General features: G+C 63.7%; 55 protein-coding genes, 2 tRNA genes and 2 pseudogenes (1 of these 59 running past the window's edge). 28 read left to right on the forward strand and 31 right to left on the reverse strand.

Going from position 1 to position 56689, the window contains the following annotated elements:
- The first annotated feature begins 31 nt into the window (after positions 1 to 31).
- The 4 genes from ACP8LP_RS08170 to ACP8LP_RS08185 all read left to right on the forward strand — a co-directional run bounded on the left by ACP8LP_RS08170 (position 32) and on the right by ACP8LP_RS08185 (position 3854).
- Positions 32 to 104 (forward strand) — tRNA-Lys (locus tag ACP8LP_RS08170).
- A gap of 401 nt (positions 105 to 505) precedes the next feature.
- Positions 506 to 1819, forward strand: coding sequence for an ABC transporter substrate-binding protein (locus ACP8LP_RS08175; protein ID WP_484483082.1), 1314 nt, complete (start codon positions 506 to 508; stop codon positions 1817 to 1819).
- A 113-nt stretch (positions 1820 to 1932) separates the two neighbouring features.
- Positions 1933 to 2979 (forward strand): carbohydrate ABC transporter permease, encoded by a 1047-nt coding sequence (locus tag ACP8LP_RS08180; protein WP_016665894.1) that lies wholly within the window; start codon positions 1933 to 1935, stop codon positions 2977 to 2979.
- On the forward strand, positions 2976 to 3854 hold the full coding sequence (locus ACP8LP_RS08185; RefSeq protein ID WP_484483083.1) for a carbohydrate ABC transporter permease: 879 nt from the start codon (positions 2976 to 2978) through the stop codon (positions 3852 to 3854). Before ACP8LP_RS08180 ends, ACP8LP_RS08185 begins: the two co-directional genes overlap by 4 nt.
- Positions 3855 to 3953: 99 nt before the next feature.
- Here ACP8LP_RS08185 and ACP8LP_RS08190 read toward each other — a convergent pair whose 3' ends face one another.
- Positions 3954 to 4520 (reverse strand): DUF3618 domain-containing protein, encoded by a 567-nt coding sequence (locus ACP8LP_RS08190; protein ID WP_484483084.1) that lies wholly within the window; start codon positions 4518 to 4520, stop codon positions 3954 to 3956.
- Positions 4521 to 4603: 83 nt separating this feature from the next.
- Between ACP8LP_RS08190 and bcp the strand changes: the two genes are divergently transcribed.
- The 4 genes and pseudogenes from bcp (at position 4604) to ACP8LP_RS08210 (ending at position 6976) form a co-directional block, all read left to right on the forward strand.
- Entirely contained in the window at positions 4604 to 5089 is a 486-nt protein-coding gene (gene bcp / locus ACP8LP_RS08195; RefSeq protein ID WP_202711630.1) for a thioredoxin-dependent thiol peroxidase, read from the forward strand.
- Between the two features lie 52 nt (positions 5090 to 5141).
- Positions 5142 to 5223 (forward strand) — tRNA-Leu (locus ACP8LP_RS08200).
- A 388-nt stretch (positions 5224 to 5611) separates the two neighbouring features.
- Positions 5612 to 5815, forward strand: a pseudogene (locus ACP8LP_RS08205) (lyase family protein); the annotation flags it as partial.
- The gene (locus ACP8LP_RS08210; protein WP_252906949.1) at positions 5816 to 6976 is read left to right on the forward strand and encodes a lyase family protein; all 1161 of its coding nucleotides are present in this window, start codon (positions 5816 to 5818) and stop codon (positions 6974 to 6976) included. It begins immediately after the preceding pseudogene.
- Here ACP8LP_RS08210 and ACP8LP_RS08215 read toward each other — a convergent pair.
- Both ACP8LP_RS08215 and dcuC read right to left on the reverse strand, forming a co-directional pair.
- Positions 6966 to 7841 carry a MurR/RpiR family transcriptional regulator gene (locus tag ACP8LP_RS08215; protein WP_484483085.1) on the reverse strand — a complete coding sequence of 292 codons (876 nt, stop codon included), beginning with the start codon at positions 7839 to 7841 and terminating at the stop codon, positions 6966 to 6968. The two genes, ACP8LP_RS08210 and ACP8LP_RS08215, sit on opposite strands and share 11 nt — an antisense overlap.
- A 75-nt stretch (positions 7842 to 7916) precedes the next feature.
- Positions 7917 to 9284 (reverse strand): C4-dicarboxylate transporter DcuC, encoded by a 1368-nt coding sequence (gene dcuC / locus ACP8LP_RS08220; protein ID WP_004808826.1) that lies wholly within the window; start codon positions 9282 to 9284, stop codon positions 7917 to 7919.
- A gap of 388 nt (positions 9285 to 9672) precedes the next feature.
- On the opposite strand from dcuC, the gene ACP8LP_RS08225 reads away from it, so the two are divergent.
- Positions 9673 to 11361 (forward strand): alpha/beta hydrolase family protein, encoded by a 1689-nt coding sequence (locus ACP8LP_RS08225; RefSeq protein ID WP_484483369.1) that lies wholly within the window; start codon positions 9673 to 9675, stop codon positions 11359 to 11361.
- An 852-nt stretch (positions 11362 to 12213) separates the two neighbouring features.
- Here ACP8LP_RS08225 and ACP8LP_RS08230 read toward each other — a convergent pair.
- Positions 12214 to 12516, reverse strand: a complete 303-nt coding sequence (locus tag ACP8LP_RS08230) for a CopG family transcriptional regulator (protein ID WP_484483086.1) — start codon at positions 12514 to 12516, stop codon at positions 12214 to 12216.
- A 401-nt stretch (positions 12517 to 12917) separates the two neighbouring features.
- Between ACP8LP_RS08230 and ACP8LP_RS08235 the strand changes: the two genes are divergently transcribed.
- The 5 genes and pseudogenes from ACP8LP_RS08235 (at position 12918) to ACP8LP_RS08255 (ending at position 16806) form a co-directional block, all read left to right on the forward strand.
- The gene (locus tag ACP8LP_RS08235) at positions 12918 to 13598 is read left to right on the forward strand and encodes a hypothetical protein (protein WP_484483087.1); all 681 of its coding nucleotides are present in this window, start codon (positions 12918 to 12920) and stop codon (positions 13596 to 13598) included.
- A 106-nt stretch (positions 13599 to 13704) separates the two neighbouring features.
- Positions 13705 to 14565 (forward strand): annotated as a pseudogene (locus ACP8LP_RS08240) (alpha/beta hydrolase); the annotation flags it as partial.
- Positions 14566 to 14634: 69 nt separating this feature from the next.
- A protein-coding gene (locus ACP8LP_RS08245; protein ID WP_147612108.1) for an IS3 family transposase occupies positions 14635 to 15869 on the forward strand; the annotation gives its coding sequence in 2 pieces (ribosomal slippage) (positions 14635 to 14944 and positions 14944 to 15869; 1236 coding nt in all).
- A gap of 68 nt (positions 15870 to 15937) precedes the next feature.
- A complete protein-coding gene (locus tag ACP8LP_RS08250) occupies positions 15938 to 16210 on the forward strand; it encodes a hypothetical protein (protein WP_484483088.1) in 273 nt (90 codons plus the stop codon).
- Entirely contained in the window at positions 16165 to 16806 is a 642-nt protein-coding gene (locus tag ACP8LP_RS08255) for a hypothetical protein (RefSeq protein WP_484483089.1), read from the forward strand. Before ACP8LP_RS08250 ends, ACP8LP_RS08255 begins: the two co-directional genes overlap by 46 nt.
- 33 nt (positions 16807 to 16839) lie before the next feature.
- On the opposite strand, the gene ACP8LP_RS08260 is transcribed toward ACP8LP_RS08255, so the two are convergent.
- Genes ACP8LP_RS08260 through murI form a run of 6 tightly spaced genes read right to left on the reverse strand, consistent with a single transcriptional unit; the run spans position 16840 to position 21839 of the window.
- On the reverse strand, positions 16840 to 18237 hold the full coding sequence (locus tag ACP8LP_RS08260; protein WP_484483090.1) for a DNA polymerase IV: 1398 nt from the start codon (positions 18235 to 18237) through the stop codon (positions 16840 to 16842).
- Entirely contained in the window at positions 18234 to 18704 is a 471-nt protein-coding gene (locus ACP8LP_RS08265; RefSeq protein WP_202726462.1) for a dihydrofolate reductase, read from the reverse strand. The genes ACP8LP_RS08260 and ACP8LP_RS08265 overlap by 4 nt, the downstream gene beginning before the upstream one ends.
- 40 nt (positions 18705 to 18744) lie before the next feature.
- Entirely contained in the window at positions 18745 to 19557 is an 813-nt protein-coding gene (locus ACP8LP_RS08270) for a thymidylate synthase (RefSeq protein ID WP_138237693.1), read from the reverse strand.
- Between the two features lies 1 nt (position 19558).
- Positions 19559 to 20173, reverse strand: a complete 615-nt coding sequence (gene rdgB / locus ACP8LP_RS08275; protein ID WP_004808845.1) for an RdgB/HAM1 family non-canonical purine NTP pyrophosphatase — start codon at positions 20171 to 20173, stop codon at positions 19559 to 19561.
- Positions 20170 to 20934 (reverse strand): ribonuclease PH, encoded by a 765-nt coding sequence (gene rph / locus ACP8LP_RS08280; protein WP_036901387.1) that lies wholly within the window; start codon positions 20932 to 20934, stop codon positions 20170 to 20172. Before rph ends, rdgB begins: the two co-directional genes overlap by 4 nt.
- A 50-nt stretch (positions 20935 to 20984) precedes the next feature.
- Positions 20985 to 21839, reverse strand: coding sequence for a glutamate racemase (gene murI, locus ACP8LP_RS08285; protein ID WP_063279491.1), 855 nt, complete (start codon positions 21837 to 21839; stop codon positions 20985 to 20987).
- Between the two features lie 179 nt (positions 21840 to 22018).
- Here murI and ACP8LP_RS08290 point away from each other — a divergent pair, with 179 nt between their 5' ends.
- Genes ACP8LP_RS08290 through ACP8LP_RS08300 form a run of 3 tightly spaced genes read left to right on the forward strand, consistent with a single transcriptional unit; the run spans position 22019 to position 24897 of the window.
- Positions 22019 to 22336: a FeoA family protein gene (locus ACP8LP_RS08290; RefSeq protein WP_196768540.1), complete on the forward strand. Its 318-nt coding sequence runs from the start codon at positions 22019 to 22021 to the stop codon at positions 22334 to 22336.
- A 54-nt stretch (positions 22337 to 22390) separates the two neighbouring features.
- Positions 22391 to 24355, forward strand: coding sequence for a ferrous iron transporter B (gene feoB / locus ACP8LP_RS08295; protein ID WP_484483370.1), 1965 nt, complete (start codon positions 22391 to 22393; stop codon positions 24353 to 24355).
- A complete protein-coding gene (locus tag ACP8LP_RS08300) occupies positions 24355 to 24897 on the forward strand; it encodes a NifU family protein (protein WP_016665925.1) in 543 nt (180 codons plus the stop codon). Before feoB ends, ACP8LP_RS08300 begins: the two co-directional genes overlap by 1 nt.
- 3 nt (positions 24898 to 24900) lie before the next feature.
- On the opposite strand, the gene ACP8LP_RS08305 is transcribed toward ACP8LP_RS08300, so the two are convergent.
- Both ACP8LP_RS08305 and clpS read right to left on the reverse strand, forming a co-directional pair.
- Entirely contained in the window at positions 24901 to 25461 is a 561-nt protein-coding gene (locus ACP8LP_RS08305; protein ID WP_016665926.1) for a DUF2017 family protein, read from the reverse strand.
- Complete coding sequence (clpS, locus tag ACP8LP_RS08310; RefSeq protein WP_036975426.1) at positions 25458 to 25751, reverse strand: ATP-dependent Clp protease adapter ClpS; 294 nt, start codon at positions 25749 to 25751, stop codon at positions 25458 to 25460. Before clpS ends, ACP8LP_RS08305 begins: the two co-directional genes overlap by 4 nt.
- A 74-nt stretch (positions 25752 to 25825) precedes the next feature.
- Here clpS and ACP8LP_RS08315 point away from each other — a divergent pair, with 74 nt between their 5' ends.
- Positions 25826 to 27166: a nicotinate phosphoribosyltransferase gene (locus tag ACP8LP_RS08315; protein ID WP_484483091.1), complete on the forward strand. Its 1341-nt coding sequence runs from the start codon at positions 25826 to 25828 to the stop codon at positions 27164 to 27166.
- A gap of 196 nt (positions 27167 to 27362) precedes the next feature.
- On the forward strand, positions 27363 to 27638 hold the full coding sequence (locus tag ACP8LP_RS08320; protein WP_063279495.1) for an HU family DNA-binding protein: 276 nt from the start codon (positions 27363 to 27365) through the stop codon (positions 27636 to 27638).
- A gap of 101 nt (positions 27639 to 27739) precedes the next feature.
- On the opposite strand, the gene malQ is transcribed toward ACP8LP_RS08320, so the two are convergent.
- A complete protein-coding gene (malQ, locus tag ACP8LP_RS08325; RefSeq protein ID WP_484483371.1) occupies positions 27740 to 29848 on the reverse strand; it encodes a 4-alpha-glucanotransferase in 2109 nt (702 codons plus the stop codon).
- An 85-nt stretch (positions 29849 to 29933) separates the two neighbouring features.
- Positions 29934 to 30743 (reverse strand): RDD family protein, encoded by an 810-nt coding sequence (locus ACP8LP_RS08330; protein ID WP_036976169.1) that lies wholly within the window; start codon positions 30741 to 30743, stop codon positions 29934 to 29936.
- A 108-nt stretch (positions 30744 to 30851) separates the two neighbouring features.
- Here ACP8LP_RS08330 and ACP8LP_RS08335 point away from each other — a divergent pair, with 108 nt between their 5' ends.
- Complete coding sequence (locus ACP8LP_RS08335; RefSeq protein WP_202725685.1) at positions 30852 to 31094, forward strand: DUF3039 domain-containing protein; 243 nt, start codon at positions 30852 to 30854, stop codon at positions 31092 to 31094.
- Positions 31095 to 31150: 56 nt separating this feature from the next.
- Here ACP8LP_RS08335 and aroQ read toward each other — a convergent pair whose 3' ends face one another.
- From aroQ to ACP8LP_RS08360, 5 genes are read right to left on the reverse strand one after another with little or no spacing between them, the layout of a single operon-like run.
- Positions 31151 to 31582: a type II 3-dehydroquinate dehydratase gene (gene aroQ / locus ACP8LP_RS08340; RefSeq protein WP_016665933.1), complete on the reverse strand. Its 432-nt coding sequence runs from the start codon at positions 31580 to 31582 to the stop codon at positions 31151 to 31153.
- Positions 31579 to 32607: a cation diffusion facilitator family transporter gene (locus ACP8LP_RS08345; protein WP_016665934.1), complete on the reverse strand. Its 1029-nt coding sequence runs from the start codon at positions 32605 to 32607 to the stop codon at positions 31579 to 31581. Before ACP8LP_RS08345 ends, aroQ begins: the two co-directional genes overlap by 4 nt.
- Positions 32604 to 33623 (reverse strand): phosphoheptose isomerase family protein, encoded by a 1020-nt coding sequence (locus tag ACP8LP_RS08350; protein WP_021107748.1) that lies wholly within the window; start codon positions 33621 to 33623, stop codon positions 32604 to 32606. Before ACP8LP_RS08350 ends, ACP8LP_RS08345 begins: the two co-directional genes overlap by 4 nt.
- Positions 33620 to 33898 carry a Trm112 family protein gene (locus ACP8LP_RS08355; protein ID WP_016665936.1) on the reverse strand — a complete coding sequence of 93 codons (279 nt, stop codon included), beginning with the start codon at positions 33896 to 33898 and terminating at the stop codon, positions 33620 to 33622. The genes ACP8LP_RS08350 and ACP8LP_RS08355 overlap by 4 nt, the downstream gene beginning before the upstream one ends.
- Positions 33899 to 33908: 10 nt before the next feature.
- A complete protein-coding gene (locus ACP8LP_RS08360; protein ID WP_169311828.1) occupies positions 33909 to 34283 on the reverse strand; it encodes a DUF3499 domain-containing protein in 375 nt (124 codons plus the stop codon).
- Positions 34284 to 34452: 169 nt separating this feature from the next.
- Between ACP8LP_RS08360 and ACP8LP_RS08365 the strand changes: the two genes are divergently transcribed.
- A complete protein-coding gene (locus ACP8LP_RS08365; protein WP_016665937.1) occupies positions 34453 to 34872 on the forward strand; it encodes a metallopeptidase family protein in 420 nt (139 codons plus the stop codon).
- A 12-nt stretch (positions 34873 to 34884) separates the two neighbouring features.
- On the opposite strand, the gene ACP8LP_RS08370 is transcribed toward ACP8LP_RS08365, so the two are convergent.
- The 5 genes from ACP8LP_RS08370 to ACP8LP_RS08390 form a co-directional block, all read right to left on the reverse strand.
- Entirely contained in the window at positions 34885 to 36423 is a 1539-nt protein-coding gene (locus tag ACP8LP_RS08370) for a DUF5719 family protein (RefSeq protein WP_016665938.1), read from the reverse strand.
- On the reverse strand, positions 36420 to 39809 hold the full coding sequence (locus tag ACP8LP_RS08375; RefSeq protein ID WP_484483381.1) for a glycosyltransferase family 2 protein: 3390 nt from the start codon (positions 39807 to 39809) through the stop codon (positions 36420 to 36422). Before ACP8LP_RS08375 ends, ACP8LP_RS08370 begins: the two co-directional genes overlap by 4 nt.
- Positions 39810 to 39921: 112 nt before the next feature.
- Positions 39922 to 40179 carry a WhiB family transcriptional regulator gene (locus ACP8LP_RS08380; protein WP_002528575.1) on the reverse strand — a complete coding sequence of 86 codons (258 nt, stop codon included), beginning with the start codon at positions 40177 to 40179 and terminating at the stop codon, positions 39922 to 39924.
- Positions 40180 to 40327: 148 nt separating this feature from the next.
- Positions 40328 to 41062: a hypothetical protein gene (locus ACP8LP_RS08385; protein WP_016665940.1), complete on the reverse strand. Its 735-nt coding sequence runs from the start codon at positions 41060 to 41062 to the stop codon at positions 40328 to 40330.
- Positions 41059 to 42135 carry a mannose-1-phosphate guanylyltransferase gene (locus ACP8LP_RS08390; protein WP_016665941.1) on the reverse strand — a complete coding sequence of 359 codons (1077 nt, stop codon included), beginning with the start codon at positions 42133 to 42135 and terminating at the stop codon, positions 41059 to 41061. The genes ACP8LP_RS08385 and ACP8LP_RS08390 overlap by 4 nt, the downstream gene beginning before the upstream one ends.
- A gap of 67 nt (positions 42136 to 42202) precedes the next feature.
- On the opposite strand from ACP8LP_RS08390, the gene ACP8LP_RS08395 reads away from it, so the two are divergent.
- Positions 42203 to 42934 (forward strand): TIGR03089 family protein, encoded by a 732-nt coding sequence (locus tag ACP8LP_RS08395; RefSeq protein WP_016665942.1) that lies wholly within the window; start codon positions 42203 to 42205, stop codon positions 42932 to 42934.
- Positions 42935 to 42936: 2 nt separating this feature from the next.
- Here ACP8LP_RS08395 and ACP8LP_RS08400 read toward each other — a convergent pair whose 3' ends face one another.
- Complete coding sequence (locus ACP8LP_RS08400) at positions 42937 to 43962, reverse strand: glycosyltransferase family 2 protein (protein WP_016665943.1); 1026 nt, start codon at positions 43960 to 43962, stop codon at positions 42937 to 42939.
- A gap of 30 nt (positions 43963 to 43992) precedes the next feature.
- Between ACP8LP_RS08400 and ACP8LP_RS08405 the strand changes: the two genes are divergently transcribed.
- Both ACP8LP_RS08405 and ACP8LP_RS08410 read left to right on the forward strand, forming a co-directional pair.
- Positions 43993 to 45372 (forward strand): LCP family protein, encoded by a 1380-nt coding sequence (locus tag ACP8LP_RS08405; RefSeq protein ID WP_435374085.1) that lies wholly within the window; start codon positions 43993 to 43995, stop codon positions 45370 to 45372.
- A gap of 284 nt (positions 45373 to 45656) precedes the next feature.
- Complete coding sequence (locus tag ACP8LP_RS08410; protein WP_484483092.1) at positions 45657 to 48617, forward strand: glycoside hydrolase family 2 TIM barrel-domain containing protein; 2961 nt, start codon at positions 45657 to 45659, stop codon at positions 48615 to 48617.
- A gap of 72 nt (positions 48618 to 48689) precedes the next feature.
- Here the strand turns inward: ACP8LP_RS08410 and purE are convergent, their stop codons facing one another.
- Positions 48690 to 49280 carry a 5-(carboxyamino)imidazole ribonucleotide mutase gene (gene purE / locus ACP8LP_RS08415; RefSeq protein WP_021107758.1) on the reverse strand — a complete coding sequence of 197 codons (591 nt, stop codon included), beginning with the start codon at positions 49278 to 49280 and terminating at the stop codon, positions 48690 to 48692.
- The gene (locus tag ACP8LP_RS08420; RefSeq protein ID WP_063279502.1) at positions 49273 to 50445 is read right to left on the reverse strand and encodes a 5-(carboxyamino)imidazole ribonucleotide synthase; all 1173 of its coding nucleotides are present in this window, start codon (positions 50443 to 50445) and stop codon (positions 49273 to 49275) included. The genes purE and ACP8LP_RS08420 overlap by 8 nt, the downstream gene beginning before the upstream one ends.
- 434 nt (positions 50446 to 50879) lie before the next feature.
- Here ACP8LP_RS08420 and ACP8LP_RS08425 point away from each other — a divergent pair, with 434 nt between their 5' ends.
- Complete coding sequence (locus ACP8LP_RS08425) at positions 50880 to 51419, forward strand: PH domain-containing protein (protein ID WP_021107760.1); 540 nt, start codon at positions 50880 to 50882, stop codon at positions 51417 to 51419.
- On the opposite strand, the gene ACP8LP_RS08430 is transcribed toward ACP8LP_RS08425, so the two are convergent.
- Positions 51406 to 52122 carry a Type 1 glutamine amidotransferase-like domain-containing protein gene (locus ACP8LP_RS08430; protein WP_063279504.1) on the reverse strand — a complete coding sequence of 239 codons (717 nt, stop codon included), beginning with the start codon at positions 52120 to 52122 and terminating at the stop codon, positions 51406 to 51408. The genes ACP8LP_RS08425 and ACP8LP_RS08430 overlap by 14 nt on opposite strands.
- Before the next feature lie 47 nt (positions 52123 to 52169).
- Entirely contained in the window at positions 52170 to 53009 is an 840-nt protein-coding gene (locus ACP8LP_RS08435; protein ID WP_036975428.1) for a biotin--[acetyl-CoA-carboxylase] ligase, read from the reverse strand.
- Between the two features lie 192 nt (positions 53010 to 53201).
- Between ACP8LP_RS08435 and ACP8LP_RS08440 the strand changes: the two genes are divergently transcribed.
- Genes ACP8LP_RS08440 through ACP8LP_RS08450 form a run of 3 tightly spaced genes read left to right on the forward strand, consistent with a single transcriptional unit; the run spans position 53202 to position 55649 of the window.
- Positions 53202 to 54776, forward strand: coding sequence for an acyl-CoA carboxylase subunit beta (locus ACP8LP_RS08440; RefSeq protein WP_016665951.1), 1575 nt, complete (start codon positions 53202 to 53204; stop codon positions 54774 to 54776).
- Between the two features lie 11 nt (positions 54777 to 54787).
- Positions 54788 to 55006, forward strand: coding sequence for an acyl-CoA carboxylase subunit epsilon (locus ACP8LP_RS08445; RefSeq protein WP_015582265.1), 219 nt, complete (start codon positions 54788 to 54790; stop codon positions 55004 to 55006).
- A 1-nt stretch (position 55007) separates the two neighbouring features.
- The gene (locus tag ACP8LP_RS08450) at positions 55008 to 55649 is read left to right on the forward strand and encodes a Maf family protein (protein ID WP_138237687.1); all 642 of its coding nucleotides are present in this window, start codon (positions 55008 to 55010) and stop codon (positions 55647 to 55649) included.
- A gap of 40 nt (positions 55650 to 55689) precedes the next feature.
- Here ACP8LP_RS08450 and ACP8LP_RS08455 read toward each other — a convergent pair whose 3' ends face one another.
- Positions 55690 to 56109: a hypothetical protein gene (locus ACP8LP_RS08455; RefSeq protein WP_063279507.1), complete on the reverse strand. Its 420-nt coding sequence runs from the start codon at positions 56107 to 56109 to the stop codon at positions 55690 to 55692.
- 27 nt (positions 56110 to 56136) lie between these two features.
- Positions 56137 to 56689 carry the 3' portion of an arginine deiminase gene (locus ACP8LP_RS08460; RefSeq protein ID WP_063279508.1) on the reverse strand. 659 nt of this gene lie beyond the right edge of the window, so 553 of the gene's 1212 nt are visible here — the last part of the coding sequence; the start codon falls outside the window, past its right edge; its stop codon occupies positions 56137 to 56139.

A 56689-nucleotide genomic window follows, 5' to 3' on the forward strand; every position in this document is an offset into this window, starting at 1 on the left:
GGCCGAAGTCCGCTAATGTTTTTTCTCGCCGGCGCTGCTAGCTCAATTGGCAGAGCAGCTGACTCTTAATCAGCGGGTTCAGGGTTCGAGTCCCTGGCGGCGCACCGAAACGGAAGCCGTTCCATCCTGGAAACAGGATGGAACGGCTTCCTTCATGTTCGCATCCTGTACTCCTAATTTACCTTCTCCCGAGGCCAGAGATTGTCCAGTCACCAGCAGACGGCAATCCCAGGACACCGCTCGGAGCAATACCCTCCTTCCACAACGATTCAGACTGATCCAGTCATCTACCAACACCGCTCTGACCACCCCGGTGGGGGGAACGCCCCTCAATCCCACTTGTCGTGCACAATCATTCAGGTTCATCGCAAACCGACGTGCACACATGCCGGACAGTCGGTGTAATATCCTGCCTGAGGTTGTGCCCTATCGCACCCGCAGGAAATCGCTGATGCGTACGTGATGTCGCTGTCGACATCGCCCAGTTCAAGGAGGAAGAAGTCACATGACGCACTACACACACTCCCGCCGGGCCTTCATCCAGGGCTCCGTCGGAGCACTGGCGCTCGGTGCCTTGGCAGCTTGTTCCAACGGAGACTCGAAGGACTCCGGATCCAATAAGCCCGCAGCCAAGGGCGCAGACTTCACTGGTGAGGGCCCCATCAGCTGGGTGCAGGGCAAGGACTTCTCCGGTGGAATGGTCCAGAAGCGCATCGATGAGTGGAACAAGAAGTACCCCAAGGAGAAGGTCACTCTCATCGAGCTGTCCTCGGAGGCCGACCAGCAGCGTCAGTCCTTCATCAACGCCGCTCAGACGAACTCTGCCGCCTACGACGTCATTGGCCTCGATCTGGTGTGGGTTGCCGAGTTCGCGGCTAACCGCTGGATCGCGGAGATCCCGCAGGACATGAAGCCCGAAGGCGTCATTGACTCGGTGTGGGAGACCGGTTCGTACCGCGGCAAGCAGTTCGCCGTTCCGTATGCCACTGACGCCTCGATCATGTACTACCGCAAGGACTTCCTCGAGAAGGCCAAGGTCGAGGTTCCCAAGACCTGGGAAGACGTCAAGAAGGCCACCGAGGCCGTCCGCAAGCTCCCCGGCATGCAGGACATCGGTGGGTTCGGTGGCCAGTGGGCCAAATATGAGGGCCTCACCTGCAACATCTCTGAATTCATCAACACCTGTGGTGGTGCGATCGTCGACGACTCCGGGAAGGTGACCGTCGACTCCCCCGAGTCCATCAAGGGCATCCAGACCGCCGTCGACGCCTTCAAGTCCAAGCTCATCCCGACCGCAGCCCTGGAATGGAAGGAGGAGGACAGTCGTAACGGCTTCGAGTCCGGCAAGGTCCTCTTCCTGCGCAACTGGCCTTACCAGTACGGCAACGACATGAAGGAACTCGGACCCGACAAGTTCGGCGTCGCCCCGCTGCCCTCCATCGACGGCAAGGACTACATGCCGACCCTGGGCGGCCACAACTGCGCCATCACCTCCAACTGCAAGAACAAGGCCACGGCCCTCAAGTTCGTCAAGTGGTGGACCAACCAGGAGTCCGAGCAGTACAACCTCGAGAAGCAGTCCAACGCACCGATCTACGGCGAGTTGTACACCAAGGACGAGAACGTCAAGAGGCTCCCGTACCTGCCGACCCTGAAGGCCTCTCTGGACAGCGCCAAGGGCCGTCCGCATGCCGTCGCCTACGGTGACGTCACCGCGGCCATCCAGGACGCCATCTACCCAGCTCTCCAGGGCAAGACGGACGCCGAAAGCGCTGCCAAACAGCTGGCCGACAAGCTGAAGACGATCATCAAGAATTGATCGTCACGCAGAACTAACCACATGGATACGGTGGGGCGGGTCACTCGCCCCGCCGTATCCATGACATCGCTCGCACCACCCGGCGGACAACGCCGGGGACAAGGAGCTTCATCATGACCACTGCAACAGTGGAGAAGACCAACAAACGGTCTTCTCGGGCCAGGACTCAGGAACGCCTGGCCTTAGCTCTCATCACGCCAACCCTCATCGCCCTGACGATCGTCATCGTCATCCCAGTCATCCAATCGGTGAAGCAGGCCCTCTATGGCCAGCCCGGTCTGGATCCCGAAACTGGATTCGTCAACGACACCGAGCCGTTCGTCGGAATGAAGAACTTCACCGACATCTTCACCGGCTCCGGAGATCGATTCTGGAACGCGTTCTGGAACACCACGCTCTTCGGCGTCGTCACGGTCGTTCTCGAGACCATCCTGGGCGTCATCATGGCGCTCATCATGCATCGGGCGATCGCTGGACGAGGCGTCGTCCGAGCCGCCATCCTCGTTCCCTGGGCCATCCCTACAGCGGTCTCCGCCATTTTGTGGGGATGGATCTTCAACCAGAACGGTGTCGCCAACGCCATCCTCGGTCAGCACATCATGTGGGCCTCGGGCAACTGGACGGCCAAGTGGTCGATCATCATCGCCGACGTCTGGAAGACCGCCCCGTACATCGGTCTGTTGACGCTGGCAGGTCTCCAGGTAATTCCCACCGAGGTCTACGAGGCCGCCAAGGTCGATGGCGCCAATGCCTGGAAGAGATTTGTCTCGATCACCTTGCCATTGGTCAAACCGGCCTTGGTCGTCGCCGTGCTGTTCCGGACCCTCGATGCCCTGCGCATGTTCGACCTGCCGTTCATCCTCGTCGGCCCGCGCAGGAAGTCGGTCGAGACGCTGTCGATGCTGGTCCAGGACGAGGCCTCGAACCTGAGGTACGGCGCGGCCGCAGCCTACGCGATCATCCTGTTCCTCTACGTGTTCATCATCGCATTTGCCTTCATCAAGATCCTCGGCGCCGATCTCGTCGGTGACGAGCACAGGCGCAAGAAGATGAAGGCCACCACCTTCGTCAATGGCGGACGCCCTGGTGGACGTCGTGCCCGAGAGAAGGCCAACGCAGCACAAGCCGCAGCTTCGAGTGGCAAGGAGGTGTCGTCATGAGCACCGCTACTGCAACTGCACCGGGAGCCATCGACCAGGAGACCCACCACAAGAACGCCTGGGTCAAGGTACTGCCGGTCATCGGCATCGCCCTCATCGTCGTCTACTGCCTGGCGCCCTTCTACTGGATGGTCGTGTCCTCGCTGCGTCCTGACAACGAGATTTTCGACAACACGTGGTGGCCAGCTCACCCGTCGCTGGAGAACTACCAGGCCGTCTTCCAGCCAAACAACAACTTCCTGCGCGGGCTGGGGAACTCGCTCATCGTCTCGATCTCGGTGACGATCATTGCCCTGCTCATCGCCACCTTCGCCTCCTACGCCCTCGCACGGCTGGATTTTCGTGGCAAGGGCGGATTCCTCATCCTCATCATTGCGACGTCGATGTTCCCACTGGTGGCCATCATCGTCCCGTTGCTGAAGAACTTCTCGGCATGGCACTGGATCAACACCTACCAAGCCATGATCATCCCCGATCTGTCCTTCTCACTGCCTCTGGCCGTGTGGAACCTGACGACGTTCTTCAAGCAGATGCCCGACGAGCTGGAGCAGGCCGCGATGATCGATGGTTGCTCCCCCGCCCAAGCATTCCGCAAGATCATCCTGCCGCTGGCTGCCCCCGGCATCTTCACCACGGCGATCATCGTCTTCATCGGTGCGTGGAACGAGTTCCTCGTCGCCGTCACGATGATCAACGACCCGAAGATGGAACCTGCCACGGTGCTGCTGTCGAAGTTCACCGGTGCTTCCCAGTTCAACACCCCGTTCGGTTCCCAGATGGCCGCCGGTGTCATCATGACGGTGCCGCTGGTCATCATGGTGCTGGTCTTCCAGCGCCGGATCGTCGCCGGGCTGGCTGCCGGTGGTCTCAAGTGATGCCTGCTGGACAACATAGTTCGGCCCCGGTCCACGACGGACCGGGGCCGAATTGATACTGGGTCGGTGCGGTCGATCAGCTCATGCCGAACCGATCGGTCAAGCAGCACCCTCCTCGTGCTCAGCAGCGGCCTGTGCACGCAGCACGGCAGCCTGCTTCAGCATCTTCTCCGCAAGGTTGCTCACCGACGAGTCATCGGTGTCGAGCTTGCCGTACTTCTTGGCATTCTTCTTACCGAGCTTGGCGTTCCTCTTGGCAGCCTTGGCATCGTCCTTGCGACGCTGCTTAGCCTCCTTGCGAACCCGCTTGGCCTCGGAGAGCTGCAGCTTCTCGAGCTTGCGGCGAGCAGTGGTTCCGGTGGCGCGGCCGACGATCGCGCGCAGCACGATGATGCCGACGATGCCGGCAGCGAGCGCACCCCCGGCAATGCCGATACGATCCATCCGCCAGCCGTGCTCGCCCTTGACCTGGCCCTTCACCTGCTCGAACTCACCCTGCACGTAGTCACGGGCGCGATCGGTGGCCTCGCGCTTGAGGGTGGCCGGATGCACCTCCTCCACGAGGCTCTCCACCCCGGCCGCCAGACGAGCACGAGTCGCTGCAATGTCCCGCCTGATCTCATCAGCGGAGCGCTCGTCCTTCGCCTTCGACTTGCTATCAGCCATGTGACCCCTCCTGGTGCCGTGTCTGCGCTTTGCGCCGGCGTAGGCGCGGCGCTGGTCTAGCAACAGCCTATATCGTTGAGGTCATGAGCACCCGTCTTGAGCCCGGTAATGCGGCCCCTGATTTCACTCTGCCCGCCGCTGACGGCAATCAGATCACCCTTTCCGACTTCGCTGGCAAGCAAGTCATCGTGTACTTCTACCCCGCAGCCATGACGCCTGGGTGTACCACTCAGGCCGTCGATTTCACGACTCATCTGGACGACTTCGAGGGCGCCGGCTACGAGATACTGGGCATCTCGCCCGACCCGGTTGCCAAGCTCCAGAAATTCGTCGCCAAGGAGTCCTTGACGTTGACCCTGCTCTCCGACGAGGACAAGGAGGTCATGAAGGCATACGGTGCCTACGGACCCAAGAACGTCTACGGCAAGGAAATCGTCGGTGTCATCCGCTCCACCTTCATCGTCGATGTCGGTGCGGACGGTTCGTGCAGGATCGTTGAAGCCCAGTACAATGTTCGGGCCAAGGGCCATGTCGACAAGCTCTGCAGGGAGCTCAAGATCGACTGCTGATTCGGGAACACCGAGGGCCTATTGGTGGCCCGGGGGCCGCTACGACCCCTATGCCGGAGTGGTGGAATTGGTAGACACGCAGGATTTAGGTTCCTGTGCCTTGTGGTGTGAGGGTTCGAGTCCCTTCTCCGGCACCGTGTGACGAACATCGTCGTCACCACGTCAGGGAACCTCCCCATGGGTATACCCAGCTGTAGGGCCGAGCGTCTCGGCCCCAGGGTCATCCCCTCTTCCCTCAGTCTGTCAAGACCAATGACCTCACTGATGAGGAAAAGGGGATGATCGCCAGGGGCCGGATGGTCCAGGCTGTCTCCGCCTACCCGAGACGTACCGGCGTCTCGTCAGTAGAGGCGAAAGCAACCATCGATTCATTCCAACCAGGGCCGAGACAGCCCATGGGCCTCCCACGCGACTCCCACATCGGCCAGCGCAACGCACCAATGACGACGAACCGCATACCCCCATCCCGTCATCGTTGTAACATAACTTTCACCCTCAGCTAGTTATTAAAGGTGGCAAACAATGGCGTTCGGAGCCTTCGACAACCAGATCACCCGCCGTGGCTACGTCACAGCCCAGATGGACGAGATCTGGTCAGAACGATCGACAGTGCAGAGCTGGTATGACGTCGAGGCTGCACTGGCTCGAGTCCAAACCGCGATCGGCATGATCCCGGAAGGAACCGGGGCTCGAATCACCGAGCAAGCTCAGGCCACCGATGCCGTCATGGAGCAGATCTTCGGCGGGGGGACGGGCAATCCCTTCGCTCTTGGCCTCGACGCGCTGCGCTCCGCCCTTGACGACGACCGCCGTCCCTGGGTCCACTACGGCGCCACCACCCAGGACATCCTTGACACTGCCCGCGGCCTCCAGATCCGGGATTCCCTGGGCCTCATCGACGACTGCACTGACAAGCTCCTGGCGCGTATCCGTGACCTTGCCGGTGCCCATGCCAAGACCCTCATGGTGGCACGCACTAATGGTCAGCATGCCGTCCCCACCACCCTCGGAATGCGGTTCGCCCGCTGGGCCGCCGATCTCGAACGTTCCCGTGATCGTCTCACCGAAACCCGGCAACGTTGTCTCCTGGTGCAGTTCTCGGGAGCTGCTGGAACCTATGCCTCGATGGGGGAACACGGCACCACCGTCGCCATGGGAGTCGCAAAGGAGCTGGGTCTGGTGTGCGAGCTCATCGCCTGGCACGCTTCCCGCGACGGACTCACCGAGCTGGCATGTAACCTTGCCATCCACGCCCAGACCCTCGCGAAGATCGCCGAGGACCTCTACGACATGCAGCGCACCGACTTCCAGGAAGCCGCTGAGGCCCTCGACCCCCATCTGTCCGGGTCGAGCACCATGCCGCAGAAGCGCAACCCTTTCTCCACGATGAAAATCACGGCAGCCGCTCGTATGGCTGCTGGTGCCGCCGCGACCGTCCTCACCAACCCCCCTGGCGACTTTGAGCGAGACCATCGTCAGCTCGAGGTCGAACGCGACGCCATCCCCCGCATCCTCGCGGCGGTCGACGGAGCAGGACAGAAGCTCCTCGAACTCCTCGACGTGCTCGAGTTCAACGCCGGCCAGCTCGACGTCAATGCCCGTCGCGAAGGAGTTCTGCTCGTCAGCGAGGGAATCATGATGGAGCTTGCATCGCGGTTGGGTCACGAAGGAGCACACGACCTCCTCCAGGAATTCTCAGCCGCTTATCGAGCTGCCGGAACCAGCCTGCGCGAGTTCGTCGATGCCCGACCGGAGATCGCCGAAAAACTTGATGGCATCGACCTTGACGAGTTGTCCGACCCGTCGTCGTACACCGGTCTGTCTGCGGAACTGTCACGGCGTGTTGCTGCTGGTCAGCCGCACACTGGAACCGGTGTCACGGAGTGATGAAGACTCCCAGCTCGTCGAAGAGCTCCTGCATCCTCTCGACCCGCGAGCGTTCCATCTCTGGGTCTGCAGGGGCCAAGGCGGCCACCAGCGACTCCAACAGGATGAGATAGCAGGCCCGGGAGCGGAAAGCCGTCGAGGATTCCGATGCGACCAGCAGGACATGATCTGCGTAACGACGCATCGGGGTCGACGAACGGTTCGTCAGCAGGATCGTCGTCATGTCACGCTGATGGAACATCCGCAGGACCGACTCAACCATCCGCGAATGCCGGTCAAATACCGAGGCCAGCAGGATGGCGTCGTCGGGAAGATCGATGAGCTGATGGGCCATCCGATCCGTCGATTCCAACAGGACGACCTCGCGACGGTAGTAACGCACCAACATCTGGAAGTAATCGAGCAGCGGATGGCCGCTGGCAGCCGCAACGAGGTAGAGCGGGCGTGAATCGTCGCGAAGTACCTCGACGACGCGGTCGAAAGCTTCCCCGTCCATGGAATTGAGGCCGACGTCGATGCTGCGACGAGCAGCATCCATCTTGGAGCGCCACATCGCCCCGGGCTCATTGGTGGTGGGGCCATTCGTGGTGCGATCGCTGGGAAGATCGAAATTGACGGCCACTTCGTCGCGGAGGCTGCGTGAGAAGTCACGGAAACTGGCGTACCCGAGTTTGCGAACAAAACGGGTCACGGACGCAGTTGACGCACCTGTCGCAGCACTGATCTCGTCGAGGTTCTCCAGAGCCAGATGGGGAAATGAATCTTCAAAATACTGAGCAATGACAGCATCAGTCGGCGTCATCGCCTGCAACTCCCCCAACCGGGCGTACAGGCCGTCGCACGCCGAGCCCGTCGACTCAGCCATCGTCATCTCCTCCGCGGTTGAGAGCATGCTAGGACCGCCGACGCAGCCCTAGCAGCCATGAATATTACCCGTGGATCAGATGAGGATGAGACTTGAGGCCATCATGACGATGAAACCGACGAGCGTCGGGAGCGCAGTCCGCCTCACGACGGCCATCGGGGAGATCCCGGCAGCTCCAGCCACCGTGATGACCACACCCGAGATGGGCGACACCGAGCGGAACAAGCCACCGGCGAACTGCATCGGTGTCACGAGGTTCGTCGCGTTGCCTGACAAGCCGCTGGCGATACCGGAAGCCAGCGATGCGAAGGACGTGAAGGACCCGACGCCAGAACCCGTCAGGAAGGTCACCAGACCGACGACCAGGGTGAACAAGATCGCCATTCCCCACAACGGCAGACCGATCCCCTCGGCCCCACTGACGAGCAACTTGATGACGCCGGCCTGCTTGAGGCCCTCGGCGAAGAGCTGCGCCGTGATGATGAGGGACACCACCTTGGCGAACATGTTGCCCATGCCGACGAACATGGTGTTCGCGTCGGTCAGCACTGCAGAACGGTCATGGTTACGAATGAGCTCGACGATGACGGCAAGCACCCACACCAGCAGGAACGCTGACACCGTCGAGAGCTGGATGGATTTGACAGCAAGCGGACTGAAGACGACCAACAGGATGATCGGCAGGAGCAGGAAGAGGGCGTACCACGTCGGCGCCACGCGGCCCGAGGACTTGTGCTCATCACTGCGTTCTCCGGCCTCGTCCTCACCCTTGCGATCCAGACGGCGCTGGACGAAGAAATGGGTGATGGCAACCGCGATGATTGTCGGAATTGCCACGGGCAGCTGATGCTTGACGAAGTACACCGCAGGAGAGAGACCGACTGTGTGGGCGGCCAGGATCTCGGTTCCAGTGGCCGGTCCGATGGGCATGGCACTCGTCGTCGCAATGACGGCGGCACCGGCCGCCGGGCTCACGCCAGCCGCAACAATGATCGGCATCATGACGACAACCAGCAGCATGGCCAGACCGGCGGCGCTCGGAATGACCATGAACAAGAGCTGTCCGATGACGTAGGCCAGCACGAGGATGAGGTAGGGCTGCTTCAGCTTGGTGATCGGGGTGATGACGAGTCGGACAAGCGCTTCCGTAGCCCCCACCCGATTCATGTATGCCGAGAAACCACCGGCAGCCATGATGATGAGTCCAACGCCAGTGAGCTGATCCTTCGCGATGGATTCGATCATCCCGACGATGTCGAACCAGACGCTGCCAGAACTCTCCTTGCCTTCCAGCAGCGGAACCGAAGGCCTGAGAATCACCCTGATGAGCAGCAGCAACAGTCCGGCTCCAAGCAAAACCAGCACTGGCTTGTATCTCTTGACCAGCAACCAACCGGCCGCAACCGTCACGAGCAGTGCACACACCGCCAGCACAGCTGTCATGATGACTCCTTCGTCAACCCATCACCGTTATGAAACTTTAACTACGTCATCGACGTTGACAGAAACAATACTAACATTGCCTCAGCTGGCGACGCCGCTTTCGATGGCACTGCCGCCTCCTGTGCAGTCCGTGCCCACAGGAACCAACAACAAGGAGCAATGATGCACTCAGTAACCGCGATGCGACGATCACGATCAGCGGTACATGTCCTTATCTGTCTCCTACTCATCGTGGTTGGAGCTGTCGGATCAAGCCTCGTCCAGACTGGCGGCGGCCACATCAGTGTCCAAGGCCTCATGATCCCCCGGTAAGGACGGAGCAGTGGCCAGTGCCGATCTTTTCCGACCCGACACCGCAACAGCAGAGCGCAAGGCCCCTCTCATCATCGTGACACCAGGGTTCCAGCGCACCAAGGAAACCCAGATCTCCTACTCCTTGGAGCTGGCACGACGGGGATACGTCACCCTTGTTGTCGACCCCTACAACCAAGGCGAATCGACGTCCCAACCTCCTCACAGTGATGACCCCAGCATCCAGCCGGCCATTGATTACGTCTCGCGAACCGACACCCTCAACTACGTCGACAAGACCAAGATCGGTATCACCGGCCACTCTGCTGGCGGTTCCCAGGTGCGTCGCATGGCTGCCGAATACGGCGCCAAGGAGGTCAAGGCCCTCAAGAAAGCGAAGTCTCCGGACTCCCCCGGTGGCACCACGATCACGAAGGAGGAGCGAGAGAAGGCCGAGAAGCTCAACCCGATTCGTTCAGTGTTCATCTCCGGCTGGTTGCAAAAGCTGAACGCCAAGAAGTTCAAGAACGTTCGGTCCAATGTCGGTATTGGATACGCCCTGTACGACGAGGGCGGCTACCGCAACAAGAACCACAACGGCGACCTGCGCAATGCCCCGGAAGCCATCGCGGTCATCAACTCGGGCCTGCCGAAGTCACAGCACGTCAATCATGTGGTCATCGGGAAAGGCTATGGGTCAGCTGCCGATCGAACCTACCGCGTGGCATACAACGACCACACCATCCACCCCTTCCAGCCGCTGACCTCCAGTGCCATAGGGTCGATGATCCAGTTCTTCGACGACACGATTGGCGCTCCGCACCAGATGAGTACCACCAACCAGACCTGGTGGCTCAAGGAACTCTTCAACGGCCTCTCCCTCATCGCGGCCCTGGTCATGCTCGTCCCGTTGACGAAGTTGCTGTTGACGATCCCGTGGTTCGCCGGAGCCAGGACCGAGGTATCGCCTGCCCCACCGAAGCCCAAGGGCAGGGGAGCCGTGAAGTTCTGGACGATCTTCGTCATCTCGGCCGCCGTGGCGTGCGTGACCTTCATCCCGTTGTCCGTGGCCAGCCAGCACATCCTCTCGGCTGTTGCCAACAAACAGAACGGCTGGTTCTTCCCCGGTCGCATGGTCAACGGGGTCGTGCTGTGGTCCCTCGTCAACGGATTGCTGGGGCTCATCCTGCTGTGGATCAGTCACTCCATCTCGAAGAAGCACGGTATCGAGGAGGCCAAGAGCTGGGGAGTTCGGATGAACTGGGCCCAGACCGGACGCACCTTGGCGCTGGCCCTGTTCGTCATTGTCATCTTCTACACGATCCTGGCCGCCGTCTACGGCTTCTTCCATATTGACTATCGACTCTTCGTGGTGGCTGCCCGCCCCCTGACGAAGCGCTGGTTCCTCATCGGACTGGCCTACGTGCCCGCCCTGTTCCTGTTCTTCTTCTCGAACTCGTTGCGAGTCAACACCTCAATGCGATTCAACAACCAACGCCGCTGGGTCAACTGGCTCATCATTGCGCTGGCCAATTCCATCGGCTTGGCGGCCATCTTCGTCATCCAGTACGTCACCTTCTTCTCGACCGGGACGGTGTTCTGGACGACGAACTGGCTCTACGTCAATATGCTGCAGTCCCTGCTCCCCATGATGGTGGTGCTGCCGCTGTTCAATCGGGCCTTCTACCACGCCACGGGTAGGGTGTGGCTCGGACCGATCGTCACCACCACGATCTTCGCCCTCATGGCCTTGGGCGGATCTGTGGCGTACATCCCGATGTTCTGACCGGCAGACTCTGACGAAAAACCTTGTCAGGCTGACATGACGACGATGGGCCGGGGAGCGACCCCCGGCCCATCGTCGTACCGTGCGGCGCGTGGTGCGGCTGTGAGATCCGCTTCCCCCGCTGTGGCAGGTGGTTCGCTCACTCGAAACCAATCGGAATCGCGTCGTCGCCCAGGAACTCCCGGCACCGAGCCACGAGCTTCTCGTGCTCCTTCTCCTTGTTGGCCATTTTCTCCTGTGCGTCGTACTTCGTCCGATCAGTGACCAGTACAGGTCGTACATGTCCTCGTCCTCCTCCGGGTCGGGTTCTTCCTCGATCCACGGCAGGAGGTAGTAGTTGACCCCCGTCGACCACGATTCCGCTGCCTCGCGATCGTCCATCAGGTCGTCGCTGTCTTCCTCCATCAGGTCCGCCGGGGGCCGACACATTCCGACGATCACTTGCTCGCGAGCGGCGTTCATCGCCTGCTGAATCCGTCCGGCTTTGGCTATCGTCGATTCCCCTAGCTTGTCCGGACCCTGCATCGCCGCCGCCAGCCGAGTCTCCTCTTCCTGAGCCCGCTCCCCCAAGCTTGAAAAGAACGTCCTGGGATCCTTGATCATTCCGAACGCTGTCGGTGCATATTCCTCCCACTCTTCCCATGCGATCCGGGCCAGCTGAGTCAGCCCTGCCATCTCGCCGGGACTCCCCTCCCAGCCCTGGGCCTCAACCTCGGTCATAAGACATTCCTTCCGCTGCGGCGGGTTCTGGTTCCGAAGCCCACCAATCTTCGAATGGTGACTGCCAAATACTGTCATCCCGACTAGGTCATCCATGGCCTCATCCTAAAAACGACCGGAATGCAAACAATGTCAATTTGCGGCATCGAGATAATCAACAAGGACAGTGCTCCTGACGCCGGAGGGGCTGCGCCCGGTCTCAGCCGCCATGACATCGAGACGCGCGCTCGTCTTAGCATCCAGACGGAGCTGGCGGCGTGGCGAGCTGCCTTGCCGGGTGGCATGGCGTTCACCAGTGTTGGGCCGTCCAGCCCAGCTGATCGCGCGACGACCAACAGCGGCAGCAGCCTCACCGTGGCAAGTCTGGCCTGGTGCACTGATAGACGCATCCGATTCAGCCCAAGCCGCCAGCCGTCCATCAAGATTGTCAGTCATAGTCATCCCTCCTGGCCCATAAGCACTCGGCGCTTCGGCCGCAACTCCATGACATGAAAGATCACCAATGTGCATGGGGCCGCCGGTAAAACCATGACCTCAATAGTCAGGCCAGACTGAGCCGGTCCGACATATAGATGCGGCGCAACCCCCGGGGACCCACGACGTGTCAAATGATGTCTTTGCAAACATGGCGTTCGTGATCACAGAGACAGCGGCACGTTCAGTAAACCCGTGTTTCACGGCACTCTCAGTAAAAATGATGGCAATACAGATGTTGTACGACAACATTGAAGTGTCAACAAGATCCCACCACAGAAGCCCGAACTAACCACCGACATTCCGGTTTCTGGCCCCAATGCGGCCACTTGGACCACTAACCCGCCCTAGGAGACCATCTCATGCTGGAAAAAATTTTCTATTGGCTTCGTGACGGAGTCCTCGATTCTCTCTACTCGATTCTGGGCTCCTTCGTCGGAGTCCTCTCTGTGTTCGCCATCTTCACCCACGTGCGACCACTCGACACCCTGCACGGCTGGCTGGAGGCTCTCGTCATCCCCGACGGCTGGTTGAACTCTGTGGACACTGTTCTCGCTAGCGGCACTCCATGGGGCTGGATGGGTGTTACCCTCGCGTTCGTTGGTGCGCTGGGAATGGCAACCCATGACGTATGTCGGGGCCGTTCCGGGCCGACCTTCTGGTTTGGCGCGAGTCTCATGGTCACGGCTGACATGAACTGGCTGTGGCTGATCCTGCTCCTTATCGCCGGATTCATCGTCTCTATGGTGGACTTGAGCAAGGACTCCTCGATCACGGACTCCTTGAAGGAGGCTCTGTGGCGGCTCGGGGGGACTGTCGTTGTAACGCTGTCCTACGGTCCGCTCGAAGTCTTCGGATGGTTCATCGACGAGACGCCTAGTGCAACCAGGCAGCAGATCATCACTCCTGATGGACGCCCACTCAAGATCGAACTTGTCGGGCCCAAGCCGGGAGCAACCGAGGCCCGCCGCAAAAACCAGCCTGACATCACCACGGATGCCCTCCAGTTCCACAACCTTGGAGGGACGATCGGCCCTCATTGAGACTGGTGCGATGGCCTTCTACAATCCCTAGCGTCACTTGGTTTTAGCCTGTGACGATGATGCTTTCGGTCCAGATGACCCACGCACTCACGGATGAGGAGCACCCATGCCAGCCGAAACCACGACACGACGACCTCCAGCAACGATGCACCTGCTCACCTGTCTGCTTCTGGTCATCGTGGGCGCGGTTAGCGCCAGCACCGTCCAGACCGGAGGAGGCCACATCAGCGTCCAAGGACTGGTGATCCCAGGGACGGATGGATCCAGGGTCAGCGCCGATCTCTACCGCCCCGACACCGCCACTGCCGAGCATCGAGCACCGCTCGTCGTCGTCACCCCAGGATTCAACCAGACCAAGGAGACGGTGGTGTCCTACGCCTTGGAGTTGGCCCGCCGCGGATTCGTCACCATCACGGTTGACCCCTACAACCAGGGGAATTCCAGCAAGCAGCCTGCCCACAGCAAGGCCCCTGCCATCAAGCTAGTCATCGACTACGCCACCCGAACTCACACCCTGAATTATGTCGACACGTCCAGGGTCGGCATCATCGGACACTCGGCTGGCGGGTCTCGGGTCCGGAGGACCGCCGCGATATACGGCGCCAAGGAGAGCAAGGCCCTGGAAAAGGCCAAGACTCCTGACTCCCCCGGTGGCACCGCGATCACCACGGAGGAACGGAGGACGGCCGAGAAACTCAACCCTATTCACGCTGTCTACATCGCAGGGTGGTTGCGCCATCTGGACGCTGACAAGTTCACGAACATCCATTCCAATGTCGGCCTGGGGTATGCCCTCCACGACGAGGGCGGTTTCCGGAACAAGAACCATGACGGTGACCTGCGCCGCTCCCCTGAGGCGCTGGCCGTCATCAAATCCGGTCTGCCGACGTCAGAGCAGGTCGATCACGTCTCCGTCGGGAAGGGCTACGGCTCCCCGTCCAACCGCAGCTACCGGATCGTCAACAACGGGCCTTGACCCTTGGTTGTGGACACGTGGAATCCAGCATGGGCTGGAGGAAGCGAGATGATCATCACCATGGCCAGGAAGAACTACTCGATGGAGTTTCGTCAGCAGGCCGTTGACTTGTACGAGACCACGCCCGGTGCGACGTTGAAGCAGATCGCTGGGGAGTTGGGGGTCTCCCGTGGGACCCTGTCGTTGTGGGTCAAGGACTTGGGCAACGGTGTCCGCACCAGCGACGGACCGACCCCAGCCACGCCCCCTTCCGGTGAGTCACCAGTAGCGAGGATCGCCCGGCTGGAGGCCGAGAATGCCCGGTTGCGGGCGGACAAGGCCAGGGTGGAGACCGAACGGGACATCCTGCGCAAGGCGGCCAAGTATTTCGCCGGGGAGACGAGCTGGTGAACCGCTTCCAGTTCGTCGCCGACCACCAGACCACCTACCAGGTGAAGCGGTTGTGCCAGGTGTTGGAGCTGTCCCGCTCCTCGTTCTATGCCTGGCAGAAAGCCGGCCCGGCCCGTCAGCAGCGCGCTGAGGACGACGCTGTCCTGGCTGCACGGATCCGACGGGTCCAGGACCCGAAAGCTGGTGGGGACCCGGCCTACGGGGCACCGCGGGTGACCGTCGAACTGAACGACGGCGCCGCCCGCGAGGATCGTGTCAACCACAAGCGCGTCGCCAGGGTGATGCGTGCCCACCAGCTGGCGGGGACCCGGCTGCGTCGCAGGGTTCGCACCACGGTCCCGGAACCGGCTGATGAGAAGTTCGGTGACCTGCTGCAGCGGGACTTCACCTCCGAGAAGCCGAACCAGCGTTACGTCGGTGACATCACCTACCTTCCGCTGGCCGGTGGCGGGAACCTCTATCTGGCCACCGTGATCGACTGCTACTCCCGAAAACTGGCCGGCTGGGCGGTCGCGGACCACATGCGCACCGAACTGGTCGAAGACGCGCTGAAAGCCGCCTGCGCGCAGCGCGGCAGTCTCCGGGGTGCGATCTTCCACAGTGACCATGGGTCGGTCTACACCTCGAAGGCCTACGCCAAACTCTGCAAGGGTCTCGGGGTGACCCAGTCGATGGGGGCCGTGGGGACCAGCGCCGACAACAGTCTGGCCGAGTCGTTCAACGCCACCCTCAAACGCGAACTCCTTGCCGGGCAGGCCACGTTCGCTGGGCCTGAATTGTGTCGCCGTCAGGTCTTTCGCTGGGTCACCCGCTACAACACTCGCCGTCGCCATTCCTGGTGCGGCTACCTGTCCCCGAACACCTATGAGGCCCGCCGGGCCGCTACGCTGCCAACCGCAGCGTAATCAACCACCACCGTGTCCACGATCCGGAGCGAAGGCCCAACGACCACACCCTGCACTTCATCCAACCCATGACGCCGAGCGCCATCCAGCCGGTGCTGCAGTTCTTCGACCACACTCTTGGCACCCCACATCCCGTGACCAACCAGATCTGGTGGCTCAAGGAACTGTTCAACGGACTCTGTCTCGTCGCGGCTCTCATCATGCTGCTCCCGCTGACGAGATTGCTCCTCACGATTCCCTGGTTCTCGGGGGCTCGTAGCGAGCTCTCCCCCACCACGTCGGCCCCAGTACCGCGATGTTCTGGGGAGCTCTCGTCTTGCAGGCCGCCGTGGCCGCAGTGACCTATGTTTCTATGCCGATCGCGCTGTGGCTCGTCGTCAACGGCGTCCTCGGACTGGTGATCGCCTGGATCCTTTTGCGTCATGGCCAGGCAGGCGCGTCGGGAGTACGGATGTCATGGCCCCAAACCGTGCGCACCATTGCCCTCGCCCTGGTTGCCATGACGGTTTTTCACGTCATCCTGGGGATCGTCCACGGGTTCTTCCACGTTGACTATCGACTCTTCGTCCTCGCGATACGACCACTGACATCACACGGGTTCCTGACGGCCTTGACGGTGGTGCCGGTGCTCTTCCTCTTCCTGCTGGCGAATTCCCTACTCGTCGCAGCGCCGTCCGACAGCTGCCGACGCAGCGGAATCCTCCTCGGTCTGGCCGCCCCCGTCGGCCTGACGGTGATTCTCGTCACCCAGTACACGACCCTCTTCTCAACCGGAACGGTCTTCTGGAGGACCAAGTGGATGCAGGTCATGACCCTCTGGTCCCTGCTACCGGCGTTGATCGGCATCCCGTTGTTTCACCGCGCATTCCATCGGGCGACAGGAAGGGTGTGGCTCGGGCCGATCCTCATGGCAGCGGTTCTCGCCCTCATGGTGTGAGCCTTCCGACCATTCCACGGGATCAGGGCGGTATTACTCCGAGGCCGTCTCCTCCCGGGGCGGCTGCCATGCCAACGGCAGCGGATGGGCCGGATGTAGGGCCTCGTCATTCTGGCTGACTGACTTCACCCGACCAATCTCACTGCCACGATGTTCAAAGCGGCAGGTGACAATTCCGTGCCCCGATCCCCATACCCAGCCCCGACCGTACTCATCGTGAACCACGTCGGCGCCTGGCGGCCAACGCCTGCCGTCGAAGGATCGCCGCCGGCCGAAGGGCCCGGGTTGGACAGGCGTGACATCCTCGGTCACCTCGGGTTCATCGAGCAGATGTCCGTCGTCGTCGACGATGAAGAGTTCTTCCTGGGCTGAGGTCGTGAAATTGGAGACGCCAACTCCCAGCAACCGAACCCCCTCACGCAGATCGAGGGAATCGAGCATCCGCACCGCCAGATGGGTAATCCTCTCGGGCGAGTCAGTGGCGCCAGTCAGGGTCACCGACCGTGACCACACCTGGAAGTCCGCCATCTTGGCCTTGAGAGTGACGGTGCGGGCGAAATGCCCGGACTTCTTGAGTCGCCCGCACACCAGGACGGCATGGCGCTCGACGATATGGCGACACTCCTCACGATTGGTGAGATCGTGCTCGAAGGTGTCCTCGACCGAGATCGACTTGGCGATCCGGCTCGCGACCACCGGGCGGTCATCCCAGGCCCGTGACAAGGCGACAAGGCTCGTCCCCGACGCATGGCCCAATTCATGGACGAGCTCCGACTCCCGAGCAGCACGGACATCAGCGATGGTGCGCAGGCCGAGCTTCTCCAGCCTTTCCGCAGTGACTGGTCCGACTCCGGGAATCGCCCGTGCCGGTAGGGGTGCGATGGTCTCGGCCTCGGTTCCGGGGGCGACCAGGGCGACCTGATCGGCATGGCCTCGCGACGGTTTGGCCATCTCGGAGGCCACCTTGGCCATGAACTTGCTCGAGCCGATCCCCACCGAGCAGCTCAATCCCTCGGTACGCTCGAAGACTCGGGCACGGAGATCGGCGGCGACCTGGTGCAGCACGTCGAGATCCTCGACGTCAATCCCTCCCGACTCCAGATCGACGAAGGCCTCGTCGAGGCTCAGCGGCTCGACGAGGGGCGACAGTTCTCGCAGGGTTGCCATGACGACCTTGGAGGACTCCCGGTATGCCTGGAATCGTCCCGAGAGAAAGGCGGCATGGGGAGCCAGACGTCGAGCCTGTGACCCTGCCATAGCGGAGTGGACGCCGAATTTACGGGCCTCGTAGGAGGCCGTCGCCACGACTCCCCTACCGCCGACCCCACCGACGATGACGGCCTTGCCGACCAGGGAGGGCTTGTCCCGTTGCTCCACCGAGGCGAAGAAGGCATCCATGTCCAGGTGGAGGATCGACGCCGTCGATCTCATGCCCGGCGCCGATACCCGACGAAGTCGAACCCGTCGCGGGGCTCACGTCGGATCTCGCCCCACACCCGCCGATCGATGTGGGGGAATCGTGCCGAACCCTCCGGTCTCTGGTGGACCTCGGTGATGTCGAGTTCGTCGCACAGGTCGAGGGCATCAGCGTAGATCTGCCCTCCCCCGGCAATGAAGCAAATCTCCTCGCCAGCGTCACGAGCCATCCCGATGGCTTCACGCGGGCTGGCTGCGACGTCGACGCCATCGGCAGACCACTGCTGGTCACGAGTGCAGATGATGTGACGCCGTCCCGGGAGCTTGCCGATCTGGTCAAAGGTGCGCCTGCCGAACACCAGGGTGTGGCCCATCGTCACCCTCTTGAAGCGGCGGAAGTCCTCGCTGATGTGCCAGAGCATGTCCTGACCGGACCCAATGACGCCGTTGTCGGCGACCGCTGCGATGGCGACGACCTTCATCATCCCTCCTGGTACTTCGAATCCTGCAATCCGGCCGTGCTCAGACGGCAATCGGGGCGGGAAGGGCCGGACAGGGGTCGTACCCGGTCAAGGTGATGTCCGACAGCTCGAACCCGTCGATGTCACGAATCTCCGGATTGACGGTCAGCTGAGGAAGCTGTCGCGGCTCACGCTCGAGCTGCTCGTGCACCTGATCGAGGTGATTGAGATAGAGGTGGGCGTCACCCAAGGTGTGGACGAACTTCAGCGGCTTCAATCCCGTCACCGAGGCCACCAGACGGGTGAGCAGTGCGTAGGACGCAATGTTGAACGGCACACCGAGGAAGGTGTCACCGGAACGCTGATACAGCTGGCAGCTCAGCCATTCCGGATCCCCGTTCTCGTCAGGAGTGACATAGAACTGGAACAAGGTGTGACAGGGCGGCAGGGCCATCTCGTCGACCTCGGCCACATTCCACGCCGAGACGATGTGCCGACGCGACCACGGGTTGGTGCGGATCTGCTCGATGACCCGGGCGATCTGGTCGATCGCGCCGCCGTCGGCGTCGGGCCAGGAACGCCACTGGTGACCGTAAACCGGTCCCAGGTCGCCATTCTCGTCGGCCCATTCATCCCAGATATGGATGTTGTTCTCGTGCAGCCAGCCGATATTGGTGTCCCCGCGCAGGAACCACAACAGCTCCCCGAACACGCTACGGGTGTAGATCTTCTTCGTCGTCACCAGCGGGAAACCCTCACGCAGGTCGAAGGCCATCTGATGGCCGAAGACACTCAGGGTCCCGGTGCCGGTACGGTCCTCACGACGCACGCCCTCGTCGAGGATCCGTCGCAACAAGTCGAGGTAAACCTGCACGTCAGCGCCCTTCCAGGTGAGTGACGATGGCCGGGACGATCGCGCGAACGGCCTGTCCACGGTGACTGATGGCGTCCTTGACCTCAGCGGACATCTCAGCGCTGGTGAGGTCACCGGGCTGAGCATCAGGCACGAACATCGGATCGTAACCGAACCCGTTCTCCCCGCGCGCCTCGGAGATGATCCGCCCCTCCATCGTGGCGACCTTGGTGATCTCGGTGCCATCAGGGTCCACGAACGCCATCGCGCACACGAACCGACCACGACGACGCTCGTGGGGAAGGTCGAAGGTCTGGTCGAGCAGCAACTGGAGATTGCGCTCGTCGGTCGCCTCGCGTCCCGACCAGCGCGCCGAACGGATGCCCGGCATCCGGTTGAGGGCATCCACCTCGAGACCCGAGTCATCGGCGAGAGCTGGCAGACCGGTGTCACGGGCAGCAGCTCGGGCCTTGATGAGGGCGTTCTCGACGAAGGTGGCGCCGGTCTCCTCGGGAGCCGCAGCATCACTGACCTCCGACAGACCGACGATCTCGACGTCAGTCCCGGCCGCCTCGAAGGTACGCCGCAGTTCGACCAGTTTCTTGGCGTTGTTGGACGCCAGCACAACCCTGCTCACAGCGTCACCCCGAGGGCCTCAGACTGTGCAGCCTTGAGCGAGGCGCAGCCGCCGGCAGCCAGATCAAGCAGCTCATTGAGGAGGCCACGGTTGAAGGGGGCTCCCTCCGCGGTTCCCTGGATCTCGACGAAGTCCCCGTCGCCGCTCATGACGACGTTCATGTCGGTGTCGGCCCGGGAATCCTCCTCGTAGGCCAGGTCGAGCATCGGGGTGCCACCGACGACGCCAACCGAGATGGCCTGCACCGAACCTGTGATGGGCTCCCCGACGAGGCCGCCACGCTCACGCAGCCAGTTGACGGCGTCGACGAGGGCGACGTAGGCACCGGTGATGGAGGCAGTGCGCGTACCTCCGTCGGCCTGCAGCACGTCACAGTCGAGGATGATGGTGTTCTCCCCCAGCGCCTTGTCGTCGACGACAGCGCGCAGAGACCGTCCGACCAAACGGGAGATCTCGTGGGTACGCCCGCCGATCTTGCCCTTGCGGGACTCACGGCCAGAGCGCTCATTGGTGGCACGAGGCAGCATCTCGTACTCAGCGGTCACCCAGCCGAGCCCGGATCCCTTGCGCCAGCGCGGCACCCCTTCGGTGACCGAGGCATTGCACAGCACAGTGGTGCGTCCGAAACTCACCAACACCGATCCCTCGGCCTGGGTCAACCAGCCGCGTTCGATCCTGACGTCCCGCAACTGGTCCAGGCGGCGTCCATCAATTCGAGAAGTCTCACTCACGCTGCCAAGGGTAGTGGGAGGGACTGACACGAATCAGGGCTACGACACGGTACGCTCCCCAGGTCACTCAGCGGCGTCACTCAGTCGCGCACGACCGCACGGTCCCCGAGAGGATGCCGGTCATCGTGCACCGACTGCACGTCGTGGACGAAACCCTCCATGAGCCGCCGTCCCAATCTCTCGAAGCGCTCTGCATTGCCCGTCGTCAGGAAGTAGCGGATGGACTCGCGTGGCTCGGAGTGCAGCAACCCCGAGTCAGCCATCAAGGAATAGGAAGCCCGCGCACACTGGTGGGAGGAGGAGATGAGGGTGACGTCGTCGCCCAGGACATAGGAAATGAGCCCCGCCAGCAGCGGGTAGTGGGTACAGCCCAGGATGAGGGTGTCGCAACCGGCCTCCCGGATCGGCTCCAGGTAGTCCAGCGCGATGGCTTCCAACTCCCGTCCGCTGGTGATTCCCTCCTCGACGTAGGGGACGAATTTCGGACAGGCCTGGGTCGTCAGGGTGATGCCAGGCACCGCCGCCAGCGCGTCCTCGTAGGACAAGGAGCGAGCCGTGGCCTCGGTACAGATGACGCCGATGCGACCGTTCCGGGTGGCCGAACTGGCTCGGCGAGCAGCCGGCATGATGACGTCAATGACCGGGACGTCATAGCGCTCTCTGGCATCCCTCAACACTGCTGATGACGCCGTGTTACAGGCGATGAGCAGGGCTTTCACGCCGTGGGCGACGAGTCGATCGAGGCACTGCAGGGCGTAGCGACGCACCTCGGCAATCGTCTTCTCGCCATAGGGTGCGCGGGCCGTGTCGCCCAGATAGATGATGTCCTCGTTGGGCATGAGGTCGACGACGGATCGGGCCACCGTCAGCCCTCCGAATCCAGAGTCGAAGATGCCGATCGGTGAGTCGACAACGTCGGAATCAGGTTCGGTCACGGCTGGCAAGACTACCCCGCCCTCGCCGCCAACCGGCCATCCACAGGGTTTTCATGACGTCCACATGCCGAAAAACACCCCCGGTAATGACAATGAGGTAAGGCTTGACTATCCTTTGGGCTGCACCGGGAGTTCCGACGCCGTCATGGAATCACGAAGGAGACGAGATGAGGAAGCAGATACACCGCGGCACCGCAGATGAGGAGACCATCGTGCCGCTCAGCCGCCTGGCCGCTGGCCAGAGCGCGACCATCGAGTCCATTGCACCCGAGTGTGTTGACCACATTTGTCACCGGCTCCACATGCTCGGGTTCGGACAGGGCCGCGACATCACCAAGATTCGCCAGGCACCCTTCGGTGGCCCGATGGTCTTCCACGTCTGCGACGTCCAGATGTGTCTGCGTCGAGCCCAAGCTGACATGATCATGGTCCGCCCTGTTCCACAGACCGCATCGCGCCCTGTTGTCGAGGCTCAGCTGTCCGTCGCAGCCGCCTGACAGTCCACTTCCCTTCCAACCCTTCCTGCGCGATGACACGCGCCCATTCGAGGACTGCCCATGCCCACAACCGTCACGTGCCACACCGATCCCACCGTCGAGCTGTCGACGGGATCACCCAAACTGACTCTGGTCGGCTCTCCCAACGGTGGCAAGACGTCGATCTTCAACCACCTCACGGGTCTGCACGCCAAGACCGGCAACTACCCCGGCGTCACCGTCTCCCGCAGCACCGGTGTGTGCCACATCGGCGGTGACGAGTACGGCATCGAGGATCTTCCCGGGACGTATTCACTGACCCCCATCTCCCCCGACGAGGCCATTGTCGCCGAGGCTCTGGATGGGACGATCAAGGGCGTCCAGGCACCTGACGCCGTTCTGGTGGTCGCCGATGCGACGGCCCTGCGCCGATCCCTGCTGCTACTCGCAGAAACCCTGGAGCGAGACCTCCCCACAGCGGTCGTCGTCACCATGGCTGACGAGTTGCGACGCCGCGGCGGCAGCCTCGACACCGCAGCCTTGTCCCAGGCACTGGGCATACCAGTGGTCTCCGTGGTCGCCAACCGTGGCATCGGCATCGGGGAACTACGTCACCTCATCAGCGAGTGGCAGACCTGGAGCCGTCCCCCCATTCCGCCGCCCACCGCAGCAGAGGAGCTGACCGGATGGGTCGACTCGACCCTTGCCAGCGCGGGGTACCAGGATCCCCAGCCCGACTCTCGCACCGAGCGCATTGACAAGGTCCTGTTGCACCCGGTGTGGGGAACGATCGTCTTCTTCCTAGTGATGTTCCTATTCTTCCAGGCACTGTTCACGTGGGCAGCGCCCTTCCAGGACGCCATCGATGGCTTCTTCGGTTGGCTCGGCGGCTGGGTTGACGACCACGTCTCCAACCCGATCCTCGCCGGTCTGCTGGGCGATGGCATCATCGGCGGCGTCGGAGCCGTACTCGTCTTCGTCCCACAGATCCTGCTGATGTACCTACTGCTGGCCCTGCTGGACGCCGTGGGCTACATGTCTCGGGCAGCATTCCTCATGGACAAGGTGATGAGCCGTGCCGGGCTGGAGGGACGAGCATTCGTGGCCATGCTGTCCTCCTTCGCCTGCGCCATCCCCGGGGTCATGGCCACGAGAACCATCCCCTCGGCCAAGGACCGCATCGCGACGATGCTCGGCGTCCCGCTGGCTACCTGCTCGGCCCGACTGCCCGTTTACGTGCTGCTGGTCGGCATGCTCATCCCCGACGCCACCCGCATCGGCCCGTTCTCCGGGCGAGGTGTGGCGATGTTCCTGCTCTACCTGCTCGGCGCGGTGTCGGCGATGACGGCGGCCTGGGTCGTCAAGAAGATCACCGATCGCTCCGGCATACTCCTGCCCTTCTACATGGAAATGCCGCCATATCGGATTCCCACACTGCGCTCGGTGGGCATCGCGATGTGGGAGCCCACCAAGGCCTTCCTGCACAAGGCTGGCACCATCATCATGCTGACGACCATCGTCATCTGGGCCCTGACGACCTTCCCGATGCAGTCTGACTCCGAGCTGTCAAAAGCGGGTGTCGACCCGCGCGATGACGTCGCCGTGGCGGCCTACACCATGGATCACTCCATCGCTGCTGGTGTCGGCAAGGCCGTCGAGCCGGTCTTCGAACCGCTGGGATTCGACTGGCGCATTGACGTCTCCCTCATCGGATCACTGGCTGCTCGAGAGGTGGCCGTCTCCACCCTGGGCCAGATGGCTTCAGCCACCGACCCAGAGGACGATGCCGAGGTGGCCCAACAGCTGGACCGTTGGACGTGGACGCACGGCGACCACGAGGGCGAAAAGATCTTCACCCCGGCAACCATCGTTGCCCTCATCCTCTTCTTCGCCTATGCCCTGCAGTGCATGTCCACCATTGCCATCATGAAACGAGAGACCGGCGGGTGGAAGTGGCCGGCGGTCGCCTTCGGCTACATGTTCGCGCTGGCGTGGATCATGGCCCTCATCGGTCGTCTCGTGACGAATCTGGTGATCTGATGAAGCTTGCCTCGCGTCCTTCCACGGCCATTCACCCGGAGGCGACGGCTGACCCCGCGACCCTGCGTTGGGTGGTGTCGGGGGTGAGCCTACCCTTCGCCGGTGAATTGGTGAGCGCGCCTGGTCTCGACGAGTTCCTGGGACGGGTGCACGTCGAGGTGACGGTTGGTGCCGTCATCGCCACCGTCCTCGAGGACAGCTGGGAGCGTATCGGTGGCGACTTCCGGACCGCTCTGACGATGGCTCTCGAAAGGACCGACGACTGGAGCGGTGGACCCGATGCCCAGATCCTCGACGAAGCCGAGACCCTGAGATGGTGCGCCGACGAACTCATCGCTGGCCCTGTCGGTGCCGTGGCTGCCATGCATGGTGGGTCGATCGAACTGGTCGACGTCACGGTCGACAACGGGCAACGCACCGTCGCCGTGGCCATGAAAGGTGCCTGCCGGGGGTGCCCGGCAGCTCTCATCACCTTGCACCAGCGGCTGGAACACCAGCTCAGCCTGAGGCTGCGCGAGCCGGTGACTGTCCACGAGATCTGAGCCCTACTCCGACAACTCCACCTCGACGAGCACCTCGACGACAAAACCGAGCCACTCGTAGACACACTCCTCCTCGGCCTCCAGCTCCTCCTGGGCGACCCGGGCGACCTCGTCAGCGGTGATCTGGTCAGTGACACCCAACCTGGCCGCCATCATTCCCCGCAGCGCATTGACGGTACGAAGCCACCGCTGAGTCGTCACCGGATTCATGGGGACACGGCCAGTTCGGTGCAATGCCTCCAGATCAGTTCGCAAGGCCTCGGCATCCTCACAGCGCGCGGCGACCTCCTCGGCGTCATGACTGGCATGAAACTGAGCGTCGGCAGCGTCGTCGTCGCGGTAGGCGCTCGGCAGGATGGCGCGACGCACCTCGTCGTCCTCCTGAGGGCCGCAAAACTGGCTCTCCCAGAAGGCGAACGGGTCTGCCCCCGAACTGTCACGAGCGGTGGTGGTGCGCAACCGCGACAAGGCCTCGACGTAGTGCCCCAGGGCGATCTCGATGCCGATGGTCTCGCGGCGCTCCAGGTACCAGACCCACTGATTCCGGGTACCCTCAATCCTCATTCCTGCCCGCCCTTTTCGACCGAGGCCTGCAATCCGTAGCCATGCATGGCGTGCGCCGCGATCTCCATCTCCTCCTTGGACCCCTCGGCCACCGTCGCCCGGCCCTGGTTGTGGACCTGGATCATGAGCTGCACGGCTTTCTCGCGCGGGTAGCCGAAATACCTCATGAACACCATCGTCACGTAGTCCATGAGATTCACCGGGTCGTCCCAGACGACGGTCGTCCACGTCGATTCCTCATCGGTGAGACGGTCGGTCCGTGCCATGGGTTCCACGGTGGTTGCAGACATGTGCCCATTCTGTCACCACCGGGGGCACCTGAACCCCGCCAACGGGGACGCCCCATCCCCCTAAACTGTGGCCCATGTCGACCGCACTGTTCACCGACCATTACGAGCTGACTATGATCGAGGCTGCCATGGCGTCAGGAACCGCCGACCGCCGCTGCGTCTTCGAGTTGTTCCCACGTCGTCTCCCCGAAGGCCGCCGTTACGGCGTTGTCGCCGGCACTGGACGTGTCCTCGATGCGGTGGAGGACTTTCATTTCACCGACGAGGAGGTCTCCTTCCTGGAGAAGACCGGGGTCGTCGGCCCGCACATGGCTGAGTGGCTGTCGAACTACCGTTTCACCGGATCCATCCATGGTTACGCTGAGGGCGATCTTTACTTCCCAGGATCGCCGCTCCTCACCGTCGAGGGCACCTTTGCCGAGGCCTGCGTTCTCGAGACCCTGCTGCTGAGCATCTACAACCATGACTCCGCGATCGCCTCGGCGGCCTCCCGCATGGTCATGATGGCCGAGGGCCGCTCCATCATCGAGATGGGCTCTCGTCGTACCCATGAGGAATCCGCCGTCGCCGCTGCTCGCGCCGCCTGGATCGCTGGATTCGGCCCGACCTCGAACCTCGCTGCCGGCATCCGCTACGGCGTCCCCACCTCCGGCACCGCTGCCCACGCCTTCACCCTCCTCCACGACACCGAGGAGGATGCCTTCCGTGCCCAGCTCGCCGCCTATGGGGAGAAGACCACCCTGCTGGTGGACACCTATGACATCGACAACGCCGTGCGGACGGCCATCCGCCTCACCCAGGGACGCCTCGGCGCAGTCCGTATCGACTCCGGCGACCTGTCCATCGTCGCCCGGCAAGTCCGCGACCTGCTCGATGACCTCGGTGCCACGAACACCCGCGTCATCGTCACCAGCGACCTCGACGAGTGGCAAATTGCCGCCTTGCGTGGCGCTCCCGTCGATGGCTTCGGAGTCGGAACCTCCCTCGTGACAGGCTCGGGAGCGCCGACCTGCTCCTTCGTCTACAAGCTGGTCGCCCGCGCAACCTCGAACGACCCGGACGCCGAGCTGTTGCCGGTGGCCAAGAAGTCGTCTCACAAGAACACCGTGGGAGGACGCAAGTACGCGGTGCGACGCATCGGTTCAGGTGGAACAGCCACCGCCGAGGTCGTCGGGGTGGGCCAGCAGCCGACCGCCGACGCTGACGACCGCAACCTCATCGTCCCCCTCGTCGTGAATGGCGAAGTCGTGGGCCGTGAGCCTCTGGAGGCCGCACGTAAGCGTCACCAGGCTGCCATAGCCGAGCTACCGATCTCCGGACGACGTATCTCCCGCGGCGACCAGGCCATTCCGACCATCATGGTGAAGCAGGGAAATGACGGCGCTGATACCGTACTCGGCGCCTCGTTGTCCTGAGTATTCCGGCACTGGCTCAACCGGCCGCTCCGACTACTCGAAGTGTGACAACCGGGTAAACACTGGCCCGAAATGGGTGGAAAGCCCGCTGTTGAAGCGCATCTGGGCTTGACTGAGGACCGACACCCGCTAATCTCCTTGAGTAGGGAAACGGCAAGAAGCCGAAAACCGCACACAGTCCATCTGAGGAGACCCCATGACCAAGTCCGAGCTCATCAAGGCCGTTGCCAAGCAGGCCTCGCTCACCGAGACCCAGACCAACGAGGCCGTCAAGGCTCTCACCGACGTCATCACCAGTGCCCTGGCCAAGGGCGAGAAGGTGCAGCTTCCCGGTCTGTTCACCGCCGAGGCCGTCGAGCGTCCCGCTCGCAATGGTCGCAACCCCCGCACCGGCGAGTCCATGACCATCCCCGCTCACAAGGCCGTCAAGATCTCGGCCTCCAGCACCCTCAAGAAGGCCGTTGCCGACTGAGCGACTGACACGGGTTGTTGACCCGTGATCAAGCATTCGGGGTCCGATGCCATCAGGCGTCGGACCCCGGTTTCACATCTCCTACGACCAAAGTCAGCCGATCACTTCTCGTTCATGACCCCGGACAGTCGCGCGGCCCTCTCATCGGTGAAGACCTCCTCGAGCCACATCGGCGAGCCGTCCGGATGGCTGAGAGGCACCCGCCAGTTCGGGTACTCATTGGTGGTGCCAGGAAGGTTCTGGGTACGTCGATCCCCCACGGCATCGGTGAGGGTGACGTTGAGGACCTTAGCCGGCGTCTGGGTGAGCATGCGGTGCATCGCCAACACGATCTCTTCCTCCGAGGGGTCGTCCCCCTCCAGCACTCCACGCGCCCGCAGGATGCCGATCCAGGTCTCGGTCTGACGGGCTGCCTCGGCCCGCTCGTGCTCCAAGGACTCTGTGAGCAGTCCGAGCTCGTTACGCACCTCGACGTGGTCACCAGCGAGGTAGCCAGTGGTGGGCGGGAGGTCATGAGTGGTCACCGAACTCATGGCGTACTCACGCCACTGCTCGGGAGCCAGCGGATGGCCGTCCTCGCCATTCTCGAACCACAGCACCGAAGTACCCATGATCCCCCGCTCACGCAGATACGTGCGCACCCACGGCTCGACGGTGCCCAGGTCCTCGCCCACGGCGAGGGCGCCGGCACGGTAGGCCTCCAGGGCCAGGATACCGACCATGGCCTCATGGTCGTACCGGATGTACGTTCCCATGCACGGGCCAAGACCGGCTGGGACCCACCACAGCCGGAACAGGCCAAGGATGTGGTCGATACGGATACCGCCCGCATGTCGCAGGGCCGCCCGCACCATCTCACGGAAGGGCTGGTAGGCCATGTCGGCCAACATGTCCGGACGCATCGGCGGCTGACCCCACTCCTGACCGGCCTGGTTGAAGGCATCAGGCGGGGAGCCGACGGAGACACCGTCGGCAAAGAGTTCACCGAGCATCCACGCATCTGCTCCGGCACCCGAGACGCCGACGGCCATGTCACAGATGAGGCCCAGGGACATCCCGGCGTCACGTCCGGCCGACTGGGCGGCCGAGAGCTGCTGGTCAGCAATCCACTGCAGCCACATGAAGAAGTCGACGCGATCCTCGTGAGCGCGCACGAACTCCGAGACGGCTCGGTTGCTGGGACGTTGGAACCCTTCGGGCCATTCGTGCCAGTCGCTGCCGTAGACCTCGGTCAGCGCACACCAGGTGGCCAGATCGACCAGACGGGTGCCGCGCAGCCTGCGGAAGGCCTGGTAGGACAGCTCCCGCGACCCTTCCAGACCGAGGGCGTGGACGGCCTCGAGGACCGGCAGCTTGGAGTCCCAGGAACGGTCACGGTCGATCGTCTCAGTGGTCGCAGCCGCATGAGCCTGGGCGGAGCGGGCCTTGGAACACTCGTAGGAGTCGAGGTCTGAGAACTCAGGAATGATCTCAGGGCGCACGTACAGCGGGTTAAGGAAGAGACGGCTGCAGGGCAGATACGGTGAGGGCTCGATCGGGGAGACGACCTGGCTGGCATGCAATGGGTTGACGAGCATGTAGTCCGCACCCTGGGTTGCCGCCCAGGTGGACAGATCCGCCAGATCCGCCAGATCGCCCATTCCCCACGACCCCCGAGACCGCGTGGAGTACAGCTGCACCGCATGGCCCCAGACCCGGGACGAGCCCATTGACCTCGGCAGACCGAGCCAGTTCGGGGAAACCACCAGGGTCGACGTGGCGCGATGATCAGCCGTCGTCGCGACGATGGTGTGGTAACCCAGCGGAAGGTCAGCCGGGATGCCGAAGGTGGCCTCACCGATCCAGCGTCCCTCGACCCGGCGATCCGGGTTCCAGTTGTCGACCTGCCAACACCCACGATGATGACCGTCCTCACAGATGATGTGAACATCGACCCACTCCCCGGCATTGACGTGGACGTCGACGCGTCCTTCCTGCCCCTCGCGCAGCACGACGATTCCAGGCAGGACACGACGCCAGGTGCGGTTGGCGACCTCTCGGCATGCCTGTTCGGCCAGCTCCGGGGTCGACGCATCGATCCCGAGCCCGGCAAGGACGGCGATGACGGTCGCCTCCTCAACCTCGATGTACTGGCCCTTCCAGTCGTGGTAATCACGAGCGATGCCGAAGTGATCGGCCAGGGTCGTCAGGTGGGGATCTGTCAAGGACATGACGGCCTTTCGGTGCCCCAGCGTGGGGGCGGGATCAATGCGGACGGATTGTGGGAACGACATCGTCGCCCCGTCTAGACGAAACTCACTCGGCGTCGAGCTGGCGGACCGGACGAACCACCTGAGTGCCGGCAATGGCGTCGTGAATGGTCTGGCGAGACCGCTGCCACAGCGGCATGAGATAACTGAACGGAGTCAACAACACAATGACCTGGTTACCAATCTCCACACAGGCCCAGGCCGTGGCACGGACAAGGGCACGCCACCACACCAGTCGGCGATGGTCTTTGCCCTGATTAGTGGTCACGACGCGCAGCCCGCAGACAAGCTGGCCAACCGAACCGGCGCAGGTCGCCAACATGATGAACTGGTAGATCGCCTGGGCGATGATGACGGCACCAACAAGATTCGTCATGTCGTAGACGAACCCTGCATCACTCAGCGACTGCGTGGTGATGACGTCAGACGGGCTCGCCCCCGCGCTGATCCTGCGCATCGATTCGTCGAGGAACGCCTGGTAGCTGGCCATAATGCTGGCGATCTTCTCGTGCATGGTGATGCCAACAACGGCCCACATCAGGACGAAATCGATGACGGTCGACAAGGCTCGCCACCACCACCCGGCCAGGGGCACACCGTCAGCGGTGGTGCCCCACTTGTTGCGCGGCGGCGCTACCTCTCCGTGCCGCGGCGCAGCGGTCGTCTGACGCGGGGACGACGGTACCCGTGAGACCGGGGCCAGCGTCTCAGGCACATGACCGGTGACATGACGCGGTTCGGGTTCCGGCGGATTCCGCAGATTGCGGGTCCATCGTTCGCCGTCCCAATACCGCTCCTGATCACTTCCGGCAGGGTCGGGGTACCAGCCCATGGGGGGAGGAGTCGCATTCGTCACCGGTCCATTCTCCCACGATGGGCCCATGATGCTAATTACGTCCGCTGCCAGCTGGACTCGTCGTCCTCCGTGGTCAGGCATGAACTCCGCCACGTACACTGGTCCACCATGAGCACACAGGTGGCACCAGGTTCCAGCTCGGCGGTCGAGGAAAAGACTCGTCCATCCTTTGATGACGGTGACGCCGAGCGCTTCTCCCATTACGTCCCGAAGGCCAAGCTCACCGACGCCATGGTCAACGGGACCCCTGTCGTCGCCCTGTGCGGCAAGGTGTGGGTGCCCTCCCGCAATCCGGACAAATTCCCCGTCTGCCCGGAGTGCAAGGAGATCTTCGAGTCGATGAAGCGCTGAGTCCCCCAGCACCATCGTCACACAGGTTCGGTCACGTCGGAGAGAGCGCGTCGGCGTCAGACCGTCGCCAACCAGGCGAGGGCCAGCTCGTAACCCTTCAGCCCGAGGCCGGCAATCGTCCCGGTGACGTGCGCCGAGACCACGCTGTGGTGACGGAACTCCTCCCGGGTGGCGATGTTCGAAATGTGCACCTCGATGCAGGGTGCCTCCAACTGGGCCAAGGCATCAGCAATCGCGATATTGTAGTGGCTCCAGGCAGCCGGATTGATGACGACCGGGATCCGATCGTCAGCAGCTTGATGTATCCACCCGATCATCCGCTCCTCGGAGTCGGTCTGACGCACCTCGACGTCGAGCCCGAGCTCGCGGCCGTACTCGATCAGCCGAGCCGCCAGGGCAGCGTGAGTCGTCGCCCCATAGATCTGGGGTTCGCGGCGACCCAGTCGTCCCAGGTTCGGGCCGTTGAGCACCAGGACAGATTTGCTCATACCTGATCCTCCGGACGCTTCTCATCCTCCCTAATGCGACGATCGCCGTACCGAATGTCAGGTTCGAGGAAGAGCGGGCCGACAAGTGGTTCCGCAGCACGGACGGCCACTTCCGCATTGTCGATGATGCGTGCCACCTCGAGTGCGGAGTCACCCGGATCGACGGCGATCTTGGCAGCCAGCAGGATGGTGTCGGGACCCAGGTGGACCGTCTTCATGTAGATGACCGAGTCGACGCCGTCAGCACTCACGAGCGCGTCGTGAATGGCCTTGCGTGACTCCGGAGTTGCCGACTCCCCTTCCAGCAGGGACTTCATCTCTCGCGAGAGAATGGCTGCGACGACGACCAGCAGGACGCCAATACAGGCCGAACCGATACCGTCGAAGATCGGGTTGTGCGTCAGGATGGTGAGGCCGACACCGAGGAACGCGAAGATCAAACCGAGGACGGCAGCCGAGTCCTCCATCATGACCACCGGCAACTCCGGGGCCTTGGCCTTGCGGATGTACTGCAGGATCGTCATGCCCTCACGATCTTGCTTGCTCTCCTTGAGAGCGGTGTGCAGGCTAGCACCCTCGGCACATGCCGAGATGACGGTCACGACCAGCGGCACCCACCACCACTGGGAGTCGAGCAATTCGTCAGGCTGACCGGCGAGAGTGTCGCGGATCTTCTGGTACGACGAGTACAGGGCGAACAATCCACCGACGCTGAAGATGACGACGGCGACGATGTAGCCGGAGATGTACCGGGCCCTCTCGTAACCGAATGGGTGGTCCTCGTCGGCCTTCTTGTGGGCAGCTTTGCCTCCGACCATGAGGACGACCTGGTTGGTGGTGTCGGCCACCGAGTGAATGGCCTCGGCAAGCATCGACGATGCGCCGGTCAGGGCCCATGCGAGGGCCTTCGTCACCGCGATCGCGAGGTTGGCAGAGGCAGCGGCAATGATTGCCTTGCGGCCTCCGCCCTCCTTCTCCGGCTTCTCGGCCTCGTCCGGCTCCCCAGCCACGTGGGACTGACTCATGACATCTCCTCCAGACGGTCCAGCCCAAGGGCCAGATAAACGGTGGCGAAACTTCCCTGCAGCAGGAGGGCAACGTAACGGTCCATCGAGGAGGACCTCTCATCAATACCCAACGGCAGGGTGACGCTGCGCACCCTCACGTCGTGGACGGCACAAAGTTGCTCCAACTCCCGACGAGTGACCTCGTGCTCGGTCGCGGCGTCATCCATGACGACAAGTACCGGTCGACGCGATTCACCATCGAGATCAGGATCGGAAAAGGGATCTCGTCTGGGAGCGGATTCAATGATGGGACGCAGCGCGGCGGCGTCAGCCGACAGCGCGATTCGGCCTGTGGCCCGACGCATCAACTCGGCCAGGCGACGAGAAGCGCGCGCGGCCAGCACCGATCCGCCCCAGGTCAGGGGTTCGGCGTCAGCCAGGGCACAGGCAAGGTCCTTGGCCTGGTTGACCGCCAGATCGCGATGCGGTGAGGCCGATTCAGCCACCATGTCTGCCACCCGAGCGACCTGGCCGGGATCGACGGCAGGACCGAGCCCCAGATCGCCCAGCACTGCCAGCGCGGAAACTGCGGCTGAGATGGGATCCTCGGAGATCATCTGGATGCGGGCAGTGCCATGGTTACCGGCAGCTCGCCAGGATTCGCTGTCCCCGGTGGAGGCCAGGATGATGGCGCTACCGCGACGGCGCGCCTCTGCCACCTGGGCCGCGCATCGTCCATCGGTGTCGAGGACGGCCACGAGATCCAGGGGACCCACCCATGCCGGTAGACGACGGAACGGCCACGCGACGAGGGGGACCGGGCACACCGGCTCCAGAACTGAGCGCACCAGACGGGCTTCCGGACCGACGACGAGAACTCCCCTGGGTTGTCCCCATTCACCGACGGTTCGACGCACCTCGTCGAGGTTGGCCGAGTCGCGACGGACACGTGCACCGGTGCTTGCCAGATGTCGCAAGACCCCCTCGGTCAGAGGGTCGAGCGGCGCGTCGAGACGTGAGTCGTCGAAGATCACTGAGGTCTCAACTCATGACGACGGGTGGGCTCGAAGGCCTCGGTGTCCTGCACGTCAGCGGTCCTCGTCTCCCCGCGCTGACGGGCAGCGTCAAGGCGAAGATCAGGCACACCGTCGCGCACCAGGAAGGCCAGCCCGCAGGACGGCGAGGAACAGACCAGTTCCCCGCTGTCGAAGTCGAGTGCGAACCGGGAGTGGCACGCCGGGCAGGCCGCCACCTCCAGGAATGCCGGTGAGAGATCGAGTGTCTCAGGGGCCAGCGGTAGATCAGGCATGCCCGTCATCCTAGTGGCTTCGCACGTCGTGGCTGGCGTCCGTGATCACCGACAGGTGACCACGACGGCCCAGGACATGGACCGAGGCCGGGTCTGGCTCGGGGACAACCTCGTCTTCCAGCATTCCCACCTCGCGAACAGCCGCAGCAAGGGCCATGAGGTCGTCCACCGGCGGTGCCGGCGCAGGATCATCGATGCCCGGGAGCCGGATGACTTCCCACCCCACCGGGGCTGAGAGGGCTTCGGCGTGCTCCGCGCACATGTCGTAGGCGCCAGGCTCACGGCTGGGCCCCAAGGGGCCGAGGACCGCGGTGCGCTCGGCATACACGTAGGTCAGCGTCGCGACTGCCGGTCGGGAACATCCGGGTCGAATGCACTCTCTCACTCAGGGCACGGTACGCCACGGTCCTGTTTTCCCTGTGGTGCCACGCGGGTACCGACGCATACGGTCGGGGCTGCGCGAGCGTGTGCACCAGGGACATGTAACCTGCACCTGCGGAAGGGCCCGGACTCGTCTGATCGCACTATTGGTACATCCGCAATACAGTGGTGTCATGTCCAAGCGTCGAAACCGTCATGGTCGTGGGCAGCGTGGGCCAGTCGTCCTGCCGCGTGTCTATGGCGGGCGTATCGACCGCATCGACCCCACCGATGCTGAGTTCTTCACGGCCTGCCTGGCCGAAGCCGTCCGCCAGGTGCAGCGGTCGTGTCCGGGGATTCTCGACAACGTCATCGTAGGGGCGGAGGACGTCCCCGCGATGCCGGGCTGGACCGAGGAACGGGTTCCGCTGTCGTCGGCGGTCGACGGCAGTGACGACTCCCCTGCCCGGGTCGTCATCTACCGACGTCCCCTCGAACTGAGGACTGCCAGTCGGCGTGGACTGGCCATCCTCGTCCATCGCACCTTGGTCGAGCAGTTGTCGGCCTTAACCGGTCTTCCGGTGGAGAAGATCGACCCGGATATCGACGACTGAGGCCAACTGTTGTCAGCGCAGCAGCGGGTCGACGGTGGCGCGGCGTCCGTTCGTCGACGTGGCGATGGCGTCCAGCGGCAAGACGGCCAGGCCGCTGCCAGACACCACACCGCCGATGAGTGGAGCCGACCCGACGACGTGCAGGTGACCTGCTGCTGGAACCTTCCCTGACCAGGTGGATCCTGCCGGGACCGTCCCGTTGACCGCGGTCTTCTTCCCGCCGTCAGCTGTCAGAGTGCCTGTGAACGTCACGGCTTCCCCACCGGGGTTCGACAGCTCGAGGGTGCCACCGGCACCAAGGGTCTGTTCGAGCACCTTGCTGGACGAGCCGGGTCCGACGAGGGCGTAGTCGGTGGTGCCGTGCTTTCCCTGCACGAACAACCTGGCCACCAGCGGATCGTGGGCCGACAGCTTGAGGCCGACGGCCTCTCCCGCCAACGCCTTTGACATATCGACCTGAATCGTCGAACGCGGATCGATATCGATCTGGTCAGCACCGTCAGGGGTGAACGGACCGTGTCCCGCCAGTGCCGTCACGGACACACCCAGCCGGGTCGTGCCGGGGTTGGAGATGACGAGGGTTGCGGTGGACACCTTTGCCGGGACCGCTGGCAAGTAGACGGTCTTGGAAGCTGGGGCCATCGCGATCGTCTCGCGGCCCTTGGGAGCCCAGGTACGGGCGCCGACGACGACTCTCCCTTCCCTGGAGCCGATCAACGCGGTGACAGGGGTGGTGTCGTTGTTCCACACTGACAGTGGCAGCACCTTGGTCTGCCCGGGAGACACCCGAATGCCACGCATGCCGGCGGTGTCAATTTCTCCCTTGGAACCCAACAAGGTGACGTCGACAGTCGCCGCCCGAGTATCCGCGTTGACGACCACGAGATCGGAGGCAGACGGATTGGTGAGGCTCACCGCACCATCGGTGGCCGTCCCGACGCAAGGAACCCACGTCGTCTTGCCATGGTCGGCAGACAGGACCGATCCCGTCGGAGGATGCTGCCCTGCCATGGAACGAACGAATCCAGCCGAGTTGTCGATCTTCGTCACGGCAGGAACCGAGGTCTCGGACAGCTTGTCCGCGGACGTGCCGACGTGCAGACTGCCGCCCACGGAGCCAGCGGCGAGACTGGCCTTCCCTTGGGAGGGCGGGCACACGAGGGTGCGCCCGGACGAGATGAGCTGAGCCGCCGGAGCCGTGCGTTGGGACTCCGGAATCGCCGTCGTCAACAATGAGATCGCCACGGCTGCCACGGCCAAGGTCACTGCCCAGACCGGACCCTTCCAGTGGTGTCCTGCCTTGTCGTCAGTAGCCGGCCTCTCAACTGCTGATGCTGTCGACGGATCGCCGTCGTTTCCGTCAAGGTCGTCCTCATCCGGAGTGGCAACGTCGTCAGGATCCATGGCTCGGGCAGCACGAACCACCGGCTCGTCGCCGGCATCCTCAGCATCCACAGCTCGTCGGGCAAGGCCAGCCTCGCCGGGCTCGGCCTCGAAGACCTCCTCGGGCTCCTCGTCATCGGCGAGGGCGCGGCGTGGACGGTCGCTCATGATTCCTCCTGACGACGGTTACGGCGCGCCTTGCGGCCACGGGTGGGGACGGAACGACGCGGGGCGACGGCGCGATTCCGCTGGGCGGCCTGGGGGCCGGCGAGCAACAGCAACGCCAGAGTGGCCACCACCTCAATGGCGCAGGCCCATCCCTGGGTCGGCATCGACCAGGTCACGTCACCACGAGCCGATCCGACGCGGTAGGACTCCCCGATCTCGTGCTGAGCGGTCGGCTGAAGTTCGGTGCCACCCACCTCGACCTTCCAGCGGTCGTCGCGGGGTTCCAGGATCGTCAGGGTGCCCGATGTGGTCACCTTGCCGGAAACGGGCTTCTGGTCTCCGCCGGCTGCACCGAGAACGGCCCTGGATGGCTGGCCATCCACCGTCCAGACGGTCGTCGTCAGGTCAGTGTTGGCAGCAGTCAGACCCGCCGCATTGCCCACCTGGGCGACGACGTCGGAGCCTGCCCCGCTAAGCCAAAGATGGCCAATGCCCAGCGAGGACAGGCGACTCGCGAGGTCGTCGGGGACAGCACCCGTCGCCACTGCCAGGGCAAGGTCAGCCGTGCTATTGGCAATCCGGCTGTCGGAGGAAATGGCGGGGCGTTCACCGCTTCCCCAGCTCGGGTTCTCGGCGTCGACAAGGTTCCAGCGGGCGTCGCTGCCGTGCACATTCACCATGAGGGTGCGAGTCTGGCGCGGCGAGCCCTCCACCGCAGTGACATAGGCGGGACGCATCTCGTCAGTAGTGGACATCGGGCCACGAGCGCCACCGACCAACCACCAGACGCCACCTGCGGCGACGGAGACTGCCATCACCCAGGGCAACCACCGGTTACCAATACTGACGAGGAGCTCTCCCAAGGTCGGCGACTCGTCAGCGGGATGATGATCGGCCTCAGCCCGCTTGAGCAGGGCGGACTGGCGTGCTGCCGCGATGAGTACCAGCAGGACACCGACGCCTACGAGCTGCCATGGCTCAATGGCCGGATGAACCTGCACACCCCAGACGTCAACCAGGACGCGCGATCCGACACCGGCAAGGATGAGGCACACCAAATAGACGAGGATGAGGGCGAGCACCCGGCCTCTCGGATGCCCGGTGAGGGAACCGATGGAGGCCGACCGGTCGATGACGAGACGCCACACAGCCCACAACGCGGCAATCCACAACGGGATCATCGCGATCAGGGTGAACGCGGTCGGGGCCGTGCCGGGAACGATTGATCGTCCGACCAGCAGCCAGAGACCGGCGCGAGTTTCGACGTCGGGGCTCAGGACCGGCTCGCCCCCCGTCAGCAACCGTCCGGGCTCGCTGAACAGCCGTGGAATCCACGGCGAGATGACCAGGAGCGGGCCGACGGCGACGATGGCGGCCAGCATCGGACGACGCGGTCGGGTCATGAGGACGCCCACGGCCACGGCCAGCGGGTAAATCCACAGCGCCGGAACCAAGCTGATGGCCAGGGCCGACCACAGAGCCAGGCCGCCGGCAGAAGAGACGCCTCCGACCTGACGATGACCGATGCCGGCACCACGCAGCTCGGCGGCGTCAACCGTCTCGGAGTTCACGAGACGCCAGGTGTGCAATGCCATGTGGGGAAGGATGACGCCCAGTGCCACGGCCGTCACCGAACCGCGAGCCTGGCCGCCGGTGAGAATCGGCAACAGTCCCCAGAAGCTGGAGAGCAGCACGGTCGTCACGCCGACGCCAATGACGCGACGGAAGAGACGATGTGCCGACATCGCTGTGAGCAGCGGTGTCAGGACGAGCAGGATGCGGACGAGGACTTCTGGCTCGCCAATCGTCAGGACCGAGCCGAAGGCCGACCAGGCAAGCCACGGGGCATTCGCTCCCGTCACGCCCGGAACAGCGGTGAGCCACCGGTGCCAGGCACCGGACAGCCCATGTGGAGCCGGAGCCAGCCACGTCGAGGTCACACTTCCCGGCCCGTAGAGGCCCCGGCAGGCGATAAGCCCGCAGAGCACCATGAGCCCGACCATCACGATGTACGGGTTGACGACGAAGCGATGGTCACGGGCGGTGAAATCGTCGCCGGTGAGATCGTCGATCGTCGTTCCGTCCTCGTTTCGCCACGGATGCATCCGGTCGGAGAGGTCCCCGGCGTAACGGTCGACGGCTCGAGCCCACACACTGCGTCGGCTGGGCAGCAGACGATTGGTGTTCTCCAGATCGTCAGGGTCGCACTGAGCGTGGAATTCCTGCAACCGCTGGGACATCTCGCGGGTGACTGAACGGGTCTTCCACAGCTGCCAGCCGGCTCGCCACTCGTCGGCAGCACGGGAAGGGGCCTTGCCGACCAGCAGAACGATGAATCGCCACACGCTGGCCAGCAACAAGGCGAAACTGGTGCGGGTCGGGTGACCGGTGCGGGCCGCGACCATGCGCATGCCGGCGAGACGGTCGGTGGCGTCCGGGCGAGGGGCCAGATTCGACTCACGTTGCCACCCTCGACCGGCCTGACGGTGGTGGATGGTGCAGGTCGGCGCAGTGCGCACCACCATGCCTGCCTCGTTGGCACGCCATCCAAAGTCGACACCGTCACGGAAGAGCGGAAGGGCGGGATCAAATCCGTCGAGCCGGCTCCACGCCTCCAACCGGACGAACATCCCAGCCGTCGATCCCCCCAGGATGGGGCCGGGATCAGCCTGCTTCTGGTCAATGTCACCGCGGTCAACGACGGGAAGAACCCGAGTACCGCCGGTACTGACACTCTGGCCCTGCTCGTCAATGAACTCGGGGTAATTGCGCCGAGCCGGCTTGAGCAAGGTCGGGTACAGGACGTCAGGGTGAGGCTTGCGAGAAGCCTCATGGAGCAGTGAACTCAAGGAGTCCCGGCCCACCTCCACGTCGTCATGCAAGATCCAAACGTGAGTGACGTCGTCGGGAAGACGATCAAGGGCGAGGTTGACGCCCTGACCAGGCGTGGTGTCGGCGCTGGCCGTGACACATTCTTCCAGCAGCCCCTCACCGACAGCCTCCTCCAACAAGTTCGTGGATTCGTCGGTGGAACCAAGGTCAACCGCGATCTGGACCGCAGCCCTCTCGTCGCTGCGACGCAAGGCGTTGAGAGTTCGCGGCAACCAATCTGCCGCTTGGTGAACGAGCAGGATGACGGCGACTTCGTCAGCGGTGATGTCAGGGACGGCAGGCTCACGACGTTCATGCGCCCATGCCCAGTCCGCCGGATCGACACGCACCGATGGGATGACGGGAATCGTCCAGTCCGTGAGCCCCTCCGCAGTGCGTGGAGCATCGCCGAGGTCAGGCCAACGACCCTCGTCGGGCTCGGTCTCCGCAGAGTACTTCTCGTCACTCACCTGGTAGACCACCTGTTCGTCGACGTCATGGAGCTCGGCGTGCACGTCATATGTACACGACTGATCATCACACATACCAATCGCGCCGACGGCACCTCCGCGCAGACAGGAAATTCTAACGGGCCGTCATCCCCACCGTGGTGTGCCGCCAGGATGGTCACGCCCGCTTGCGCAGTCGACGCCTCTCCATCTCCGACAACCCGCCCCAGATTCCAAATCTCTCGTCGTTCTCGAGGGCGTACTCCAAGCATTCCTGACGCACCTCGCAGGACTCGCAGATGCGCTTGGCTTCACGGGTGGATCCGCCCTTTTCAGGGAAGAATGCCTCCGGATCAGTCTGGGCACACAAGGCCTTGTCGTGCCATTCCGGCTCGTCGTCACCGCCTCCGGCAAGCAAAGTCAGAATCTCGTCCATGGGGGAAGCTCCTCGAGATCAGACGCGGCGGGTTCCGCGCCGATGCACAAATTACACGTGTGAGATTCAGCGCGCGACTCCGTCTCGGGAAAACCCCACAACTACCGGCGTGTCGCGCCGGGGACCAAGGCAGACCTGTGGTTGATTCTCAGCGCCGTCTGCAGTCGTTCGACCATTGGTGATCTTCCGCGTCGCCTCCGGTCTGCTGAGATGTCGAATCGCTCGCCCAATTCTGAGCGTTTCTGGTCTGCGCCGGATCCCATGCGGATGCGCCTGCTCCACTCGCCGCATCACCGGCCCTCGTCCAGACCGCACCGACACCCTCAGGCCAGCTGAACTCCTCCTGAGCGGGGATGTCAGCCTCCTGGGTGACCGCGAGTTGACCTGCAGGTTCCAGCTTCACACCCTCCGCCTCAGGTTCCACGTCGGAACCCTCGGCTTCGTCAGAAGTGGCTGCCTCCGGCCGCGTCAGCACCAGCAGTACCCACGCAGCCAGGACCTTGATGGCAATGGCCAGAAGGTCACCGAAGAGCCCCAGGGACGCCCCCAGAACTCCCCCAGGACCATGAACGGGAGCGAGCAGAGCAAGGATGAGGTCGAATCCGGCAGCACTCGCCACGATGAGAGCAGACACCTTGCCGAGCAATTCGGCATGAGGAGTCGCCGGACGAATGAACCGGCACACCAGGACCGCGGCCAGCAGCAACAGGATCATGCCGATGCCCAGCGAACTTCCCGACAAGCTACGAGCCATTCCGAAAAGGCCGCTGTGCTCGTGGATCATCATCGTGACGGCCCGCACCAGGAAGGCCACGAGAAATCCGATACTGACGACGATGACGGTCCATGCAATGGGCTCGCGGATTTCCCGGGCGTTCTTCACGCGAATCGTCCTCCCGCCTGGGCAGCCACCTCAGCCACCAGAGCCTTGACCTGCTGGGAGTGGGAGAGCGGCACCACCAGGGTGGCACGGTCGGTGCTCACCACGGCCATGCCGTGCAAACCTGCCACGGCAAGCACGGTATCAGGGCGGTCGTTGATGAGCAGATTCCCGGCTGAGTCGACGGTGACGGTCATACCCGTCACGTTGTTACCCCCACCGTCCTCAGGCAGGTGAGGGGCCAAGGCCTCAAAGGAGCCGACGTCGTACCACTGGATCTCCAGCGGAATCGCAGCGACATGTACTCCGCATCCGCCGTGGGAGGCCGGTTCCATCACCGCGACGTCGACGGAGACCTTCTCCATGAGCGGGTACACCTCGGTGATCCGGGACGGATCGGCGACAAGCTCGTCAACCTGGTGGCGGGTCCGGGGCTTGAGTTGGGACACACAGTTCAACAGGGTCGATGCCCGCCAGACGAACATGCCGGAGTTCCACCAATACTCGCCTGAATCGAGGTATTCGCGGGCAAGCTCCGGGCTGGGCTTCTCAACGAACTCGAGAACCTTGTAACCACGGGGATCCGAATCCAGCGGGCCACCCCGGTGAAGGTAACCGAAACCGGTGTTCGGCTCGGTGGGGACGACGCCGAAGGTCACCAAGGCGGCAGGGTCGTCCGTGGCGAGATCGAATCCGTGTTGCAAGGCGGCGCGAAAGTCGTCAGCAGGACGGATGATGTGGTCAGCCGTGACGACAGCCATGACGCCGTCAGGATCGCGGTCAGCGATGATGCCAGCCGGCCATGCCACGGCATTGAGGGAGTCCCGTCCGACCGGTTCACCGAGGATGTTCTCAGCCGGGAGCTCTGGCAACAGCTTGGCCACGGTATCGGCATACGAGGCGCCGGTGCACACCACGATGTTGGCGTCCGGAACGAGACCGGCCACCCGCTCGTAGGCCATCCGCAGCAGGCTCATCCCGTCGATGAGCTCCAGCAGCTGTTTGGGCTCTCCCTGATGAGACAGTGGCCACAGGCGCGTACCGGACCCGCCTGCCAGGATGAGGACGTGTTGCATGTCGACAGAGTATCTGACCACACCGATGCAACCGTGTTGGACGCACCGCGGCGTTTCATCCTTCACAATGGTGGCCATGGTTTCCCTGGCCCGACCGACCGCCGCCCGCAGCTCCGACCCGCTCACCGCCCTGTGGCGTCGCAGCGAGGAGGCGGGTGCGCTGCCGATCCTGACCTGGTATGACGGCACAGATCGCGGTGAATTGTCCGCCCGCACCCTGCTCACCTGGGTGACCAAGTCTGTTCACCTCCTCGACTCCGAGGGGATCGCGGCAGGAGACGTCGCGAGGTTGTCCGTCTTCAGGCAGCGCCCTGGCCACTGGACCAGTTGCGTGTGGCTGCTGTCCTCCTGGTGGGCCGGTCTGCGGGTTGACCTTACCGGGCTGGACGAAGCCACAGTGGAAGTGATCGGCCCGGACACCGACCCTGTTGACTCCCCCGAGGTCCTCGTCCAGTGCAGCCTCACACCACTGGCAACCCCGTGCCAAAACCTCGTTCCGGGGGCCATCGACAACGCTGACGTGCTGGCTGGCCCCGACGACCTCGTCACTGCACGACCCGCCGCGTCCGGGTCAGTGTGGCTCAAGGGATGCCAGGAGTGGACCGGCGAGCAGCTGTGCGGCGTCGTGCCGTTGGACCGAGCGGTGTTGCTCTCCCCGGAACGGATTCGGGTCGGTGGTGGGGAACTCGTCGCCACGACCCTCGTCAGCTGCCTGCTCGGCGGCGGGTCACTCGTCCTGGTCGAGTCAAGCGACGATGTCGCTGCCATCACCACTCAAGAGGGAGCCGTCGAGGTGTGAGATCAGTCCTCGGAACGCTCGCCGAGACCGACGAGGAATCCGACTCCCCAACTCATGTGCATGATCGCCAGCACCACTGGCAGTCGAGCCCGGACGCCCGGATCCATGTCGCGTTTCATCGCCGCCGATCCAATCCCGATGATGCTTCCATAACCCAGCGGGGCCACCCATCCGATGAGTGGCCAACGCTTCAGCCACGGCCTGCCCCTGACCGCCTCGACGATTCCGACGATTCCGAGGGCGGTTCCCGTCACCACTCCGGTGACCGCAATGGGAGCGGCCAGATAGCGCAGACTCACCGAGTCGCGATGGCGCCGCATGACTTCACGACGCCACTGGCCGGTGCGGAAGAACTGCCGGGCCAACGCCTTGACGGTGGAACGGGGGCGGTAGGTCACCCGAAGATCGGGGCTGAACCACACTTCTCGTCCCGACTGACGCAGGCGGTAGTTGAGCTCCCAGTCCTGAGCGCGATCAAATTCGGGGCAGAAGCCGCCGACGGCCTCAAGATCCGCCTTGCGGAACACCCCGAGGAAGACCGTCTCCGCTGGCCCTTCAGGGGCATTTCCCTGGTGGAAGGCGCTGCTCCCCAAGCCGAGCTTCGAGGTGTAGGCGACGGCGACGGCCTGCTCGAAGGGGGTACGACCCTTGGCGTCCATGACTCCACCGACATTGGCCGCCCCGGTTCGCTCCAGCAACTCGACAGCCGTCGCGATGTACTCCGGGCCGAGCTCACCGTGAGCGTCGACGCGCACGATGATCTCGTACTGAGAAGCGGCCACACCGAGGTTGAGAGCCTTGGGGGTGGTGCCGCCGGGATTGTCGATGACCCGAATGCGATCGTCCCGGGCAGCCAGCTCCTGAGCGATCTCAGCGGTGCGGTCAGTGCTGGGAGCGATGGCAAGGATGACCTCCATCTGTCCCGGGTAGCCCTGATTGAGGACACCGGCCACCGATTCCTCGAGGTACCGTTCCTCGTTCCTCACCGGTATGACAACACTGACCGGGGGCGCGAGGTATGACGACATGGACGACATTGTGCCAGTTCGGAAGAAACTGTGAATCCTGAGGCACACGGGACTCGCCCAATAAGCCTCAGGAATCTGCATGGCCTTGCGACTACCGTGGAATTCATGCCTAATCGAGACACTGGGCGCGGTCCCCGCGACAAGCGATCTCGTCAGTCCGACCTGGACTGGCTATACGGAGTTGACGCCATTGACGCCACCCGTATCGATCCGATAAATGCACCGCACAGCGAATCGGGCCGACCCCACAGTGGGGCGGGTCGATCGCAAGGTGGTCGACGTCCGCAATCCCGGCAGGGTGCCGACCGATCCACCCGACCGCGCCCACGGTCGACGTCATCCCCACGGCCCACTGGTGATCCGTACCGGCCGAGTGCCCAACCAGCCCGTCGGCCCCCGCGTCAAGCCCCTCCTCCTCGTCTGCGGCAGCGGGCGAGTCGTCCCGCACCACGCCCTCGCAAGCGTCGGCACCCCTTCAAGGTCATCATGGTGCTGTTGTTGGCGTGGTTGGTGTGGCTTGTCGCCGTACCGTCCTATGCGTTGAGTCGGACCGGAACCGTCGATGCCACCCCCGACGGTCCGCGGGGTGCAAGCCATCCCGGTACCCTCGTGCTCCTCGTCGGCACCGACGAGAGGCAAAACCTCACGACGAAACAGCAGAAGGAGTTCGGTACCGGAACCGAGAGTGGTCTTCGCACCGACACCATGCTGCTGCTCTACATGCCGCCGGAGGGAAAGAACGTCCTGATCTCCCTGCCGCGCGACTCGTACCTGCCCATCCCGGGGCACCATCACAACAAGCTCAACGCCGCCTACTCGATTGGTGGCGCCAAGCTACTGGTCCAAACGATTGAGAGGGCCACCGACCTGCGTGTCAACGGCTACGTCGAGATTGGGTTCGGTGGCTTCGTGGAAATGGTCGATGCGGTCGGCGGAGTCGAGGTGACCCTCGACAATCCGATGGTCGACAAGGATTCCCACACCAACCTTCCTGCCGGCACCCAGACCCTCGACGGAGTTCAGGCCCTGGGATATGTCCGCATGCGAAAGGCCGATCCCGAGGGCGACCTGGGGCGCGTCAAGAGGCAGCAGACGGTGGCTTCCCAAGTCGCGACGAAGGCCCTCAGCCCGTGGACCCTCATCAACCCGGTGCGATATTGGAACCTCAACATGGCGGCCTCGGATGCGGTGAAGCTCGGCACCGACACTTCGACCTTGACTGCCCTCAAGACCGCTCGCGGTCTCATGAAGGTTTCCGGCAACGACGGCATCAAGATGACGGTCCCGGTGTCAACGGTCTCGGCCAACACCTCGGCCGGTTCCTCGGTGCTGTGGAATGACAGGAAAGCGGCTCGGCTGTGGGATGAGCTGAGGAGCGGTGACACCTCAAAGGTGACCGAACTGTCCTGATCTGACGTTGAAACGCCGAGGTCGGTGTCTCCATCAACTCTCCTCTCGGTCGCAGTACCACGGCCTGGCTCGCCCGTCCCAGCCCTGATCACGTGAGCAGGCCGTGGTAGCTCCGGAAAACCGTGGCGGCACTGCCATCCCACCTGCTTGTGCGATACGCATCTTCCGGGACCACCACGGCATCATCAGCCTGCCGAGTGAGACCACACCTCGAATCACCTCAGTGCTCACCTTCTGACATCGCGGTGTACACGTTTTCATCATCAGGTTCTATGGTGGTGTCCATGGTTGCCAATGCCGACACCGCTCCGGGGATCGACGCCGCCCTGACGAACCTCGTCCCGTGGCAGGGGCCTGTGGCCCCACGGGCTCACCTGCACACCGATGCCCCGACCCTCGATCTGTCTGGAACGTGGCGTTTCCAGCTCGTCGACTCCCCCCTTGACGTACCGGAAGGTTTCTTCGACCCTGGATTCGACGATACCGACTTCGTCGACCTCGCCGTTCCCTCGATGTGGCAGATGACCGACCCGGCAGGCGAAGCACCGTTCGGGCGCCCCGCCTATCTCAACGTCAACTACCCGATTCCGGTCCCGGCTTCCGGCGAAGACATCGTCGTTCCCGATGAGAACCCGACCGGGTGCTACCGCCACACCTTCCAGGTCAGTGAGACGTTCACCAATGCTGACCGGGTGCTGCTGCGTTTCGAGGGAGTCGACTCCTTCGCCCGCGTCTGGCTCAACGGAGTCGAACTGGGGTGGACCAAGGGTTCGCGCCTCACCAGTGAGTTCGACGTCACTGCGCAACTGCGCCCCGGCCGCAATGTGCTGGCAGTAGCCGTCAGTCAATGGTCCGACGGCACCTTCCTGGAGGACCAGGACATGTGGCGGATGTCGGGGATCTTCCGCAAGGTCACGCTGCTGGCACGCCCGCAGGACGGCATCGACGACCTCTTCGTCCACGCATCCTGGGAGGACGGCGCCGCCAAGATCACTATTGACGGAGCCGACGGCGCCACCGTCACCATCCCGGAACTCGGCGTCACCACCACCTGCAACACCGAGGTGACCGTCCCCGACGCGCAACCCTGGACCGCTGAGACCCCAATGCTCTACGACGCCACCGTCTCGACGGGCTCCGAGACCGTCTCCCTGCGGATCGGATTCCGCACCGTCGCCATCGACGGGGACGTCATCACCGTCAACGGACACAAGGTCGTCTTCCGCGGTGTCAACCGCCACGAGTGGGATCCGCACACCGGACGCGCCCTCGACCAGGAGACCATGCGCGCCGACCTCGAACTCATGAAGCGTCACGGCGTCAATGCCATCCGCACCTCACACTACCCACCGGACGCCCGCTTCCTCGACCTGTGCGACGAGTACGGCATCTGGGTGCTTCTGGAGTGCGACCTGGAGACCCACGGCTTCGAGTGGGGTGGCTGGGACGGAAACCCCGCTGGCGACGACCGCTGGTACGACTGCCTGCTCAACCGCATCCAGCGCACCGTGGAACGGGACAAGAACCACCCCTCGATCATCGGATGGTCGATGGGCAACGAGTCCCACTGCGGTGAGGGCATCCGCCTCATGAACGACTGGGCCAAGCATCGCGACCCGTCCCGGTTCACCCATTACGAGGGCGACTACACCCACACCATCTCCGACGTGTGGACCGTCATGTATCCGAGGATGGAGTGGGTCGAGGCCGTCCGCGACCGTACTGTCATGCCGGGCGCCGAGCCTGTTCCGCAAACCGGCCGCGAGCTCGAGCTTCCCTTCTTTATGTGCGAGTTCGCCCACGCCATGGGCAATGGCCCGGGTGAGCTCGCTGACTACGAGGAACGTTGTTTCGACCCGCATTTCCACCGCGATCGTATGCACGGCGGATTCATCTGGGAGTGGGGCGACCACGGCATCGACACCGGACGCGGATATGCCTATGGCGGCGACTTCGGTGAGGTGCTGCACGATCGGAACTTCGTCTGCGACGGGCTCGTCATGCCCGATCGCACCCCCTCGCCTGGCCTGCTGGAGTTCACGGCGACGATGGGTGCGGTGCGCATCGAGGTCGACGGGTCACGTTTGCGCGCCGGCGACGGCATCACCGTCATCAACCGCCTCGACTTCGCCGATCTGTCCGATCTCGAATTCGTCTGGCAACTCGTCGACGACGGCAAGGTCACCGACGAAGGTGTTCTGGACATCGGAGCACTGCCCGCTCATCAGTCCTGGACCGGATCCGTGCCGGTTCCCGACGAGATCTCCGACCGGATGGTCGTCGTCGTCGAGGCCAGGTTGGTCAAGGACACCATCTGGGCTCAGGCGGGCCACGTGGTGGCACGGGCGTCGGACCTGCTGATCCCTGAGCCTCTCCCCCGTCCGTGTCCTCCGGCATCGTCCCACCCGCGTCGCGACGGTAGCGGCTGGGTTCTCGGACCTGCTCGCTTCGACCGTCGTGGTCGTCTCGTGGAGTTGGGCGGGAACGGCATCGTCGCACCGGTTCTCGATCTCTTCCGCGCCCTGATCGACAACGACCGGGCCAGCAGCCTGGCTCGTAACAAAATTGGTGGCTCCGCGCTGGCTGCCGGTCTCGACCGGCTCGTCCACACCACGGTCTCGGTGCGCGAGGAGGGAGATGACCTGGTCGTCGGCACTCGTAGTGCCGCGGCAGCTGCTCGAGATTCCATGACGACGACGTGGAGTTGGCGAGCCGTCCAGGCCGACGAGGGATCCGAAGGGATCCATCTCGATCTCCACGTCGAACCGCAGGGGCACTGGCCGGCAATGCTGGGTCGCATCGGCGTGACCATGGGGCTGCCGGATGAGTGGAGCACCGTGTCCTGGTTCGGACTCGGTCCGACGGAGAACTACCCGGATTCCCAGCACGCCGCCACCTGGGGCCGCTGGAACTCCGACGTCGCCAGCCTCCAGACGCCTTACGTCATGCCTCAGGAGAATGGTCTTCGTCAGGGTGTCCACGAGCTTACGATCACCGGCCCCGACGGTGGTCTGCGCGTCGCCGCTGATGGTGGCTGGCCGGCATTCGCGGTTCGCCCGTGGACGTCCAAGGCCCTGTTCAGCGCCGCCCATACCTGGGATCTGGAGCCCGACGGGCACACCTGGCTGACCTTGGACGCCCTCTCGGCCCCGCTGGGATCGACCTCCTGCGGCCCGATGCCGATCATGTCCCACCGGTTGTACGCCCGCCCGGTTGATATGTCGCTGACCCTGTCCCTGGTCTGACCAAGGGTCTGGAAGCAGCGAACTGGCCCCGGACCGCAACAGTTCGGGGCCATCCGCGTATCGATGGCTCGCTCAGGGGCGCGAGTGGGTGCGCACCTTCTCCCCCTTGGCGGCCGCCATGTCGTGCAGCTCGGTCTGGTACTTGACCATGGCGTCGCACAGCTCGGGATTCGATGCGGCCAGAATCCTCACGGCCAGCAGACCGGCGTTCTTGGCATTACCGACACCGACCGTCGCCACCGGTACACCACCAGGCATCTGGACGATGGACAGCAGGGAGTCCATGCCGTCGAGATGGGCCAGCGGAACCGGCACTCCGATGACCGGCAGCGGGGTCAGCGCGGCGACCATGCCGGGTAGATGGGCAGCACCACCGGCACCGGCGATGATGACCTTGATACCGCGCTCGTGGGCGCCACGGCCGAACTCAACCATGTCCTCGGGCATCCGGTGAGCCGAGACGACCTCCGCCTCGAATCCCACGTTGAAGTCGGTGAGCACCTGGGCGGCGGGCTCCATCGTCGGCCAGTCGGAGTCCGAGCCCATGATGATCGACACCTGCGGGCCCGTGGCGTCACCAGCCAACCGGCGTGCGGTTCCGCCCGCTGTCTCGACCTTCTTGCCGCGACGCGGCTTACGGCTGTTGGCGGTGGTCTCAGGCATCGTGTTCTCCCATGAGGTAGGCGGCGGCATGGCGCGCCCGGCGACGAGTCGTCTCGGCGTCGTCACCAAGGCAGGTGACGTGACCGACCTTGCGGCCGGGGCGCACGGACTTCCCGTACAACTCGACGCGCAGTTCCGGGTCACGAGCGAAACAGTGTTGCAGAGCCCCGGTCAGGTCTTCCTCAGACCCGCCGAGAACGTTGGCCATGACGACCACGGGGGCAGTCAGGGCCGGTGAACCGAGCGGAAGGTTAAGCACGGCTCGCATGTGGTTCTCGAACTGGCTCGTCTCGGCACCGTCGATGGTCCAGTGGGCGGTGTTGTGGGGGCGGGTCGCCAGCTCATTGACGATGACGGAACCGTCCTCGCGCTCCATGAGCTCAACGGCGAGGACACCGACGACGTCGAGGCGCCCAGCAATGTCCAGGGCCATGGTTTGCAGCTCCACCTGGCGGTCCGAGGACATGTCCGGTGCCGGGCTGATGGTCTCGGCGCAGACCCCGTGACGCTGGATGGTCTCCGTGACCGGATAGGCGGCTCCCTGACCCGATGGGGAGCGGACGACAACGGCAGAGAGTTCGCGTCGGAAATCAACGAACTCCTCGGCGAGAATACGAATCGGTTGTTTGCCGTCGGCCAGTCCTCCGGCAGCCTCGAAGGGTTCCCCGGCACCGTCAGGTCCGTCGATCTTGAAGACTCCCTTGCCGTCATATCCGCCGCGAGACGTCTTGGCGATGACGGGCCAGCCGTGGTCCGCACCGAAGGCGACGAGATCGTCAGGGGTGTCACAGACCTTCCAGGCCGGGTTCGGGAATCCCTCCTTCGCCATGAATTCACGCATGACGACCTTGTCCTGAGCATGGACCATCGCGGCCGATCCGGGGCGGACAGCACACCCTGCCTGTTCCATCTCCTCGACGAGGACGGTCGGCACGTGCTCGTGATCGAAGGTCACGACGTCACACCCAGCTGCGAAGTCCATGACGGCGTCGTGGTCGAGATGGGAGCCGATGACGACATCAGACATCACCTGGGCCGCGGACTCGTCAGGGTCGGAGGCCAGCAGACGGGTGCGCACCCCCAATCCGATCGCAGCCTGGTGCATCATGCGGGCAAGCTGCCCGCCGCCAATGATTCCAATGGTGTAGGAGGTCACGACCTTCATCGTAACGGCCACCGGACACAGAACCGCGGAAGAGCTGTTCTCCCGGATCTTCCACCCGTGGATTTCCCTGTCGGATCGTCTTCGCGTCGGCTTTCCATCCGGACACCGGCCGAGGGTTATCAGCGATCGCCCGTGGAACGGCCGAAAAGATGAAGGGCTGCTGCCATCTCATCAAGCAGAGCGCAGCCGTCTTTCCGGGTTCTCCACGAGTATTGCAGGGACAGCTGGCCGCAGCCGCCCTCCCCAACCAGGTGAGGGCCCCGGGACGGCTGGGTCAAGGCTGGTGCGGACACTCTCGAAGGTGACGTGAACACGCAGGAGGACTGTCTGGGGCACAAACCGCACGTGTAAGGGCATGGCACCCACTCGTACCTCATGCCTGGCACTGACCGCACGTCACGCGTTCACATTGCGGGGTCGTCCATACTGGAAACATGGTGCGAGTCGGACAGCCACTGCGGCGCAATCGTGACGAGACGGTGCTGGTGCACTCCCGCCGTCACGCGAAAGCACTGTTCTGGCCTGTCGTCATGGGGTTCGTCGCAGTCATCGGGGCTGCCGCGCTGCTCGGACTCATGACGCTCGAGATACGAGCCCGGTACTGGCCAATCGTCGCGGTCGTCGCAGTCGCGCTCATAATCGTCGGTACCATCATTCCGTGGCTGAAGTGGTTCACCACCACCATGACGATCACTGAACGACGCGTGATGCTGCGTCATGGCGTCATCGTCAGACGGGGTCACGACGTCATGATTGACAGCCTCGTCGACGTGTCCTGGCAGGCCGACGTCGTCGATCGGATGATGGGCTGTGGAAAACTCATCCTCACCACACCGTCAGACCAGTTGGTCCTCGATGACGTCCCGGGCGCCCGCCGAGTGGCAGACCTCTTCGCGGACCTGACCGACGGGCGTTATGACGGCGACGAGGACCTCGACGACTATCAGCAGCCGTGGAATGTCACAGCACGGTGACGTCGAGCTCCTCGCGCAGGATTCCCGACGAGGTCGGCTCCTCGGATGCGGAGAACCTTGAGACCGTGGCCTCCTCACGCTCGGCAACGGCGACGGAGAACTCACCGTCGACGAAATGGATTGCTGCTCCGTCATCGACTGCGTAACCAGCGGGGAGAACCCCATTGGCAACCGACTGTGCGTAGATTGGGGCGCGCTCCGACTCACCGTCGAAGTGGGGGCAGAACGACCCGTCGAGCAGACCCATTCCGCCTCGCCACGCACGCAGGTCACCGAATGCGTCAGTGAGACAGCCGGAGAACCAGCACGCCGCACCGGCTGCGACCCCGGCGAGCACGACGTCGTCCGCCGACGACATCATCCGCCGGATGACGTGGTCAACCCCGTGCATCCGCCACAGCGCCATGAGGTTGGCCGCCGAACCGGCACCCGACACGATGACGTCAGCCTGGGAAAGACGCTCCACCGACTCCGCAGCCCCCTGCCACAGGGTCAGCACCATGGTCCGCACACCCAGCGCCGAGTAGGCGGCCAGAAAACGATTGACGTAAACCGGGTCATCGGCTGCCGCGGTGGGGGCAAAACACACCAAGGGCGAGGACTTTCCGGACAGGTCAAGGATGTGACGGTCGAGAGCGGTGGGCTCACCACGGTTCGACATCGAGAAACCGCCGCCACCAAGGGCCAGGATGTGGGTCGTCATGGTCAGCAGTCTAGGTGGTCGGGACGTTCAGGGTGCCGTGGTGGAACTCACCTCGTGCGCAGATGGTTGACGTCTCCCGCGTTGAAGGTGCGACGTCCTTCCGAGGTTTCCACCACGATGGCACCGTCGACATCCACGTCGACGCCGACACCGTCGACGGCCTCGTCACCGCCACCGATGGTCTCCGGGTCGAAGGTCAGTCGCACCGGGGCACCGATGGTGTCGCACCGCGCCACGTACTGGTCTCGCACGGTTCCGGTCGCCAGCCACACCGTCAGCAATTCGTCGAGGTGGACTAGCAGGCTGGCCAACAGCTCGTTCTTGTCGTGGTTCAACCCGCACAACGCCAGGGAGGTCGCCGTCGGGACTGGCAGTTCGTCGGTCCCCATCGACACGTTGATCCCAATCCCGATGACGGCGTGAGGACCAGCCGGTCCGTCGACGCGCTCCGACAGGATCCCGCTCACCTTGCCACCATGGTCGGTGCCAAGATCCACCAGGACGTCATTGGGCCACTTCAACGTCACCCGGGAGCGATCAGCCCCGCCAACCTCCTCGATGGCCTCGACGACGGCGAGTCCGGCCACCATCGAGAGCCAGCCCCAGTCCTGGGCGGGACGATCATTGGGCACCAGGGCAGAGATAGCCAGATTCGTTCCCGGGACGTCGTGCCAACTGCGTGAGAAACGTCCTCGTCCGCCTTCCTGGTGATCAGCGACGAGGAGGCGGAACGAGGTTCCCCCGGCGCGGACGAAGGACACCATGTCAGCATTGGTCGAGCCGGTGGAGTCGACACAGGCAATCCCCCCTCCGCACGGCCCGGTGAACATCGTGTTCCCGGCAAGCTCGATGACGCGATCAGCAATGGCAGCAGGCGTGGAAGGCACCCGTCCAGATTATCCGTAAGCCATCGTGCTGCGCGCCAACTCATCCCTGGCCCAGACGACCAGCCAGTCACCGGCCCGGTGATGCCGTGGAACTTCCGGAAGCTCGTGACGACCACGGTCCGCACGGCCGCAATCCATCCCGGAAAGCGGCCCGAGGCCACGCTTGTCGCCTGTGACGGATAGTCTCAACTCATGGAGATCGACATCCACACCACGGCAGGAAAGATCGCCGACCTCGGTCGGAGGATCGACGAGGCCGTCAATGCCGCATCCCCCTCGGCCATCGAAAAGCAGCACGCCGCCGGAAAGATGACCGCCAGGGAGCGCATCCTGCGGCTGCTGGACGAGGATTCCTTCACCGAGCTCGATGAGTTCTCTCGTCACCGCTCGACGAACTTCGGCATGGAACGCAAGCGTCCCTACACCGACGGCGTCATCACCGGTGTCGGTGCGATCCATGGTCGTCCGGTCTGTGTGTTCAGCCAGGACGTCACGATCTTCGGTGGGTCCTTGGGTGAGGTCTACGGCGAGAAAATCTGCAAGATCATCGACTTCGCCGTCAAGACAGGCTGCCCCCTCATCGGCATCAATGAGGGTGGCGGCGCTCGTATTCAGGAAGGCGTGGCCTCCCTGGCCAGGTTCGGCGACATCTTCCGTCGCAACACCAGGGCTTCCGGCGTCATCCCCCAGATCTCCATCATCATGGGCGCCGCAGCTGGCGGTCACGTCTACTCCCCCGCCCTCACCGACTTCATCGTCATGGTCGACCAGACCTCCCAGATGTTCATCACCGGCCCGGCCGTCGTCAAGCAGGTCACCGGCGAGGACGTCTCCCTCGAGGAGTTGGGCGGCGCTCGTACCCATTCCACGAAGTCGGGCAACTCCCACTACCTGGCCAATGACGAGGGCGACGCCCTGGAGTTCGTCCGCGACCTGGTCAGCTACCTGCCACAAAACAACTTGGAGGATCCGCCGTTCTACGACGACGGTGAGGCCGACCTGACAATCACCGACCACGACCGCAAGCTCGACGTCCTCATCCCGGACTCCGCGAACCATCCGTACGACATGCACGAGATCATCACGACCGTACTCGACGAGGACACCTTCCTGGAGATCCACGAGCTCTTCGCCCCGAACGTCATCTGCGGATTCGGACGCATCGAGGGCCGCGTCATCGGCATCGTCGCCAACCAGCCAATGGTCAACGCCGGCACCCTTGACATCAATGCCTCCGAGAAGGCTGCCCGGTTCGTCCGGACCTGCGACTCCTTCAACATCCCGGTACTCACCTTCGTCGACACCCCTGGATTCCTGCCCGGCGTCGAGCAGGAGCACGAGGGCATCATCCGTCGTGGCGCCAAGCTCATCTACGCCTACGCCGAGGCCACCGTGCCGCTGCTGACCGTCGTCACCCGCAAGGCCTACGGCGGCGCCTACATCGTCATGGGGTCCAAGACCCTCGGAGCCGACGTCAACCTCGCCTGGCCCACAGCCCAGATCGCCGTCATGGGTGCTGAAGGAGCCGTCAGCATCCTGCACCGCCGCACCTTGGCCACCGATCCCGATCCGGAAGTCAAACGCAAGGAGCTCATCGACGAGTACGAGACGACCCTGTCGAACCCGTACCAGGCAGCTGAGCGAGGATGGATCGACCAGGTCATCCACCCGCACGAGACCCGCGCCTCGGTCATCCGTACCCTGCGTCTGTTGCGCACCAAGCGCGAGGCGCTGCCTCCCAAGAAGCACGGGAACATCCCACTGTGAGTGAGCACACCATGGACGACGATCCGATCAAGGTCACCAGGGGAAATCTCACCGACGAGGAGCTTGGTGCCCTCGTCGCGGTGCTGACCGAGCTCACCCGTCCGGGCCCGGACGCCTACGTGCCGGACGACCGGCCGATCGCCTTCGGCTGGAAGTCCTACTGGCGCACCATCCGTGAACCCTTCATGCCCGGCCAGGCGGCCTGGCGGGGATCTCTGCGGCGTTACTGACATGACGACCCGTTTCGTTCTCGCATCGAAATCGCCTGCCCGACTGCGTATGTTGCGCTCAGCCGGCATCGAACCTGTCGTCATCGCCTCGGGAGCTGACGAGAGCCGCCTTCCTGGGGAGGACGCTGCCACCATGACGGCCCGGCTGTGCCGCCTCAAGGCCCACTCGGTCATCGGCTCCGGGGCCCTTGACGAGCACCCCGCCGACCGGACGATCGTGGTGGCCTGCGACTCCGTACTCAATCTCGACGGACGTGTCCTCGGCAAGCCCCACACCGCTGACCGTGCCCGGCAGTGGTGGCGCCGGATGAGAGGTCACCAGGGCGTCCTCGTCAGCGGACACCACGTCGCCGTCATCGAGAACGGTCAGATCCGCGAGCAGACCCGCGTCGGCCAAACCGTCGTCACCTTCGCAGATCTCACTGACGCCGAGATCGACGCCTACGTCAGCAGCGGCGAGCCGGCCAAGGTGGCTGGCGCCTTCACCATCGACGGCCTGGGCGGCGCCTTCATCACCCGTATCAATGGCGACCCCCACAACGTCACCGGCATCTCCCTGCCATTGGTGCGTCAGATGCTCATGGATCTTGACGTCGAATGGTCCTCGCTGTGGAACGGGCCCAAGGGCGGGCACCTGTCCTGAGCCAGGGTATGCGCGGCGCTGACCCGCGCGGGACCGATGCTCAGCCGTGCCGGAGGGTCAGTCCGGCAGCCTCATCGGAGCTCGTGAACGCCCCGGTCCAGCCCGTGGTGTCGGGGCGGTTCGAGGTGAACGTCAATGACCCATTGCCATCCCCGGTCACCGTGAACCCCGACGCAGGCAGGTTCTGTGCCAGGAAGTCATGCACCTTTCCGGAAGTGTCGGGCTGGGTGAGCAGGGTGATGTTGTTGACGTGATCGACCCGCATCGTGACGTCAAGCCCCTGGGGTAGACGGAAGTTCCGCGGACCATATTCGAACCCCAGGCTCGCCAGGGTCTCCTCCCCAGCCGGTGCCGGGGTCGGTGAACCGATGGCCGGGGTAGGCACGGCTCCCTCGTGCGAGGGAGCGCACCCTGCCACGACGAGCAGTGCCGTCGCTACGATCGCTGCTCTGGACCTCATGCCGGTGATGCTATCGCTGATGTCACCTCACAGCTCGTCGCGCAGCACCGGGCACGACATGCACCGTGGGCCACCACGCCCTGACCCCAGCTCCGAGCTCGGAATCGTCAGTACCTCGATGCCGGCGGCCTCCAGACGAGCATTGGTGTTCGTGTTGCGCTCATAAGCCACTACCACGCGTGGCGCCAGGGCGAGGGTGTTGTTGCCGTCATCCCACTGCTCACGCTCAGCGGTCACGGGGTCGAGGCCAGTGTCGATGACGCGTATTCGCTCGATCCCCAGAGCGTCGGCGGCGGCCGTCAGGAATGGTGTCGGCTCACCGATACGAATGTCGTCACCGACAGGAGTGAGCGGAACAGCCGTCAGACTGTCGGCAATCTGCGGGTACATGACGACGGCGTCGACGTCGACCATGGTGCACACGGTGTCCAGGTGCATGGTGGCGCGCTGCTGATGGATCGGCACGGCCAGCACGGTGTGAGCCACTCCCAGCTCGAAGGCGGTACGCGCCAGACGCTCGGCCCCGGACGGGGTGGTGCGCTCCCCCACGCCGATCGCCATGACCTGCTCACCCAGATGC

Source organism: Cutibacterium sp. LaCa_89 (assembly GCF_058177555.1).

Bases quoted from the DNA above. Each gene is read 5' to 3' on its own strand.
- ACP8LP_RS08210 (WP_252906949.1), top strand. From the start codon at position 5,816: ATGGAGCAGATCTTCGGCGGGGGGACGGGCAATCCCTTCGCTCTTGGC.
- ACP8LP_RS08455 (WP_063279507.1), bottom strand. From the start codon at position 56,109: ATGAGGTCCAGAGCAGCGATCGTAGCGACGGCACTGCTCGTCGTGGCA.
- ACP8LP_RS08320 (WP_063279495.1), top strand. From the start codon at position 27,363: ATGACCAAGTCCGAGCTCATCAAGGCCGTTGCCAAGCAGGCCTCGCTC.
- ACP8LP_RS08425 (WP_021107760.1), top strand. From the start codon at position 50,880: ATGGTGCGAGTCGGACAGCCACTGCGGCGCAATCGTGACGAGACGGTG.
- ACP8LP_RS08260 (WP_484483090.1), bottom strand. From the start codon at position 18,237: ATGAGATCGACGGCGTCGATCCTCCACCTGGACATGGATGCCTTCTTC.
- clpS (WP_036975426.1), bottom strand. From the start codon at position 25,751: ATGTCTGCAACCACCGTGGAACCCATGGCACGGACCGACCGTCTCACC.
- purE (WP_021107758.1), bottom strand. From the start codon at position 49,280: ATGCCTGAGACCACCGCCAACAGCCGTAAGCCGCGTCGCGGCAAGAAG.
- bcp (WP_202711630.1), top strand. From the start codon at position 4,604: ATGAGCACCCGTCTTGAGCCCGGTAATGCGGCCCCTGATTTCACTCTG.
- ACP8LP_RS08175 (WP_484483082.1), top strand. From the start codon at position 506: ATGACGCACTACACACACTCCCGCCGGGCCTTCATCCAGGGCTCCGTC.
- ACP8LP_RS08190 (WP_484483084.1), bottom strand. From the start codon at position 4,520: ATGGCTGATAGCAAGTCGAAGGCGAAGGACGAGCGCTCCGCTGATGAG.
- ACP8LP_RS08265 (WP_202726462.1), bottom strand. From the start codon at position 18,704: ATGAAGGTCGTCGCCATCGCAGCGGTCGCCGACAACGGCGTCATTGGG.
- ACP8LP_RS08365 (WP_016665937.1), top strand. From the start codon at position 34,453: ATGTCCAAGCGTCGAAACCGTCATGGTCGTGGGCAGCGTGGGCCAGTC.
- ACP8LP_RS08185 (WP_484483083.1), top strand. From the start codon at position 2,976: ATGAGCACCGCTACTGCAACTGCACCGGGAGCCATCGACCAGGAGACC.
- ACP8LP_RS08215 (WP_484483085.1), bottom strand. From the start codon at position 7,841: ATGGCTGAGTCGACGGGCTCGGCGTGCGACGGCCTGTACGCCCGGTTG.
- ACP8LP_RS08445 (WP_015582265.1), top strand. From the start codon at position 54,788: ATGGACGACGATCCGATCAAGGTCACCAGGGGAAATCTCACCGACGAG.
- malQ (WP_484483371.1), bottom strand. From the start codon at position 29,848: ATGTCCTTGACAGATCCCCACCTGACGACCCTGGCCGATCACTTCGGC.
- ACP8LP_RS08440 (WP_016665951.1), top strand. From the start codon at position 53,202: ATGGAGATCGACATCCACACCACGGCAGGAAAGATCGCCGACCTCGGT.
- ACP8LP_RS08420 (WP_063279502.1), bottom strand. From the start codon at position 50,445: ATGAAGGTCGTGACCTCCTACACCATTGGAATCATTGGCGGCGGGCAG.
- dcuC (WP_004808826.1), bottom strand. From the start codon at position 9,284: ATGACAGCTGTGCTGGCGGTGTGTGCACTGCTCGTGACGGTTGCGGCC.
- ACP8LP_RS08430 (WP_063279504.1), bottom strand. From the start codon at position 52,122: ATGACGACCCACATCCTGGCCCTTGGTGGCGGCGGTTTCTCGATGTCG.
- ACP8LP_RS08355 (WP_016665936.1), bottom strand. From the start codon at position 33,898: ATGCCTGATCTACCGCTGGCCCCTGAGACACTCGATCTCTCACCGGCA.
- ACP8LP_RS08180 (WP_016665894.1), top strand. From the start codon at position 1,933: ATGACCACTGCAACAGTGGAGAAGACCAACAAACGGTCTTCTCGGGCC.
- ACP8LP_RS08255 (WP_484483089.1), top strand. From the start codon at position 16,165: ATGTTCTGGGGAGCTCTCGTCTTGCAGGCCGCCGTGGCCGCAGTGACC.
- aroQ (WP_016665933.1), bottom strand. From the start codon at position 31,582: ATGAGCAAATCTGTCCTGGTGCTCAACGGCCCGAACCTGGGACGACTG.
- ACP8LP_RS08335 (WP_202725685.1), top strand. From the start codon at position 30,852: ATGAGCACACAGGTGGCACCAGGTTCCAGCTCGGCGGTCGAGGAAAAG.
- ACP8LP_RS08300 (WP_016665925.1), top strand. From the start codon at position 24,355: ATGAAGCTTGCCTCGCGTCCTTCCACGGCCATTCACCCGGAGGCGACG.
- ACP8LP_RS08400 (WP_016665943.1), bottom strand. From the start codon at position 43,962: ATGTCGTCATACCTCGCGCCCCCGGTCAGTGTTGTCATACCGGTGAGG.
- ACP8LP_RS08450 (WP_138237687.1), top strand. From the start codon at position 55,008: ATGACGACCCGTTTCGTTCTCGCATCGAAATCGCCTGCCCGACTGCGT.
- ACP8LP_RS08395 (WP_016665942.1), top strand. From the start codon at position 42,203: ATGGTGGCCATGGTTTCCCTGGCCCGACCGACCGCCGCCCGCAGCTCC.
- ACP8LP_RS08315 (WP_484483091.1), top strand. From the start codon at position 25,826: ATGTCGACCGCACTGTTCACCGACCATTACGAGCTGACTATGATCGAG.
- ACP8LP_RS08250 (WP_484483088.1), top strand. From the start codon at position 15,938: ATGACGCCGAGCGCCATCCAGCCGGTGCTGCAGTTCTTCGACCACACT.
- ACP8LP_RS08235 (WP_484483087.1), top strand. From the start codon at position 12,918: ATGCTGGAAAAAATTTTCTATTGGCTTCGTGACGGAGTCCTCGATTCT.
- ACP8LP_RS08345 (WP_016665934.1), bottom strand. From the start codon at position 32,607: ATGAGTCAGTCCCACGTGGCTGGGGAGCCGGACGAGGCCGAGAAGCCG.
- ACP8LP_RS08390 (WP_016665941.1), bottom strand. From the start codon at position 42,135: ATGCAACACGTCCTCATCCTGGCAGGCGGGTCCGGTACGCGCCTGTGG.
- ACP8LP_RS08230 (WP_484483086.1), bottom strand. From the start codon at position 12,516: ATGACTGACAATCTTGATGGACGGCTGGCGGCTTGGGCTGAATCGGAT.
- ACP8LP_RS08305 (WP_016665926.1), bottom strand. From the start codon at position 25,461: ATGAGGATTGAGGGTACCCGGAATCAGTGGGTCTGGTACCTGGAGCGC.
- ACP8LP_RS08410 (WP_484483092.1), top strand. From the start codon at position 45,657: ATGGTTGCCAATGCCGACACCGCTCCGGGGATCGACGCCGCCCTGACG.
- ACP8LP_RS08370 (WP_016665938.1), bottom strand. From the start codon at position 36,423: ATGAGCGACCGTCCACGCCGCGCCCTCGCCGATGACGAGGAGCCCGAG.
- ACP8LP_RS08380 (WP_002528575.1), bottom strand. From the start codon at position 40,179: ATGGACGAGATTCTGACTTTGCTTGCCGGAGGCGGTGACGACGAGCCG.